The following is a 57,671-nucleotide window of genomic DNA, read 5'->3' on the forward strand; positions in this document are numbered from 1 at the left end:
TATATGGTCACCACTTTCCAGGAAGGCCGCAATACTCGCAAAAACCGCCGACATCCCGGTGGAGGTCGCAAAACCGTCTTCAGCGCCCTCCATAGCGCAAACCTTACTGATCAATTCATCTGTATTCGGATTACTATACCGGGAGTAGATCTGGCCTTCTGTATTTCCTGCAAAAGTGTCTGCCATAATTTCTGCCGATGGAAATACAAAACTTGAGGTCAGGTACAATGGAACGCTGTGTTCACGGTATTGGGTGCGCTCTGACTGTTGGTGAATGGCGTTGGTCGCTGGATGTTTTTTATTATGCATGATATAGGTTTAATGCTTCTGTTAAAATAATTTCTGTTTTTGAAGTAATTGCTAACGCAAAATTTAACCGCAATGGTCGCAAAGAAGGCGCAAAGAGCGCAAGGAATTCTTTGGTTATTAATGCGGTTAACATTTCTTGCATAATACTTACTTTTTATTTTTTTAAAAGTCTTCCGTTCCCGGCAAGGCCCAGTTTTTTAAGGATTCTGTGGATTTTCCGGTAGAAGGCTTCGGGTGATCCTCCTTCCCGGTGAACCTGCCTTCCCTGAATTGCTGTATTCGTTTGGAAACTTCCTCTGCTTCGATCAGGAAACCATCGTGCCCGTAGGGACTGTCAATGATCTCCAATCGGGTATCCGGAATATGCCGGGCAATTAACTGCTGTTCCGAAACCGGGAACAACACATCTGTACGAATGCCGATAACGAGCGTTTTGGCGGTCACTCTTTTGAGGGCCTGTTCAATACCGCCCCTGCCTCGTCCAATGTTGTGACTGTCCATGGCCTTGCTCAAAATCAAATAGGCATAAACGTCAAAACGCTTCCAGAATTTCTCTCCCTGGTAACGCTGGTATGAACTCGCTTTAAAGTTGTCTGTAATGTCTTCCGAAAGTTCCGTCTGGGAACCTTCATAAGCATCGTAAGTACGGTAAGAAAGCATGGCAATGGCCCGCGCCGCTTCCAGCCCTCTCCTTCCGGCTTCCATTTTACCTTCCTTCGTGGACAGATCTGCCGTGATCGCCATGCGTTGGGTTTCATTAAAAGCGATGCCCCAGGCCGAATGCCGGGCATTGCTCGCCAACAGGCAAATATTTTTAAAAAGTGACGGATCGGTGACAGCCCATTCCAACAATTGCTGTCCGCCCATAGACCCTCCAATGCCCAGGTAGATTTCGCTAATTCCCAGGTACTTCTGGAGTTTTTGCTGGGCCAGGACCATATCTCGTATGGTAATGAAAGGAAAATGCTCTCCGTAGGGTTTTCCCGTTTCCGGGTCAATGGAAGCAGGCCCGGTAGTGCCGTAACAGGATCCCAGGGTATTGGCACAAACGATGAAATCTTTGGCCGGGTCAATAACCTTTCCTTCCCCAATGACGCCGGGCCACCATTCCAATGGATTGGAATTTCCCGTAAGGGCATGACAAACCCATACGACATTGTCGCCTTTTGCATTCAAAGTGCCAAAAGTATGATAAGAGATTTCGAGAGGCGAAAGCACCTCACCGGATTCGAGCACAAAAGGCTCGCTGATGTGTAATTTTTTCAAGACAAATTGATTTTATCATTCCTATAATGGCAGGTATTGGCACCTTTTTCACTTAAGCTCAGGTTGCCAGGGTTTCATAGAGCCTGTTCTCTCCGCCCTTCTTTATAGAATCAATTTCTCAAACGAATTGAAAAAATGAATCGATGTGCAAAAGTATTGGGATTATTGGGATTTTCCAAAGTATAGCCGTCTTTTTAGTGGAAACTTGGTGATTAATCTCTTTGCATTTGCAGAAAGACCTCGCTCCGCGTACCTTTGCCGTCATCAATATTTCAGCATCAAAATCAAAATCCATGCATTACGTCTTAATCACAGGAGTTTCCACCGGGATAGGGTATACTTTGGCCAAAGTTCTGATTGAAAAAGGTTTTTCAGTGATCGGCAGTGTGCGGAAAGAAAGTGACGGGGAACGGCTGGAAAAAGAGTTGGGCAGTGCGTTTCAATTCGTCATTTTTGACGTTACGGATGCTGAAGCAGTGAAAAAAGGATTCGAAAAGGTGCAGGTTATAGTGGGTGAAGAAGGTCTTTATGGTTTGGTGAACAATGCGGGGGTCGCAGTGGCCGGTCCGTTGCAATACCTCAGCATGGAATCTTTTGAACACCAGATGAATGTGAATGTCACCGGGCTGATCCGAACCACACAAGCTTTTCTTCCGCTGTTGGGAGGCCATCAAAAAAAGTACAAAAGTAATCCCGGAAGGATTATAAATATCGGCTCCGTTTCGGGAATTATTGCTTCTCCTTTACTCGGGGCCTATTCGGCTTCAAAATTCGCGGTGGAAGCCCTTTCCGACAGTTTGAGACGCGAGTTATTGCTGCACGACATCAAGGTCATTCTTGTGCAACCGGGGCCGATCAAAACGCCTATTTGGAGCAAAAGTTCAGAAATTGATCCCGAACTATTAGAAACGGAATACGCCCCCTTTCTCAGGCAAACCGCCCGACGGACTGAAAGAACAGCAGCAAGTGCCCTTGAACCGGAAATTTTAGCCGAATTGATTCACAAAACCCTGACTATAAAAAATCCACGGGCCAGGTACCTGATCACCGACCGGAAATGGTTCTTCCGACTGCTGCCCCTTGTTCCTGATCGTTGGATCGATAATATGTTCCACAAAAGCATGAAAAAAACGCTGGCCAGGGAGAAGGCTGCGATGGTTTGATGCTGCGATGCTTCATTTGAACTTTGAACATGGAACTTTGAACAGTCTCTTAAAAAACTTAAACAACTTAAAAATTCAACCCAATGATCGAAACGGTTATTTTTGACTTAGGCGGAGTACTCATCGACTGGAACCCGCGGTATGTATATCGGGAAATATTTGAGAATGAAGAACAAATGGAACATTTCCTGACTGAAATATGCGGGGATTCCTGGAACAAAGCCCAGGATGCCGGGCGCCCCATCGCGGAGGGCAACCAACTGCTCATTGATCAATACCCGGAATACAAAACAGAAATCCTTACCTTTTATGAGCGCTGGGTGGAAATGCTGGGTGGCCCCATCCATGAGACCGTCGATATATTGCGAACGCTCCACTCCAATGGGAAAGCCAGATTGGTCGCCCTGACCAACTGGTCCGCAGAAACTTTCCCCATTGCCCAAAGCATGTATGATTTCCTGGGGCTTTTTGAAGGTATCCTGGTCAGCGGAGAAGAAAATCTGGTCAAACCCGATCCAAAAATCTACGAATTGCTCCTGGACCGTTATGACATCAATCGCTCCAAAGCAGTTTTTATCGACGACAATAAGGATAATATTATCGCCGCCAATAATCTTGGGCTGGAAGGCTGGCATTTCACCTCACCACAGCAGTTACGAGGTCAGCTTAAAAAACGAGGTTTATTGTGATTTGGATGAATTGGCGGGCCTACTCCTCTATCATCGCCTCATAAATGGCCTCCCTAAAATCGTAAAACACCTCGCGAAGACTACTCTTGGCATCCGTACCGTAGTTGATCAGATAAGCCATGGTAATATCCTGATTGGGGAAGTAAAACAAATCAGCCGTATACCCAAGATCCCGTCCGCGGTGACCTAATCCGTAAGCATCAGGAGCTCCGTTGAGAAAATCTTTCCTGATGGTCACCCCGTACAGCTCATCTTCACTAAAACTGCCCGTGGTGATCGTCGTCATGATATCCAAAGAAGCTTGTGACATCAAAGACTTTTTGACCAGCAGGGCCTCGATAAACGTTTTCATATCATGGACAGTGGAATAAAGTCCTCCATAACCGTTACCACTTCCTGTATTCAGGTTAGAGAGATTCAGGATGGTTCCGTCGTTATACAGGTCAAAATAACCCTGGGCCACAAAATCCGGCAGGGACTCGTGCCAGTGGTAATAGCTGTTATTCATCCCAAGTGGGGTTAGAATATTGTCGCGCAACAATTTAGCATGAGATTGTCCTGTGGCGGCTTCGAGCACCATGGATGCATACAACAGGTTGGTATTGGAATACTCAACGTCTGTTCCCGGTGGGAAAACGGCGGGCCTGTTGCGAACGAATTTCAACAGCTCTTTGGGCGTCCAGAATTTACCCGGATCGTTCAAAACGGCGAGATAGAAATTGTTATCGGTGATGACATCAAAGATGCCGCTGGTATGGTTGAGCAACTGGCGAAGGGTCACCTGGTCTGCATTTTCGACGTCTTTAATATCTTCGTCAGTCAACCATTGTGCAATGGGATCATCCAGGCCGAGCACTCCTTTTTCAACTTCCTGCATCACCAATACTCCGATAAAAAGTTTCGTAACACTGGCCACTTTGGAAACATGACAAGGTTCCATCGGAATGCCTTTTTCTATGTCAGCCATTCCGGAAGCGCCTACCCATAACCCGGAAGCATCCCGAACGAGAAGGGATATGCCCGGTAAACCTTTTTGGGTGTATTCGTCTATTACGGATTGGAATAAAGTCGCTTTGGGGTGAACGGAACTGGTATCCACAAAATCAATGCTACAACTTTTTGTAGGAACAATTTCATCTTCCTTACAACTGAACAGAAGGCCCCAAAGGGCGAAAAATGTTATGGTTAAAAATATCTTTTGCATGTTTTTTTCTTTTTGGTGGATCAATTTGCCTGCGAAGAAAAGGATTTACCTCCACGGGATGGTCACCCCGATGTGTACATTGGAACTTGGCATCACGGGAACGTATTCATTGATAAACGGCAACTGCAAAGCAAACTGGTAATGCAGGAATACGCGCATCTCATTACTAAAGGTATATCCGGGCCCGAGACTGAATGCCCCCATGAATTGGGGACGACCGGTGTTGGGTAGTTTTTCATAAACCCCTTTATCATTGATCTCAAACTGTCCCCTGTCATTGAAAGCATGCAAATATCCCATCCCCAAACGTGTCCCGATATCCCATGAAGTATTAAAATGATAACGATACCCAATTTCCGAGTACAATTGTATGCCATGCTGGATATAGCGGTGATAAAAATACCCCAGCCGGAGGGTCTGGAACATCTCGTGTTTTGGGCCTTTTTTATAAGTGTATTCAGTACCAAGGGTTAGGCCGGGATGAACCGGAATGCCAAAAACACCGAGTTTTGCACTTCCGGGCAATAAGGTTGCCGTATTAAAGACGGTGACGGTGATCGGAAAACGCTGATTTTGCTGTGCCGGCAGATGGTTCAGGCCGAAGAAAAGAAGCATGGCCGGCAACAGGATCATTTTGTTTTTCATATAAAGGCTTTTGAGGGCAAGAGTGCCAAACGGGAAATCAGGCGCTGATGCCGGATGAAAAATGGCGTCAAGAAAGTCCTGTCGGGTGAAGGTTTATTTTTTAGCAAATTTTGCCAGATGGGTACAGCCGTTTTTTATTCAATCCGAAAGAAAAAAGACGGTGTTTTTATTTTATCACCGATAATTACTCCTCAGACTTCCAATATTTCGCCATGCACCCTTTTTATTTTCCTTAAGATACAACAAGCGGCACAACAGGTGCATATTAGTCTTTTTTCGGCAAAAAAACAATGAGATAAGTGGGTATAAAAAAACTCCATTCAGATATAAAAAAATTTTTTTGGCCCCTATGTTTAAAACGCTTCGGCAATTAATTTTCAATATAAAATTCAATCCAGTATTCTGCGGCTCTGATTGATTTGTTTAACTCCTTTTCAATATCGGGTAAATTCTTTTATTGGGCAAAATATCTTATTGTTTAAACATAAGCGGCAGAACCGCAGAACCTGCCTTACTGCGGCAGCAGGCAAGGTATCCAATATCCAACCCGCCTGCTGACTACATGAAGGCAGGGGTAGAATTCAGAAGTGTTCTTAATCATTCTAATTTTTATTGGTTGTTTAACACTTACTTCTAAGGCCGTAACGGATAATACCCCGATGCCTCCCCTACACACCTGATGGCTTCAAGGACCGCCTGTTGCTGTTCTTCGGAAAGATGGAAGGTGCGTTTTTGTTTTGGGTAATTGATGCGTATTTTTTCAATTTTAGCTTCTGTCAAACGGAAAAACAACTCAAAAGGAATGATCAGGGCATGTTGGTAAACCTGCATATTGATGCGTTTATCAAAAACGCCTTTACTCGGCACATTATAAACGGCTTCCACAACGGTACTGTCGGACATTTTGAACAACACATTAAATCCGGATTCTACCGGCTGGTATTTAAATTCCGGCACTGCGATAGTCATAATAAAAGCATTGATACTATCTGATTCGGTATAAGAAAAGAGCATTTTGGCTTCCTCGATGAGCAGGGGACCGTCCACGGTCTCAAAATTACTGGGCACCAGGTAGCCGAAAGAGACGATCTGTGCCGAAATGACCTTCGTGCTATCAAATTCATCAACGGCATCGATAATGATTTCACATTGAGAAAAGGAGGTATGGTATCCCAATAAAACCAGGGCAAAAATTAAGAAGCGCTTTTTCATCATCGGTATTTGTACTTTAAGAGCGTTTGGCTATGAATCGACCCTGTCCCCTCAACCGAGGGCATGGCAGCGGTTCCATGCAAAAGTACAAATAATGCATGTGTAAACAGAAACCATGCATAAAAAAAAGGGACTGAAAAAATTTCCAGCCCCTTTTTTTGTTTTTGCAGAGAAAGAGAATTACTTCTTACTTCCTTTTACGTTCAAGGTGTAATAGTCTCCATTGGCAACAGCATCTACATAAATATCTCCCACTTCAACCAGGTAGTAGTCCTCTCCAAGTAATACCATGAATAGGTCACCTACGGCAAGTTTCGCAGTTTCTGTCACACTATTTCCAGTATCCCACGCCGCTTCGAGCATTTCCCTTGTGTCAGCGTTAGCAAAGGAGAAATTCTCCACCTGGGCTGCGTCAGGAATTCTCATGGTAGCTCCGTTCACCGGATGGATCTTCTGAATCCAGTTGGTAGCGTTTGGTTGTCCCAAATCAATACCATTATCGCGAATATCTCCGTCTGTATTGGAAGAAGCAACTGCCACGCCTGTATCGAGATCAAGGCTACCGTAATCTGGTCCTGAGAAGTTGTTCAATACCACCGCTGAATAAGATACATTGGTAGGTGTAGTCAATGGCGCAGCAATAGTGATGGCCAAAGAAACTTCTGAGGTTCTTGAAGCTTCATCAGATACTTCAAAAGCGTAGGTCGTTACCTCGCCTACAACATCTTTTGCATTGATCGTAATGTCATAAGTTACATCACCACCACCAACGATCAAAAGAGGGTTGTTTGAAGTCACTCCAACAATGGAAAAGTCGGCGTTGTCCAATTTAGTGGAACCTGCCCAGATGGTAAGCGTTTTGAGGGCCTCATCTCCCTGTGTCAGGGCAACCTTTACGCTGAAAGATTCTCCTGCCTGTAATTCTGCGTCGCCATCAAGGTAACCTGCTTCAGATACAAAACTGATTGATGGTCCTTTTGGGTCTGTTACTATAGGATCTTCAGTACAGCTTGTTACGGTGAATACTGAAAAAAGAATTGCAATGGCTGCAATTTTAGCGAATAATTTGTGCATAACTAAATGTGTTGTTTGATATTTTTCAAAAAATTAAATACAATTTTACATTCAAGACGAGAAACGATTTCATTTTCATCTTTATTGCTTTCATATGACGGAAGAAAGCACCGGGAGTAACAAAAAATTTCGCAAAAATAAACTTTTTTTATATTCCAGGCCTGTTTTAAAAAATTATTACTGTATTTGAGCTTATCGACAAAACGGTTGGCCTACAATAAATGCTGCCCAAAATATTTTACAAGTTCAAATCTTGTTATCTTTGGTAGTATCAATTGCTTCACCTCATTATTATACCTTCAAGCAGGTTTCCCGGGGTAAAACAAATGGCCTGCTTTTCCATTAACAGAAAAACTTACATATGAAGAACTTGATTTTATGGCTTACTTTTTTTTTAGGCACTTCCCTTAATCTCCAGGCGCAGAAACTCATCACCCTGGAAGAAATATGGCAGGATTACACCTTTACCGAAAACAGAGTGCCCGGTTTCAATTTTCAAAAAGATGGCAGACATTATACCCGCACGGAAGACAATAAAGTCCAGCAATACGACCTGCTAAATGGGCAAAATACGGCCACTATCTTCGACCCGACAACCGTTAGCGCGTCTGGTTTTAATGGTAAAATAAATGATTATACCTTTAGTGAGGAGGAATCCAAAATTTTGATCAAATCTGAATCAGAGGCCATCTACAGACGTTCCACCCGGGCCATGTTTTTTGTTTACGACATCATAAAGAAATCTATGGACCCCGTTTTTTCCGACGGGAAGATCATGTATGCCACTTTTAATCCACAGGCAGACAAGGTGGCTTTTGTTTTTGACAACAACCTTTATCTAAAGGACCTCACCAACGAAAGGGTTACCCAAATTACAACAGACGGAGCAAAAAACAAGATCATCAACGGCGCAACCGACTGGGTCTATGAAGAAGAATTTCACTTCAGCCGCGGGTTTGAATGGTCCCCTGATGGCAACCGCATTGCCTTTTATCGCTTTGACGAAAGTGAAGTGCCGGAATTTACCTACACCAATTACCACGACGATACTTACCCGGAATACATCACTTTCAAATATCCTAAAGCCGGAGAAAAAAATGCCGAGGTAACCATACACATCTTTGATTTAAAATCGGGCGTGACCATTCCGGTAGCCACTTCATTGAATGAAGACCACTATATTCCAAGAATCAAATGGACCCAGGATCCTGAAAAACTTTGCGTAACCAGACTCAACCGCCACCAGAATGAACTGGACCTGTTATTGGCTGAAGCCAAAACAGGAAAAACTTCTCTCCTGCTCAAAGAGAAAAACAAATACTACATAAACATTCATGACAACCTCACCTTTCTGAAAAACAACACCCAATTTATCTGGACCAGTGAAATGGATGGATGGAACCATATTTACCTCTACAATATGAATGGTAAGATGGAAAGACAGCTCACCAGCGGCCAATGGGAAGTGACCGAGTTTTACGGCATAGATGAAAAAAAAGGACTGGTGTACTACCAGGCTGCAGAAGACTCCCCGATGGAGCGCCAGGTCTATTCCATGAGCATAAATGGCAAACGAAAGCAAACCATGGCGGGCGACCCCGGATGGAACAGTGCCCAGTTCAGCAGTACGTTTGATTATTTTGTCCTGACTTCTTCTTCCGCCAATACGCCTCCTGTGTATCTTGTTTTTGATGACCAGGCAAGACAGGTTCGTGTGCTCGAAGACAATGTCGATCTTTTAACCAAACAGCAAAATTATGTCATCAACGACGTGGAGTTTTTTGATTTCAAGACCAGCGAAGGGGTGGACCTCAACGGATGGATGATCAAACCGGCTTTTTTTGATGAAAATCGTCAGTACCCTGTATTTATGTATCTCTATGGAGGTCCCGGCAGCCAGCAGGTGACCGACAGCTGGAAAGGGCAAAATTACTGGTGGTTCCAGATGCTGGCCGAAAAAGGATACCTCGTCGTTTGTGTCGATAACCGTGGAACGGGCGGCCGGGGAGAAACATTCAAAAAAATGACTTACCTACAACTGGGTAAATACGAAACCATCGACCAGATCGAAGCGGCCAGATACATCGGCAGTCTGCCTTATGCCGATGCCGACAACATCGGCATTTTCGGATGGAGTTATGGGGGTTATATGTCATCGCTTTGCCTCCTCAAAGGCAATGATGTCTTTAAAGCGGCCATCGCCGTGGCGCCGGTCACCAACTGGAAATGGTACGACTCCGTTTACACGGAACGTTTCATGCGCACCCCTAAGGAGAATCCCAGCGGCTACCACGACAACTCGCCGATTTACTTTGCCGACCAGCTGAAAGGCAAATACCTCATCGTTCACGGCATGGGCGACGATAACGTGCATTTTCAAAACACCGTGGAAATGGCGAATGCGCTGATCGCAGCCAACAAACAATTCGACACCTATTTCTATCCGAACAGAAACCACTCGATTTACGGAGGCACTTCCCGATTGCACCTGTACCAGAAAATGACGGATTTTATTCTGGAAAATCTTAAATCTAAAGCAACCAGACCCGATAGAAACACCGGGCCGGTGCGGGTAGTGCCTCGGGAAGAAATGAAGAAAAAGACAAAGGCTTCTCCGCCACAAAACGAAGGGTCTTCCAATCCAAAGATGAGTCCGAGACCGAAGGTGAAGGATAAATCGAATTAACCAGGGTTGGGATGGAAAATATAAAAATCGATCGTTTACCTGGTTTTAAATAAACCGTTAAACCAGCCTGCTTAACAGAAGCAGGCTGGTAGATAAATTTTAAAAAGCCCGGATTGCTCGACAGCGCATGTAGTTAGCTCCTTTATTACCATAGTAAGCATAACCAGCGTCGAAGGCATATATCCACGCCCAATTGCTGTTAACTTCCGTAGAGGACCAATAGCTTGAGTTACTAAAACCGCCAATAATATCTTTTTGCTGATACATTAGGAAAAGCTCTTGCCGTGAAGGCAAAAACCAATCGTCATAAAGTATTCCATCTACCGTCACCGAATAATCACCACAACGCCTTGCCGCTATTCCTGGTTCACCACATCCATTAAGGATAGCTGTAGTATTGTTACTCCCTATTGAATAACTACCGGCCCCTACATAAGTACCTTCGCAACCCCAGGCGCCCGTAAAATCCCCATTATAGTCTTGATCTGATAGAGCGGCTACCAGCCCATGGTGCCCACTTGCATCCAAATAAAATATGATGCCCCCGGCATAGAAATCCCCTATGGCCAAATTACACGGTCCCCATGTCGGTACGCCATTACAAAATGTAAGTGTCTGACCGTGGCTCCCCGGTGCCACAACCTGCCAGGCACCTCCATTATAATAGGCCATCGTACCATTTTGTGGATTCGTTGGCAGTTCAATTTCATTCGTCGGATCATTATCCGCATCATCGACATTATCGGTGTTATCTGCAAAACCAGCTGGAATACCGGGAAGATTGCTCCATTTCTGCAGCTCATTCGTCGGATCGTTGTCCCCATCATCCACATCATCCCCATCCAAAAGATAGGCAGGAATGCCAGATAAAGTACTCCAGGTTTCAATCTCATTCGTCGGATCGTTGTCCGCATCATCCACATTATCTGTGCCATCTAAAAACCCTGCGGGAATACCGGGAAGACTACTCCAATTTTGCAGCTCATTCGTCGGGTCGTTATCTGCATCATCCACATTATCTGTGTTATCGGAAAAGTCCGCTGGAATACCAGGAAGATTGCTCCATTTCTGCAGCTCATTCGTCGGATCATTATCCGCATCATCGACATTATCGGTGTTATCTGCAAAACCAGCTGGAATACCAGGAAGATTGCTCCATTTCTGCAGCTCATTCGTCGGATCAAGATCACCGTCAGCAGCAGTATGTGTTTCAATAAGATTTTCCAGCGTTAACCCTACCAAATCAACATAGTTTCTTGTTGCAGCATCCTGCTGATCAACCGGATCTCCAAGATTTTTGATATTATTGCCCGTCATCTGCAAATCCCCACCTGCCAATAAGCGCATGCGCTCCAAATTATTGGTTCTGAATGGCAGGTCTTTTGAATCTATATTTCCCAGAAAATGATATTGAGGGTTGTTTCCAGTATTTCCCAACGTTTTCCAATATAAGGTAATAGCTTTTTCGGTCGGATTATTTCCGATCACCTCTCCCGCCGTTCCTGCATGAAATGCGTAAGGCACTGTAAGTAAACGCGTTGTGGATATGGATAAAAATTCATCGCCTTCTTCCAGGGCCATATCCATCCAAACAGAAGTATGGCTCCATGCGATTTTTTCGAATACACCTATGCCAGCCACACCCTCTCCAATAATGATATTAAAAAGCCCCAGATTACTGGTAGTCACATCGTGGATCTCACTGTAAATTACCTTTCCTGACGGGCCTTCCGCCAATAGGCTGATCTTTAGGGTAATGTCTTTATCAGCCAATACCTGACCTTTTGAATCCCGGGCAACCGCCTGAAAGTTCATACCCTGAGGTACAATCTGTGAAAAAACAAAGGAGAAGATCATCAGGCTGAACACTGCAATTGATATTATTTTTTTCATTATGTTTTGTTATTTTTAATGAACAATAAAAACTTAATTTTTTGGACAAAAAATATTCTACTCTCCTGCTTTCAAAACTTTAATACTACTTTCATTTTTTCCCTGCGGATTAACATAACTGATGACATACAAGCCGTCCGGCAGTTGACTCATGTCTAACTTCCAGTAATGCACCCCTGCGGGTAAGGTTTCCTTAACCATCAGTTTGCCGGTAAAATCGAAAACACTCAGGTAATTTATGCCAGCATCCGAATGGCTCCACTTTAAGTAGAGGTCATTACTGACAGGGTTGGGTGAGGCTTGTAAAGTGAACTGTTGAGTTAATTCAAAAAGTTCAAATTCTAATTCGGAAGAATTTTGTTGGTCAACAAATATTTCCGGTTGAATAAAACCTTCTGTCAACTGGCCGAATGCTGTTGGAAGAACTTCTATGCTAAGTTCTCCTACCGACCATTCCAATTGAAAATCACTTACTGGAACAATGCCGCTGCTTACCCCTAACAACCGTTGTTCAACAGTTTGAGCAAGCAACCCCATGGCCGTAATCAATAAAAATATCAGGGTTACCAAGAAGCGCTTTAAAGTGTTACAGGTCTTTTCCATAACTGTTTATTTTAGATTTTTACAAAAGGAGATACCAGCAGAAAAAAGTCAGTCAACCGTATATGCGATTTTTTTTTACTGGTTTACCTGACAAAACTAGGGGGTGTCATGGCAGAAAAAACGGACATGTTTGTGGAAAAAACGGACATGGGGGGGCTGGTTGCTGGTTTGCGGGATGTCGCGCTGATCCAGTTGCGGTCCCGACCTGTCGGTACGGGAACATATTGGTGGTAAGCACTGTCGGGATATCGCTGCGTTCGACTTTGCTCCAGTTGAACCTGCCTGCCTCCTGAAGTTGTCTACCGTATATAGGTAAGTTTATCTTTATTAGGTTAAATTCAATTCAACCCATTTCAGGGTTGTTTGTGGTTTTTCGATAACGCAGCATTTCATACTGCGTTATTGAAATTAATGCCCGTTGGGCATTTTTTTTTTGATAGTATAGCCATTAGAGCATAGGATTTCCGGTATTCGCCTGACCTATTCCCGACAGGGAATCAACCTGCCTGACGGCAGGTATTAATAACAAGGGATGAAATCCAATGATGAGAAAAAAACCATCTTCAACCCCGAAGTGGGTTGAATTTCATCTATTAAACAAAAATCCCCTCTTTTAGTACATGGGTTAGATTTGATTTTACCTGAAATTTTTAATACGCTTGCAAATAGTATCCCGCTTAGAGATTTTCTTGTTGGAAAAATGACTATTGAAAATATTGAAAATTTCAAATCATTTTATAAAAAATACTCGGAAGGCAATTTACCAAAACGGTCTTTGAACAATTGAGAGAAGTATTTCGAATCCCGGAAGCTTACCGCCCAGGCTACATCCTGAACGGTTTTTTCCTGCCGGTCTTCGAGGATCCGGCGTGCTTCCTGCAAACGGACTTCTTTGATGTACTGGCTGGGCGAGAGGCCTGTCAGTGATCTTATTCGGCGGCGGAGCTGGCGGGTGCTGAGAAACAGTTTGGGGGCGAGCCAATCTACCGTGAGCAGGTCGTTCTGCACTTCCTTTTTGACCAGGGTTTCCAGTTCTTCCAGCCAATCGGCCTCTCCCGGGGAGGTTGGGTGGTTAAATCCGGGGAGTTGTAAAACCTCTTCGGTTTTCGTCAACCCTTCCGGAGCACAATCCTCGATATAAGCTTGCCGCTCCCGGTACCGCTCCAATAGATTATCAATACGCACCAACAGTTCCTCTTCCTCAAAAGGCTTACGCAGGTAATCGTCGACCCCGATACGCAGGGCTTTGAGTTTGTCCTGTACATCTGCCCTGGCCGTGAGCATGATCACAGGAATGCGCCGGTAGCGGTTATCTGATTTTAAAACCTCCAGTAATTGGAAACCATCCATCAACGGCATCATCACATCGGAGAGAATGATATCCGGAAGGTTGTTGACAGCCGCCGATGGCTGGGGAGCAGTGGTCGGCTCTGTCAACCTGAGCAAAGCCTCCTTGCCGTTTGCTGCAGTCATTAAGTTGAATTGAGGCTCCAGTATCTGGCAGATATAATGGCTCATGTCAGGATTATCTTCCACCACTAAAATGGTCGGTCGGCTCAGGCGTTCAGCTGGTTGATTTGCAATGGTAACCACCTCCGCAACTTCCCGTTCGGATATCCTCGTTCCCGATTCCATTTTAGCTGCAACACCCACCACATTTCCATTGCTTACATGATTAATGCCCCACAAGTCATTGCTGATGGGCAATGCCTCCCTCTCCATTACATGGCTCTCTTTTTTCGGCCATTCAAAATAAAAGGTACTGCCTTCTTGAAGTTTACTTTTCACCCAAACCTTTCCCTCCAATACGCTGGCAAATTCTTGTACCAAAGCGAGGCCGATCCCCGTTCCTCCCTCCGCCGGGGCATCCGGTCGGCTGGTCTGGAAGAAACGTTTGAAAATATTGGGCAAATCATCCGGGTGTATGCCCTTTCCGTTGTCTGTAACGGAAAGTAATAATGTCTTTTCTTGCTCTTCCAAATGAATTTTTACGCTGCCTCCATTAGGCGTAAATTTCAAAGCATTAGACAGGTAATTATAGACTATTTTCTCAAACTTTTCTTCGTCAATCAGGACTTCCAGGTTTTCGTTTGCCTGATAATCCTGTGTTAAGGAGATTCCCATAACATGGGCCTGGGATTCAAAAGCCGAGCAATAACGCCGAAGCAGTGGGTAGAGCGTTACGGGGGTTTCATGTAACTCCAATTTATTGGATTCCATTTTACTCAGGTCGAGCAGCTCATTGATGAGTTTGAGCAGGTTTTGGCCGTTTTGCCGGGCATTTTCCAATAATGAAAAATCTTTTTCTTCAAGCCGGTTTCTTTTCAAAACCATTTTTACCGGCCCCAAAATCAAAGTAAGCGGCGTGCGTAATTCATGGCTGACATTGGCAAAAAACCGTGACTTAACCTTGTCTAACCGTTGAAGTTCTTCCGTTTGTTCGGAAAGCAATTGGTTTTTATGGAGCACAGCCCGGGTTTGCTTTTCCAGTGCTTTTTTTAAGGTGCGTTTTTGTTTTTGAAGTTCAAAAATCCGGACTTTAAAAATGGCCCATCCGATTAAGATAAACCCTAAGCCTGAGAGTATTAAAAACCAACCTTTGAAATAAAACGGCTTCAACACCTGAATGGGGATGACCAATGGCTGGCTGGAAAATTCCCCGTTGGCCGCCTGTCCTTTTATTTTCAAAATAAAATTCCCATAAGGCAAGCCAGTCAACATGAGGTGATTTTGACGTGAAAAATTCCAGGATTCATCCAGCCCTTCCACCCTATAGGCATAACGGATACGGTCGGATTCGCCATATTCCAACAGGGCAAATTCTACATTTAACATCCGGTCTCCCGGGCGAAGGACTATTTTTTGCGTCTGTTCAAAGCTTTTCTTTTTATTCACCAAACGGTTTTCCAGTTTATCAAACTGTTGTATATCCAGGAGAACCAAAGGAGTATGATTATGTTTTTCTTTGGTCAAAAAATCATGTGGGTGAAAAGTAGTGACCCCGTTCAGGCCCCCGAAATAAAGCTTTCCGCTTTTTGCCTTGTAATGTGAAATTCGATTGAACTCATTGTGCGGTAAGCCGTCTTTCACAAGGTATGCCTTTGACTGCTCAGTAGTTTTGTCGAATAGGATGATCCCATACTCGCTGCTGATCCAAAGGTTGTTATAATCATCTTCGTATATACCATATAAAACATTAGAAGAGAGACCATTGGCTTTAGTAAATTGAGTAATCGAGGCTGTATCCTCTTCCATCAACCTTTCCTCCGGAATTTTCAATAGCCCTCCCCCTCCTGTGGCCAGCCAAAATGTTCCTGACTTATCCTGGTAAATATCATAGATATTGTCATAGGGCAGAAAAAACCGGCCGGCACCTCCCGTCGAATAGTGATTCAATATCTTTTTTTGGTTAACATCCAAAGCATAAAGTCCCTGGGTAGTGGCCAACCAAATTCCACCCAAATGATCTTCGTAAAAAGAATGAATGGAAGCCTTTTTGAGTTCCTCATATCCGGCGTAATCATTAAACAATTCCAAAGTATCCTTTCCAACGTCCATATACGCAAAAGAACCGTTCAGGCCTCCGAACCACATCCTGCCGGAAGTATCCTGATAAATGGCCCAGGTATTAAATTTCGGATAAGCAGCTGGCCTGGGGTAATAATGCAATTCATTCGAACAGGCATCTTTCCGAACAGGACTATCTGCTCCAAACCAAAGGTACCCTGCGCGATCACGATACAGGCCAGCAATAGTCAGATCAACAGGCGTATTCAAAAAATTATCATCGAGTATTATTCCTTCCGGGGTGACCAGGTAAGTACCATGTTGAGCATTAATAAAAATGTTGCCGTCGTCTGCTTCCAAAATTCCCCTGCATTGTACATGGGGGTTCTCCCCGGTGTCTGGATATTTTTTATAGAGCAAATTTTTAAACTTAGAAGGCTTTACTTCAATGCGATAGATCCCTGTGGGTCTGCTCAACCACGCTGCACCGGCGTCATCAAATAGGACGTGACCGGGATAACCTCCCTGATATTCTTCATGAATAAATAGCATCTTTTCTGTATTCGGAAACTTCACCCCAATAGTATGTGGAGACATCCACCAAACGGATTGATCAAATGGATTGATATCCATGCGCTGATACCCCGTTAAATCTTTTGGCCCAATATGTCCGGAAGCATTTCCCGTTAAATCCATTGGATGCGTCCTGCCCAGGGAATCAATGGAAAAAAAATCTACACTTTCCCAAAAAAACCGATTGCCATAACAAAACCGGCCAGCTTTGTCCTCCCCTAATGGATACAGGATTGCCCCTACAGAATGTTTGAACTTTTTCAAGATACTCCCTTCAATATCCATCTCGATCCAGTTGACGGAATCCTCCTCTTTTTCAATACCCCAAAGGGTTTTTCCCTGCGAAATATATTGGAGCGAAAAATTTTGGAGTAAGGGCAAGGTAATTTTTGACAATTGCCCGTGAACATCTAATTTCCAAAGTGCTCCTTGTTTCAATTGACAAAAAATTTCTCCATCAGGAGCGGAAAGACATTTCCTGATAGCCTCTGGTGAAAAGGTAGCATATCTTTCCGACCAGGGAACGACCTCCAATGTATAGGGGTTAAGCAGATCAATAAAATTCCACCCCAATTCCTGACCTTCCTTGGCAGAAAACACCCATAACCAGCCGGAAGGCTCCTGTATGACCTTTCTTATCAGGTTACTTGCAAGACCATTTTTTTCTTTGGTAAACCAGGTGAAGTTGTATCCGTCAAAACGATTCAGTCCATATTCGGTACTGATCCAAATGAGTCCCTGGTTATCCTGAAAAGTTTCGCGAACAAATCGGTGGGAAAGTCCTTCCTCCACACCGTAGTGCTGAACATTTATGACATAGTCTTGCGCCGGCAGGAAGGAGGCACTTGCCAAAAGAAAGAAAAATAGCCCGATGAAAAAAAACTTGGTTCCCAATTTTTGGATTTTTCATCAATAATGGCCATGATAACGGGGTGTCAATTATTTACGTAATTGTTGCGGTCAAAGTTTCATCTTTTGCAAAAATAACAGAACGGTAATATATTGTTTTATCACATTAATAACAAGATTTTATATCAAAAAAATATAGTTTTACCATCCAGATATTAATGGATCCGAAAGTTAATTCGTAACTTGAGTGAATTAGAGATAATTAAGGCGGAACGTTATGAAAGGAGGATCTCCTGGATTAATTTTTCATCCTTTCCAATTTAAGGTTATGCTCATTACCACAACAGATTTCATCCCCGGAGAAGAAATAACAGAAGTACTCGATATCGCCCGGGGCAGTACGGTTCGCGCACGTCATATCGGCCGTGATATGGCCGCTGTATTTAAAAGTATCGGCGGTGGGGAAATTTCAGAATACACTAAATTGATGGCTCAGGCCCGCGAACAAGCCATCAAACGCATGATCGCCGATGCGGAAACCCTTAATGCAGATGCCATTATCAACGTGCGGTTTATGACGTCCAATGTGATGAATACATTGTCTGAAGTGCTGGCTTACGGTACAGCTGTCCGACTAAAGCGTTAGCTTTATCCCTGCTTCATCGCTGTTTTGGCAATGGTGTTCAACAACAGGAAGATGGCAAGAAATAAGGCAATCCGGGCGATCATGTCGCCCCAAATTACGTAAAAGGTGATCTCGTCATTTTTATGCATAATTCCTGAAATGGCTATAGGCACATCATAGGCGGTCTTTTGCAGAATATCTCCCCGCTGGTTGATAAAAGCCGAAGAGCCGGTATTGGCAGCCCGAACAACATCGCGACGGGTTTCTATGGCTCTGAGGGAAGCAAAATAAAGATGCTGCCGGTAACCCGGCGTATCATCCCACCACCCGTCATTGGTCATGACAAAGATCAATTCCGCATTGTGGCCATTCCTGATATAACCGCCGACATATTCTCCGTAAACCGATTCATAACAAATAGCCGGAGCCACTCTCGCTGCACCTCCCTCAAAAATGACATAACCTTCCTGTGTTCCCAACCCGGCAGTAGTTCCGCCCAATTGATTCACAAGTGGTTCCAGGAAAAATAATAATTTTTTAAAAGGAAAAATCTCAGGGCCCGGCACCAGTTTGGATTTTTTATGAATCGGAACCACCCTTGAATTTTGCGACAACTCTATCCCCGCATTATAAGTTTCGAGATAGCGTTCATTGCCGGCTTTGCCGATTTTTCGCGCGTGAGCAGTAAGCGGTTCACCGGGTTCAAAATTATGATAAACATTTGCCCCCATAACGGTGGTAAGCCCGGGATATTTTTTCATAAAATCTCTGACCCGGTTCAGGCTTCGGCTGCCGTTAAACTCGCTGTCTTCGATATAATTTTCAAAACTCGTCTCCGGAAATACCAGGTAATCGGTCAGGCTATCCGTTTTGCTTGCTGCCAACTCGATGAAGTGTTCCACCTGTTGAGGTTCCGGAACGCTAAACTTTTCGAAATGAGGCTCGTAATTAGGCTGCACAGCCACCACATGAACCTCCTCTCCTTTTTCTTCATAACGAACGTACATGATCAGGGAGATCAGGAGCGGTAGAACAATTAGCGCCACAATCTGAATTATATTACGCCTCAGAATCACCCCTTTCTTTTTGTAAAGATCAAGGGACTTAAAAACCAAAATATTCACCACTAAAATCAGCAAGGTCCCCCCAAAGACTCCGGTAAACTCATACCACTGAACCCACCAGGGAACCTGCGCAAAACTATTGCCGAAAGTGAGCCAGGGCCAGCTGAGGTCCCAGTTGAGGTGCATGTATTCAAAACAAATCCAGTAAACGACCAGCGCCACATAACCGAATTTGGGTATGGCCTTTTTGGTTTTATGAAATAACCAAAATGCGGTACTCATCAGCAGGGCATTCGCTATATTGGCAAAAATACCGGGAGGCAGTGCAGCATTGGAGACCCACCAGGTGGTAAGGATATTAAACACAAGAAAAGCATTAAAAGCATACCTGAACACCTTCCATCCCGATCCTTTTGCTTCCGATTTACTCCACTCATCTTCGATAATCAGCAAAGGAACCAGCCCCAGAAACATAAATACGGGTACAGGCAGCAACCCGGGAAAACTGATGGCCAGCAACGCCCCCGTCAACGCAGAATAACCACTATATCGCCAATTGTAACTAAACCCGCGTCTTTCGGTCAGCCAGGCTCTTATCAACACGATAGCCCCCCATGAAGCCGTCAGCAAAAATAAGGGACGATGCCCCCAAAGAAGATCCTTTTCTGACAATTGCCACATATCGTATGCCACATAACCTGTAACCAGGAGCAACATGGCAAAAAGAAGTATTCTTTTCAATTATTTTATTTTTATACCTTTATTTAATATAAGCGGATATCCACAAATTTAAAGATAAATAAATTTCTTATTTTCGGCCTACTTTTTGACCTTAGCACTCATTAAATATGGAACAACCAGCAGCAATAGTCACAGCAGCAGCAGCAATAGTCACGGAACATTTCGATAAAAAAATTTCCCGGGATTACGTATTTCACTCTATTGAACACATAAATGATGTGGTCAAGGCAGTAGTCGAAATTGCTAAGGCTTATGAACTTCCCGAGGATAAGGTGATATTATTGCAATTAGCGGCCTGGTTCCATGATACAGGTTACGACCAGGGGTCTGAAGGCCACGAGGATCGTAGCTGTCAATACGCAGAGGAGTTCCTTAAAGCCCATCATGTACCTGAAGAAGATATCCAAACCATTAAGGCTTGTATCCGGTCTACACGTATGCCTCAAACCCCAATGAACAAGCTGCAATCGATTTTATGTGATGCAGATTTGAGCCACCTGGGCAATGCCTTGTATTGGGATCGCTGCGGGCGGGTGCGGCAGGAACTTTTACTCACCAGGGACACCATTATGACTGATATTGAATGGGTTGACTTTGAACTCAATTTCATGCTCAGCCACCACTACCAAACGGGTGAGGGCGAAAGATTATTCGGAGAACAGAAGAGAAAACACATCAGACAATTAGAAAAACAAAAGCGGAGGCTTCATCCTGAATTAGCGGCTATTATGATAGAAGAAGAAGGTTTGTCTCAAAACAAAAAAAAGAAAAAAAAATCGGCTTCATCCAACGGAAATCCTGAACTCAAGCAAATTAACCTGGGACGTGGAGTAGAAACGATGTTTAGAACCGCCTATCGGACGCACGTGAACTTAAGCTCCATGGCAGATAACAAGGCCAACATCATGCTGAGTATCAACGCGATCATCATTTCCATCATCATTTCCAACCTGGTTCCAAAATTTGGGGACAATCCCAAACTGATCATTCCTACGATTATTTTACTCATCGTGTGTCTTTCAGCACTTTCCCTGGCCATCCTGGCCACGCGCCCGAAAATCACTACGGGAAAAGTAACGATGGAGGATATCAAGATGCGACGTTCCAACTTAATGTTTTTCGGAAACTTCCACGAAATGCCCCTGCAGGATTTTCATTATGGAATGATGGAAATGATTACCGACACGGACTTTCTTTACAGCACACTGACCCGTGACCTGTATTTCCTCGGCATAGTGCTGGCCAAAAAATATAAACTTTTGCATTGGTGTTACGGCGTTTTTATGTACGGGCTCATTGCCGCCGTAACGGTATTTGCCATTGCCTCTTTGTGGCCTTAACCCAGGGGATCATTTTATGCTCTTTTGTTCCCCTGCATTGACAAAAACAGTGTTGCCGATATTGTCATAACCTTCAAAGACTTTTGCGCCCTGATGTTTTAAAATATCATCATTAAATCCAATGATGGTCAGGTCGGCATCGATCGATTTTTCATTGATGATGGCGCGGGTTTCTTTTTCCTCATTGCGCAATATTATTTCAATATTTTTAGGAGAAATTGGTAATTGTCCTGTTTCAATTAGCGTAAAAAGCCGGTTGCGTTCCTCTTCCGCTGTATCCTCATGAACTATGGCAAAAATCTTTATGTGCCCTTTTCTCCACTCTCTGTGCCCGAGAATGATGTAGGCAAGCAAAATCATTAAGTTGGCATTTTTAAAATCCCTGGAAGTAATCCATATGTGAATACTTTGCTTCAATCCGAAAGAGCGTTCGCTGGTACCAAGAATGACCACATCAAAATCGACGGATCGTACGAGTTTGAAGTTATCTACAATATTTATTAAATTGTCAGGATTATGCTTTGAGAATTCGAGCATCAGCAGGTTATTATCCGTTCCTGAAATTCCGGGCAGTTGAATGACCTGCGCTATGGCGGAAGTATAGGAAGGACTGATCAGGGTATCGATGTAAATGTTACTGCCACTTGATTCAGCCATTTGGATAAGCCTGGTTTTAGCTTTATCGGCTTCAGATTTTGTGGCCTTCGAAAGATACCCGTCAATTTTATGAATATAGGTACCAAAACCGTATTTCTGAGACAACCATCGTAAAAAATCAAATGCGGCAAGGCGATCAAAAGAGTGTTCTGAAATACATACAATGGATGGTCTCCAGCTCGCAGACTGTTCTTTTTCCGTTTTTTGCATAAATACGCTCAACTGTCGGCTTATCTGAAAAATAACCCCCTGGAAAATAACGGCAAGGTTCTTCTTATCAGGATTAAAATAACTCACTCCAATATAAATGAGCACCATAAAAACGACGGCTAAAAAAGCATACCCGGGATTCATGAAAAACATTAATCCAAAACTGGCCAATGCTCCGAACAGCGAGAGGTACCAGCGTGATTTAAAGGTAGGCCTGTAAGAAGGATCCGCCGCAAAATGCTGCAAAAAGGAGATTAAACACAGAGAGCCATAAGTCACCATGAAAAACATGGATATGATGCCCGCTACGGCATTCAGTCCGCCCATTAAGACAAATACAAAGGCAATAGATACGGTAATTAGAGTAGCGTTAAAGGGGTCATCCCCCTTTCCTTTTCCTTTGGACAACCACAGGTTCAATTTTTTGGACGGCATCAAATGGTCGCGGGCAATAGCCTGGAGCGTTCTCGGAGCCACCATTATGGAGCCAAGTGCAGAAGATATGGTAGCGGCAGCCAGCCCCACAGGAATGAGCCACCAGCCTTGCCAGGCGATCTTTGCCATGACAAGTTCATCTGTATTGGCCAGGTCAATGGGGCTGGCACTTATGGTGAGCTTATAGGCAATGAAAAAATAAATAACCATCCCGGTAAGCGTTCCGGCAAGTGTACCAATCGGTATTGATTTGCCTGGATTTTGTAGATCTCCGGAAAGCCCCACACCGGCCGTCATCCCGGTAAACGCAGGAAAAATGATGGCAAAAACAATAAAGAAACTATCCGATTTTTTTCCAAGGTCAGCAATATTTCTTAATGGATCAAAAGCATTATTCATCGCAAAATCAGTTTGCCCGGCAAAAAATGCCACCAGGGCTATAAACAGTATAGCCACGACGATATAAAGGGTTTTTACCCCCAAATCTGCTCCTTTCGTCAAAACGATCGCCGTTAAAAGGAATAGCGCCGGGATACTCACCGTTTGATTTAGGGAAAGCAGGTATCTTAGGGTTGAATTCAATTCATAATTTGCGAGAAGATATTCGAAAAATGATGAAAAAGCTTCAGAAAAGGCAATGATATAAAAGGCTACGCTAATGGCCTGTGAAAAATATAAGGCAATTCCTATTGATGAGCCGATGGCCAGCCCAAACGAACGGGAAATGATAAAGTACTCTCCTCCTCCTTCAACCTTTTGGTTCGTGGCAATCTCAGCAATTGCCATCGCTGTTGGGATGGTTACGGCATGCCCGACCAAAATAATGACCATCGTGCCGATAAAGCCGACGTTTCCCACCGCATACCCAAAACGTAAAAACATTACGGCCCCGAGAATGGTGGAAATAGCGGTAAAAAAAACAGGCGCTGTTCCGAATTTTCGCTGTAGGGACAAATTAGTACTCATATTGACATTTTTGGATTTGACAAGCCAATTAATTACGTATTTAGGACAAAAGATAAGATTCAAGCAAATGTAAACCCTGCCTGCAGACGCAGCAAAGCAGGTTTGAAATTACTTATTTTTAGCAATTTAGAAGATTAAGAATGTCAATTTGTTTTTTATCGTTCCTTAAGGAACAAATTTGCGAACCATTCTACCGAAAAGAAGGAGGCAGCTAAGGATCATCTCAATGGAATGCATAAAATCAATTGAGTATAAAATGAGCATCGCCACAAACCATTCTGAGGTTGTGGCGATGCCTTTTTCTGTTGATATTGAAAATAGCAGAAATAAACCCAGCGCTTCATTTTTTTTCCCTCACACTAAAAACATGTCCGGGGTAAGAGGAGACTGAATTTTTCTGAATTATTTCCGACGATGAGTATTGCTCCCCCCACGGCTACCGCCTTTTGACTTATAAGCATTGCCGGTTCTGCCGCCTGTACGTCCGGAATTGGTGCGCGCGCCTTGCCGACTCCCTCCCGTACGACCGCCTGATGATGGTCTTTTGTTTCCTGTAGTCATATAACTGGACAGGTTGTCGATAGATACATCACTCGGGATACGGAGTTTTCCATCAGAAAGCGACTCCAGGTCAGCCTTGATCACTTCATCACTGACATACAGATCTTTATTCCAGGTGCGGTAAGCCAGTTTCATATAAGAACCGATTACCGCGACAAACCCGTCTCTGACAGGCCCTTCTTCCATGGCAACCGCTTTTTCGATCAATTGTTGTACGTTCAGCCCATAATGACGGAACTTTGCTACGGAATTTGAATAAGGTACTCTTTCAGGATATTTACGTTCATCTCTTTTAGTAGGTCTCTCCCCTATCGGAGGATTCACCTCAATTTCATACTTGGCAATCCTGAAGAAATGTTTCCACAACTTTTCTTCGTAATCTTCAAGATTTTTACTTTGAGGGTTCATTTGCATCATCAAACGAGTCAACCTTTCGGCAAACACCTGCCTTTCTTCAGGGTCCTCGATCGTTTTGGCATAGTTGATCAAATTCTGAACGTGTCTTCCGTATTCCGGAATAATGAGATTCTCTTTGCTGGAATTATAATCCAAATCTATCTCTTTCATCTGCAAAATATTATCTTTTTTTAAGCGCCAGCAGGAACCCTTCCTTCTAACGCTGATTTTTTAATTGGTTATTCTACCGTTACCGACTTAGCTAAATTTCTCGGTTGATCCACGTTGCATCCTCTCATTACCGCAATATGGTAAGAAAGCAATTGCATGGGGATCACCGACAATAACGGCGTTAACGGTTCTAAAGTATCAGGAATTTCAATGGTATGATCTGCGATCTTACTAATGGTTTTATCTCCTTCTGTAACAATAGCTACTACAAAGCCTTTTCTTGCTTTTACTTCCTGAATATTGGTCACAACTTTTTCGTAAGCGCTCTTATTGGTAGCGATTACAAAAACGGGCATTTGCTCATCAATCAGCGCAATCGGACCATGTTTCATTTCAGCAGCCGGGTATCCTTCAGCGTGAATATACGATATTTCTTTCAATTTCAATGCTCCTTCGAGCGCCACAGGAAAATTATACCCGCGACCAAGGTAAAGCGCATTCTGCCTGTTCTTGATTTCCGAGGCAATATACTGGATATGCGCATCACTTTTTTTCAATACTTTTTCAACTTTCCCCGGGATGGCTTTCAATTCATTGAGCAACTCATTAAAATAAGTTTCTTCAATGGTCCCACGCTTTTTAGCGATGACCAGCGCCATTAAAGTCAACAAGGTCACTTGTCCTGTAAAAGCTTTTGTCGAAGCCACTCCGATTTCCGGACCAGCGTGGATATACGAGCCGGCATCGGTGATTCTTGCAATGGAAGACCCCACTGCATTTACGATGCCCAGGGTAAGGGCTCCCTTTTCTTTGGCCAGTTCCAGGGCGGCAAGCGTATCTGCTGTTTCTCCGGATTGGGAAATGGCGATCACCACGTCCTTATCGGTAATAATGGGATTACGATAACGCAACTCGGAAGCATATTCCACTTCAACAGGCATTCGGGCCAGTTCTTCAAAGAGGTATTCCCCGATCAACCCCGAGTGCCAGGATGTGCCGCAAGCCGCAATGATGATACGATGGGCATTGGCCAGGCGGTCGATACAATCTTCTATTCCTCCCAATTTGATCCAGCCTTCTTCAGCATTCACCCTTCCTCGCATACAATCGGCAATGGTATTAGGTTGTTCGTGGATCTCCTTAAGCATAAAATGATCATATCCCCCCTTCTCCAGTGCTTCGATCTTCATATCCAGCTCATGAATAAAAGGACTTTGCACTTCGTTATCCACGATGGTCTTGATTTCTAGCTCCTGGTTTCTGGTGATCACGGCGATTTCTTCCTCTTTCAGGTAGATTACCCTGTTGGTATATTCTACTAGGGGCGTAGCATCTGAAGCAACAAAATAGTCTTTATTTTTTCCAATACCGATCACCAGGGGACTACTTTTCTTGGCGGCCACCAGCTTGTCAGGATCTTTTTTATCCATCACGACGATGGCATAAGCTCCCACAACACGTTTCAGGGCCAGCCGAACCGCTTCTTCAAGATCGAGATTACCTCGTTCCTGGAATGCTTCGATCAGATGAACCAGAACTTCAGTATCGGTTTGAGATACAAATTTATGACCTTCCTTTTCCAGTGCTGCTTTCAGAGAAGCATAATTTTCAATAATTCCGTTGTGCACCAAAACCAAGTTGCCGTTCCCGGAGGAATGAGGATGGGCGTTGACATCATTGGGCTCTCCATGGGTAGCCCAGCGAGTATGCCCTATACCTATGTTACCTTTTGTGGATTTGTCTGCAGTAAAATGCTCGAGCTCACTAACCTTGCCTTGCTTTTTGTAAACATTAAGCTCGCCGTTCAATAAGGCCACTCCCGCACTGTCATATCCACGATACTCGAGTCGTTTCAGTCCCTTAATTAAGACCGGATAAGCCTCCAAATCTCCAAGGTAAGCAACAATTCCACACATGATAAAAAGCATTTTTCGCAGGTGGGCCTGAGGTAGCCTCACCTTTTGTTCACTCAAAAATAAACCTAAATATACATAGGCAACGTATGAAACCTTAAAAAGATTTTACTGCTTGGTAAAATGCAGGTTTATTTTTATCGGATATTGTTCATGTGATCCTCCGTAAATAGCTACCTGTCCAAGATTTAAAGCCCTGCGATAAGTAGTCAGATAAATTACCGGAGGTTCAACCCCGTCAATCATATCCTGCATATGGCTGGAGATATTGATTTTATAACTATCGGGATGCCCATCGGTTCCCTTGACAATGGTGCCGCCGTAGGAAGCATCGAGATCTGAGGCAAATGAAACGTCAGAAATAACGCCCAGGTTACCATCATCATCCAAAGTTGAAACAATAATGCGCTCCACCGGAGCATAAACATCGTAATTAAAACCAGGCAATTCAGCAATAGTGAGCTCCAGTTCAGCTTTATTGACAATGAGTCCCTTATTATCTGTTACAAAAGGCAGTTCAAGCTTGGTGTACAGTCCTTCCATTCCTTGCATAAAAACAAGGGAATCCCTGTCCGGATTATTAATATAATCTCCTACAGGAGAAGCGAAGTGATCATTTTTAAGAGTAGCGGCGCGCATTCGATAAGAATTGAACGGAAACCTGTACTGGGCAGGATCTCCCCCTCCAACCGGAGAATAATACAAATACAAACCTGCTACGGCATCACTTCCTGAAACTAGAAGATCCAGGGCCAGAAGGCCGTCATTTTCAGAAATAGGCTCTATCGAAAATCCGGGAAAAAAATCCACAAAAGAACTGTCACTTACGTAAACGAGAGAATCCGCATCCAGGAATTTTTGTCCAAACTGGTTGGGCAGTTTTAGTCTTATGTGAGGAAAAGAAACAGTATCCCTGACCCCAGCGGAATAATCATCTACGCTGATGGTGTCAAAACGGGGAAAGATTTCAAAGATGGTTTCTCCCGGCAAACCCACCCCATCGGGAACCGTCTGAAAAATGGCATTGGAAAATTGTTCATCAATCGGATCGAACGCATCAGCCAATTGAGAAACTCTCACCACAAAGGGGTGATCATAAGAAACATTCCCGTAGAAATAATTTGAATCAAGCCCCATGACCAAAACGGCAGAATCAAGGACCATACCATCGAATTCAGGCCTAAGTACGGTTACCCCGGAGGCGGTCCGTATCATGCCGACCTGACCGTAAAACGAGGCGGTGGACCTGCCAAAAAAAGGATCTTTGTAATCGCCCAGCAAATAGCCATCCAGATAGGTCAAATACTGGTGCGTCCTCACGGAATCCCCTTTAATAGTAGTAGAAACAATCGTAATGGTATCGGTAAATCCTACGTCAATTAGATCCTGATCCAGTAATTCTGAACCGATTTCCGTGGGATCGATGCATGAAGGCATAAAGAGTACCACCAAAGAGATTGAAAACAAAGCAGCAATGTATAGTTTCATTGATAACCAATTATTTATACCTCCCAAATTATTTTTGAAGGTATCAGCACGTCAATAAATGGTAATGACAGATGCATCATTACAAAACCAGTTTAAAAAAAATATGGAATTTTTCACTTCTCCGGATCAACCTTCTACTTCTTCTTCGGTGAGGAGTTTCTTATAAAATTCAATATAATCAGCCAGGTAGTCCTCTCCTGCTTCCAGCACCGGCACCCCGCTGTTTGCGGCAAATTCTTTAACCATTTCCGCCATTTTTTCATCGGCGATGATTACGCCATCCGAACATTCTACGGCCCCTTTGGTTAAAACGACCTTTACCCCTTTTTGAAAAGCCATTAAATCTTCTTCCGCCAGGTTGTTGATGGAGGCCTTTTCATAAAAACTTTCATCGAAGGCCTGGGAATATTTATCCTCATAGGCAGAATAAACAACCTTTGACTGTTGGAAAAGTGGTTCTGTTTTATAGGCTTCTTTGATAAAAAGAGGGATCAGACTCGTCATCCAGCCATGGCAATGAATAATGTCAGGGGGCCAGCCAAATTTTTTAACCGTTTCAATGACTCCCTTGCAAAAGAAAATCATCCTGTCCATATTATCTTCAAAAGGCTTGCCTTCTTCATCTTCGAACATGGCCTTTCTTTTGAAAAAATCCTCATTATCCAGGAAGTAAACCTGAATCCTTGCTTCGGGCAGAGAAGCGACTTTAATTATTAACGGGTAATCATCATCATCCACAATAATATTCATTCCCGACAATCTTACCACTTCATGAAGGCGGTGTCTTCTTTCATTAATAACACCGAATCGTGGCATCAATAAACGAATTTCCATTCCTTTTTCGTGCGCATATTGGGGTAGTTTTCTAGCAATTTCACTTACCTCGGAGAGGGCAGTATATGGATGCATCTCCTGGGTAACAATCAACACTTTCTTTTTACTCATTTCAAATTGTTATTTTTTGCGATAACATGATTTCTCCTCTCATTTAAAGAGATTTATCGCATTAATACCTCATTCTTAAGAGAATAAGGGCACAAAATTAGCAAAAAATGGTGACTTTTTCATATTTCTTTCTTCCTTAATTGGCTGATGCCAAAAATAACTATCTTTGCCCAAATTTTTGCTGCCCCAAATAACCATGGCAAAATCACATTCATTGCAATATGTTTATTTTCAAAAAAACAGCAGACCTTAAGGCCTTTTTAAAGAAGAATAATGCTTCAATCCACCCTATTGGATTTGTGCCAACCATGGGCGCCTTGCACGAAGGGCATTTGTCTTTAATTCGTATGTCAAAATCAAGCAATAGCCTTAGCATTTGCAGTATTTTCATCAATCCAACCCAGTTCAACCAGGCTGCCGACCTGCAGCGATACCCGAGAACTCCAAGTAATGACATAGCCCTGTTGGCAAAGGTTGGTTGTGACGTGCTTTTTTTGCCGGAGGTAAGTGAAATATACCCTCCTGGACTTGACACCACCGTGAAGATTGATTTGAACGGACTCGATAACATCATGGAAGGCGAATTTCGCCCAGGACATTTTGCCGGAGTACTGCAGGTGGTCAAACGTTTACTCGACATTATCGAACCCAACAACCTCTATCTCGGACAAAAAGATTTTCAACAGTTTTCCATCATACAACATATGATCAGGGAGCTTTCACTGCCCGTCAACCTGGTGATCGCTCCTATTATCAGAGAGCCAAACGGCCTGGCTAAAAGTTCCCGGAATGAACGCCTCAGCCCAAAACAAAAGGAACAGGCAAGCGTTATTTATGAGGCCTTGCTGGAATCAAAAGCTCAGATGGATTCCCATGATATTCCGGGGATAAAAATGAAGGCACTCCGAAATTTGAGTATCCCCGGTTTTAAGCCTGAATATTTTGAAATTGTGGACGGATCAACCCTCCTGCCTGTAAAACATAAGGATGATGCCGACTGGATCGTTGCCTGCACAGCCGTTTGGGCAGGAGAGGTGAGATTGATTGATAACATTGTCCTGAAGGAAAAATAAACGGGAGAGCAACAATATCTTCTACATCCTGTTTTCACGACAGGTTCCCGATAAAGGGTGTCTGAAAAGTGATCATGAGGATTAAACATTGTACCAGGGTTCGAAAAGCTATGAATTAAAAAAATAACAGATAATTTGAAAAAGAGCCTGATCAACATTTTAAAATTTTCCCTTTTCCTGGGAATCGGACTGGTGATCCTGTACCTGGTCTATAAACATCAGAATACAGCCTACCTGGCAGAGTGTGGTCTGCGTGGCATTCCGGAATCAGAATGCAGCCTGATAGACAAAGTCATTCAGGATTTCAAAGGGGCCAATTACTTCTGGATATTACTGGTTTTGGTGGCGTTCACCCTCAGCAATATCAGCAGAGCAATACGATGGAATATGCTCATGAGGCCGCTTGGATATCAACCCAGGCTCATCAATTCATTCCTCGCGGTCGTGATCGGGTATTTTGCTAACTTGGGTTTCCCCAGGATGGGCGAGATCATCAGGCCTGCTACCATTTCACGTTATGAAAAAATCCCCCTGGAAAGCGCCATCGGTACCATTGTCACCGACAGAATACTGGATGTGATCAGCATTTTGATTCTGACGGCAGCCGTATTGTTCATCGAATTTGACAATATATGGTCCTTTCTACTGGAAAATGGCTCTTTCGGAGAAAAACTGGACACCTTACAGCGCGTCGGTTTTTACTTTTTTGTCTGTGTGCTTCTGGCACTCACCGCCTTCTGGATTTTCAGGAAAACGCTCATGAATAATCCGCTTTTCACAAAACTAAAAGAAATTGGCCTTGGATTCTGGAACGGTATCTTGAGCATCAGGAAGGTGAAACGGATCGGGTTGTTCATTTTTCACAGCATCAATATATGGTTCATGTATTTCATGATGACCTGGCTGTGTTTTTTCGCTTTTGCCCCCACAGCTCATCTGCCCATGGTGGCCGCCCTCATCGTTTTTGTTTTCGGCGGATGGGGAGTCGTCATCCCTTCCCCCGGAGGGATGGGTACTTACCATTTTATGGTGATCGCCGCCCTGAGCATTTATGGAATCAGCGGTGATGATGCCTTTTCCTGGGCCAATATTGCTTTCTTTTCCATTCAACTGGGCGTGAATATTTTTATCGGCATGCTGGCTCTTATTTTGCTGCCGATTATTAATAAAGAACATAAAGCAATAAGGACGGAAGGGACATAAGGACGAAAGGCGTCTATTTTCCAACGGTTAAAACACTTATTTATGCTGGAAGAAATCAGGTCAAAAATAAAAACCAGGGAAGAGATCAGCCAACAGGTTGCAGAATGGAAGGCTGCGGGACAAAAGATCGTATTCACCAACGGTTGTTTTGACATCCTTCACTATGGTCATGTACACTACCTGGCACAGGCCCGGTCCCTTGGCGACAAACTGGTCATCGGGCTCAACAGCAATGCCTCTGTAAAAAGGCTTAAAGGACAAAACCGGCCGATCAATGACGATGATACCAGGATGTATTTGCTGGCCTCCCTGCAATTTGTTGACGCGGTGGTCGTTTTTGAAGAGGACACTCCCCTCGAACTGCTGAAGGCCGTAACCCCTGACATACTCGTCAAGGGCGGAGATTATTCCCTCGAAACCATTGTAGGAGCCGACATCGTTCTCGGCAGAGGAGGAGAAGTCAAAAGCCTGGCTTTTGTAGACGGATATTCTACAACCGCCATTGAACAGAGACTTAAAAAAGGGTAAAACCTTATAGGACAGAAGCAGCAAAAAGAATCATAAATAAATAACACATGCGCATTAGAGAATTGACGGGTTTTCTGGAAAGCATTGCCCCTTTAAATTACCAGGAAAATTACGACAATGCCGGCCTCATCTGTGGCAATTGGGATACTGAGATCCAGGGCGTTTTGATAGCGCTGGATTCCACTGAAGCCATTGTAGAAGAGGCTATTGCAAAAAAATGTAACCTCATTGTTGCCCATCATCCCATTGTTTTCAGGGGACTGAAACGGTTCAACGGAAGCAATTACGTAGAAAGAACCGTAATAAAGGCTATCAAAAACGATATTGCCATTTATGCCATCCATACCAACCTGGATAACGTGTTCATCAAAGGGGTCAACGAAAAAATTGCAGAGAAGATCGGCTTGACCGGCACCAGCATCCTCGCCCCCAAACCAGGGGTGGTCAACCCGGAACAAACCATAGGCGCCGGTATAGTAGGAACCTTACGGAATCCTATGGAAGAAACTTATTTTTTGGAATTTTTAAAAAAAACAATGCAAACCGGCTGCGTCAGATATACAGCCCTACTGAATAAACCGGTAAGCAGAATCGCCGTATGTGGCGGATCAGGAAGCTTTTTACTGGCTGCGGCCATTGAAGAAAAAGCAGACGTTTTTATTACCGGGGATTTCAAATACCACGAGTTTTTCGATGCGGAAAACAAGATAATTATTGCCGATATCGGGCATTTTGAAAGCGAACAGTTTACAATTGAGCTTTTGTATGAACTAATATCAGGGAAATTTAGTAATTTTGCACTCCATTGTACGGAGGTAGTTACCAATCCGGTCAAATATCTGTAGAATCTGATAATAATATTGTAAAAATAATGGCAGAATTAACTATAGCTGAAAAGCTAAAACAACTTTATGAACTGCAACTTGTTGACTCCGAAGTAGACAAAATCCAAGTGCTGAAAGGAGAACTTCCGATGGAGGTTAGTGATCTGGAGGACGAGATAACAGGACTTGAAACCCGTGTCAACAGATTGAAAGCTCAGGAGGCCGAACTTCAGGACCAGGCCTCAAAACATCGTACAAACATCAAAGAAGCAGAGGCTTTAATTGAAAAGTACGCTCAGCAGATGGATAACGTAAAAAACAACCGTGAGTTTGAAGCGTTAACCAAAGAGCTGGAACTTCAGAAACTTGAGATTCAGCTTTCTGAAAAGAAAATCCGGCAGACCATGGTGGAGATCGAAAATAAAACCAAAACGCTTGACGCAACCGTGGAGCGTAAAGAAAAGAAAGAACAGGATCTCAATACCAAAAAAGTAGAACTTGAAGAAATTATTGAAAAAACGGTTTCTGACGAGGACAAGCTCCAGCGCAAATCTGAGCGATTGAAGAAAAAGATCGAGGAATGGCTGCTGAAAGCTTATGACAAGATCCGTTCTTCTTACAGAAACGGTCTTGCGGTAGTGCAGGTAGAACGTGATTCCTGTGGAGGTTGTTTCAATAAGATACCTCCTCAGCTCCAGTTGGAACTGGCACAGCGTACCAAAATCATCGTTTGTGAACATTGCGGCCGCATCCTGGTGGATGATTATATCCTGGAAGTAGGCAAGAAGAAAAAAGAAACCGAAGAAGTTGAAGAAGTAGAAGAAGATTAATATTCTACAAAATAATAACCTAAAAAAAGCTCCGTTACATACGGGGCTTTTTTTTTGAGCGTTTATTTTTACATCCGAATCTCCGGAAACCGGTTTTGATTTCAACGACTATGAGAACAGGCTACATTTTCTTTTTCTTTTTCTTCATTACCTCAAAGGCTGTGGCCCAGGGGCATTTTACCTTTTCTCCCGAGATCGGCAAAATCTATGAAAAAACTTTAAGCCTAAGACTCACCGAAGCCAGGAACCTCCTCGGCCAGGTCAGGGAAAATGACCCCAAAAACCTCATGGTCTGGCTCGTCGAGGATTACATTGATTTTTTTACCGTTTTCATTCGAGAAGATGAAAAAGAATTTAAGGTTTTACTCGCCAACAAAGACCGCCGCATCCGTGAGATTCGTGGTGGCGACAAAAATTCCCCCTATCTCCTGTACGCCGAAGCCGATATTCGGTTGCACTGGGCACTGCTGCACCTTCGGTTTGAAGAGTATTTCACGGCTTTCACAGAAGTCAACAAGGCTTTCAAATTGCTGAATAAGAACCGGGAGCAATTTCCTGATTTCATGCCCAACCTCAAAGATCTCGGCATCCTGCACGCTGCCGTAGGCACCATTCCTGACAACTACAAATGGGGCGTGGAATGGCTGACAAGTCTGGAAGGCGATATCGGACAGGGACAGCGGGAGATTGAGCAATTGCTGGCTTATGCCAAAAACAATCCCTTCCCTTTCGAGGCCGAAACGACGGTGCTTTACGCATTTTTGCTGCTCCATCTGGGCAATGAAAAAGACAAAGCCTGGGAAGTGATCAATACCCATGTCCTGGAACCTCATGTCAATCCATTGCATTGTTTTGTGATGGCCAACCTGGCGATGCGCACCGGTCATAACGATGAAGCCATTAAACTGCTTGAAAACCGCCCGCAAAGCAGGACTTTCCTTCCGATGCCCTACCTGGAATTTATGCTGGGCCTGGCCAAACTCCGACGCCTGGATCACGATACAGGTAAGCATTTCCAAGCCTACCTCAATACTTTTAAAGGCAGGCATTTCATCAAGGAAGCCTGGCAGAAACTCGCCTGGTCTGCCCTGCTTGACGGAAACACTGAGGGGTATAAATCTTATTTGCAAAACTGCCTCACAAAAGGTATTGCCTCCTCGGGAAGCGATAAAAATGCCCTGAAGGAAGCCCAATCAGGCCAACTTCCGGACCTCCGCTTGTTCAAGGCGCGCCTGCTCTTTGATGGAGGGTATTACAATAAGGCCTATGATTTGCTGAAAAATCAAAAAACGGAAGACTTCCCTGATAAATATTCCCAACTCGAGTACACCTACCGGCTGGGGCGTATTCTCCAGGGACTCGAAAGAAATACAGAGGCCATTCATTATTATAACATGACCATCAACTCGGGCAGAAATGAATCCTGGTTTTTCGCCTGTAATGCCGCCCTGCAAACGGGCATCATTTACGAAACCACCCACAAAAAACAGGAAGCCATCCGTGCCTACCAGTTATGCCTTTCCATTTCTCCGGACGAATATGAAACCGGGTTACATCAGCAGGCGAAGGCAGGGTTGGGAAGGCTTAAAGGTTAGGTGAATCCCCCATGGCTATTTGGCGCTCTTACATAAATTTCAATCTCTACCGTTCACTCTTTTGTGTCACGGTGATGGAACGAAGCGACTTACCCTAAAATTATTCCTCCGTCATTTTCATTTTCTCTGCATTGTCGGCAACCTGGAGCGATTCGATGATTTCACCGATCTGGCCGGCAACGATCTGATCCAGGTTGTACAAAGTCAGGTTGATGCGGTGGTCGGTGACCCTGTTTTGAGGATAATTGTAGGTGCGGACTTTCCCGGAACGGTCTCCTGTTCCCACCAAAGACCTTCGCTTGGCCGCCGTTTCTGATTCGTGCGCCTCTTTTTGCTGGTCATATATTTTGATATAAAGGCGTTGCAGGGCGATCTCCCTGTTTTTGATCTGGGAGCGACCATCCTGGCTTTCAGAAACGATCCCCGTGGGAAGGTGGGTAAAACGGACGCCGGACTCTGTTTTGTTTACGTGCTGTCCTCCTGCGCCACTTGAACGGAAAGTATCCACCTTCAGGTCTGTCTTTTTGATATTGACGTCTTCCATTTCCAGTTTCGGGAATACGGCTACGGTGGCGGCGGAGGTGTGTACACGGCCCTGGGATTCCGTTTTAGGTACCCGCTGAACGCGATGTGCCCCGGATTCGTATTTTAGTTTTCCATAAACATCCTCGCCTGAAATTTCAAGCGCAATCTTATTGTACCCCCCGACAGTTCCCTCGTTGATATTGATGATCTCTACCTTCCAGCCCTGATCCTCGAAATACTTGGAATACATCTTATAAAGGTCCCCGGCAAAAATACTCGCCTCGTCGCCCCCTGTGCCTGAGCGAATCTCAAAGATCACATCTTTGGAATCTTCGGGATCTTTGGGGATGAGCAAAATTTTCAACTTTTCTTCCCATTCTTCTTTCAAGGGCAGCAATTCTTCCAGCTCCGAGCTGGCCATTTCCCTCATTTCGGGGTCGCTTTCTTTAAGCATTTCCCTGGAGGTTGCTATGTTGCCCATAACTTCCTGATATTGGTAGGCCGCATCCACGATTTCCTTGAGGTCCTTATATTCCTTACTGATTTTTTTGTATTGGCTCATATCACTGAGTACATCAGGGTCGGCCATTTTTTCCTCCAGGTAATTAAATTTCTCTATGATTGATTCTAATTGATCGAGCATGATTTTAAATTAAAGTGTGAGCGAAAAATTCAAACGTTCTAAATTTGAATTTAGAAAATCGCAAAGGGCTACCAGGCCCTCTCTTTGAAAGAAAAGATTGGGAAACGCTAACGAAAAGGAATGATGTTTGAAAAAGTATTCATCCTGTTTTTATTTGCAGGTGCAAAAGTAGGGTTTTTGGGAGAACAAATCAAATTTTTATTGGCCGCTGTTTGAGAACCAAATCCGAGCATGTGTTATTTCAACGCAGCTCTTTCTGCCGCAATTTGCTCGTCGGCAATGTATTCATCAAAAGTTTTGAGCCGGTCAATAAAGCCGCCCGGGCTGAGTTCGATAATCCTGTTGGCCACAGTTTGGGTAAAAGTATGGTCATGGGAAGTAAACATGATCGTACCCTGGAAATTGATCAACGAATTATTGAGGGTGGTAATCGTTTCCATGTCCAGGTGGTTGGTCGGTTCATCGAACATGAGCACGTTGGCTTCTGCCAGCATCATTCTTGAAAACATGCAGCGCACCTTTTCTCCTCCTGACAAAACATTCGACTTTTTCAGGGTTTCATCACCTGAAAAAAGCATTTTACCGAGGAATCCGCGGATATACACCTCATCCTTATCTTCTGAGAAGGTACGGAGCCAGTCGATCAGCGTTTCATTGGCATTGAAAAAATGTTCGTTTTCCGTAGGCAGATAAGCCGTCGTAATGGTTTGTCCAAAAGTAAATTCTCCGGAATCCGGCTTCAGTTCCCCATTCAGTATTTTGAAAAGAGCGGTCAAAGCCAAACTGTTTTTTGACAGAAAAGCGATCTTGTCTCCTTTTTCCACATCAAAACTAAGATCCTTGAAATAAACCTCCCCGTTTACGGAACAGGTCAGGTTTTTCACGCTGAGAATCTGCTTGCCGGCATCCCTTTTTTGTGTCCAGACGATTCCCGGGTAACGCCTCGTTGAAGGCCGAATTTCATCGATATTGATCTTTTCCAGCATCTTCTTCCTGGCTGTTGCCTGCTTGGATTTGGAAGCGTTGGCGCTAAACCTGTCGATAAAAGCCTGCAACTCCTTACGCTTGTCCTCTGCTTTTTTATTCTGGACTGATTTTTGTCGCAGGGCCAGCTGGCTGGATTCGTACCAGAAAGTATAATTACCGGTAAATAAAGTAAGTTTTCCGTAATCAATATCAGCTACATGGGTACAAACAGTATCCAGGAAGTGCCTGTCGTGGGAAACGACAATCACGGTATGTTTAAAATCCAGCAAAAAATCTTCGAGCCAGATGATGGTTTCGATGTCGAGGTCGTTGGTAGGCTCATCAAGGATCAGGATATCCGGGTCGCCGAAAAGGGCTTGCGCCAACAGTACCCTAACCCTTTGTTTTCCATCGAGTTCTTTTACCAGTTTGAAATGATCCTCTTCTTTGATCCCAATACCGCTCAGTAAGGCTGCTGCCGCAGGTTCTGCGTTCCAGCCGTCCATCTCCGCGAATTCAGCTTCCAGTTCCGAAGCCTTGATGCCGTCGGCTTCAGAAAAATCGGGCTTGGCGTAAATGGCATCTTTTTCCTGCATGATTTTCCAAAGAGGACCGTGGCCCATCATCACCGTATCCATGACAGTATTATCATTGTAGGCAAAATGATCCTGGCGGAGCACTGCCATTCGCTTTCCTGGTTCAATGCTGACATGCCCTGTGTTGGGGTCGATGTCGCCGGAGAGAATTTTCAGGAAGGTGGATTTACCTGCTCCATTGGCACCGATAACTCCATAGCAATTGCCGTCAGCGAAGGTCACATTCACCTCATCGAATAAGACTCTCTTCCCGTATTGTAAGGATACATTATTTGTGGAAATCATACATCTCTGTTTTTCAAGGCGCGAAATTACAATTAAAAATTTCATTTTAAGCAACAATCCCTATACTTTCGTGATGATTGAAGGGAAAGCAGGACAAGTCAGAAGGGCGAAACGACTGAAGGAGGGTGAATTTCATGAATACTAAACAGCCCATTAATCGTATCACAACATTATAGATTTTTATGGCATTGATTTTAAATATAGAAAGCTCAGGAGAGATTTGTTCTGTTTGTATCAGCCGGGAGGCTGAGGTTCTGTCACTAAAAGAGTCCGTAAAACCTTTTCAGCATACGGAACAGATCACCCTGCTTATTGATGCCTGTTGTAAGGAGGCTGGAATAAAACTGAAAGACCTCGATGCCGTGGCCATCAGCAGTGGCCCCGGATCCTATACTTCGCTTCGGGTAGGAACGGCTACTGCCAAAGGCATTTGTTATGTATTAAACAAACCAATTATCGCTGTTGATACGTTGGAATCCCTGGCCGGAGCAGCTATTAAACAAATAAAACAGGAAGCCCTCTACGCGCCGATGATCGATGCCAGACGGATGGAGGTTTACTCCAACATATATGACCACCACCTTCAGCCGCTGGAGGAAACAAAAGCGCTCATCGTCACTGAAGACACCTATTCTGAATTTAAGGAAGATGTCCGAAACATTTATTTACTTGGCAGCGGAGCAAAGAAATGCGCGGAGTTGTTGCCGCCGCCCCGTTTCGAATTGATGGAAGTTGATTGTTCGGCTCTTCACCTTGTCCCCATCGCTCATGAAAAGTTCGGGAAAAAGGATTTCGCCGACCTGGCTTATTTTTCGCCCTTTTACCTGAAATCGCCAAATATTACCAAGGCTAAACCGAAGTTATAATCTGGTTGCTGGTTGCTGGTTGCTGGTTTTTCCCGAGTAACGAGTAACGAGCAACGAGTAACCAGCAACAAGCTTATTTCACTAAAGTCACTCTTAGCATATTGGTACGCAACCTTTCTGATATTGGCATACTACCGGTGTTGATCAAAATATCCCCTACTTCAACCCTTCCTTTTTTCTTAAGGATTCCCACCACATCTTCAATAGTCTCGTCAGTGGTAGTGAATTTATCGTAATAAAAAGACCTCACGCCCCAAACGAGATTTAAGGTAGTCAGAATAGGCTCATGAGAAGAAAAGATGTAAATCTTAGCCTTAGGCCGGTAACTGGAAACTTTAAACGCGGTATAACCGGAAATGGTCAATCCCAAAATCGCTTTAGCACCCACTTCGTCAGCGATTCTTCCTGAATTAAAACAAATGCCATCAGAAAGGAAGGTTTCTGACTCAGGGTTCGCCACCGGCCTTTTTATTTCACTACTATGAAAATCTTTTTCTGCCTCGGTAATGATCCTGTTCATGGCTTTCACCACCAGGACCGGGTGTATGCCCACTGAAGTCTCTCCACTTAGCATCACGGCATCTGCACCATCCAGAACGGCATTGGCCACATCGGTCACCTCGGCACGGGTAGGGCTTGGGTTAGTGATCATACTATCCATCATCTGCGTGGCTACGATAACGGGGCGTGCACGACGGATACATTTCTGGATGATCATTTTTTGCAACCCGGGCAAACGCTCAATAGGTACTTCGATGCCCAGATCACCGCGTGCAATCATGATTCCGTCGGACGCATCGATGATCCTGTCAATTTTTGCGATCGCTTCAGGTTTTTCGATCTTTGCAATAATTTTGGCAGCGTGATTTTGGGCTTCAATTTTTTTCTTGAGATTCTTAAGGTCTCTTGACGAACGCACAAAAGACAAAGCAATCCAGTTGACCGGTTGGGTGAGAATAAAATCCAGATCCCTTTTATCTTTCGCCGTAAGAGAAGGCAGAGAGATCTTTGTGTTAGGAAGGTTTACGCCTTTATTAGACTTTAATACTCCCCCAAAGAGCACTTTTAATTGTACTTTATTTTTTTTATTGGTCTTGACCACTTCAAACTCAAGTTTACCATCATCTACCAGCACTTTCTCTCCGACGGTAACGTCTTTGGCAAATTGCTTGTAGCTCATGTAAATTTTTTCCTTGGTGCCAATGCACTTTTCCGAAACGAAAGTCAGGATATCACCGGGTTTAATCTCCAGCCCGGGTCCTTCCATTTCTCCAACCCTGAGTTTAGGTCCCTGGAGATCTGCCAGGATTCCGACGTGGTAAAGAAACTCCTTATTGATTTTAACAATCCTATCGATTACTTCTTTATGATCTTTATGAGTGCCGTGAGAAAAGTTGAGTCTGAAAACATCAACGCCCTCGCGTGCCAGTTCCAAAAGATTATCATAACTGCTTGAAGCCGGGCCAATAGTAGCCACTATTTTAGTATTCTGGTCGTAATTTTTTGTATTACCATTCATGTCAAAAAATATATTATGTCAAGTGGGTTAAAAAACAAAGGTAAGAAAATGATGTAAGTGTCAAAGCTACAATATCACAAATATTCAAATTACTCTGCATAAATTATGGAATCTCCCCCCAAAAAATCGACTACAAAGATCAAAATTATCTTCTGCAAGAATTCAACAAAGTATGGGCCAAAAAATAAAGAAAGTAAAATACTAGAGAAAAACCTTGGTTATAAAAAGAAGTATTTTTTACTTTGCACTTAATTCGTAAACAAAATTAGCGAATATTATGTCTAACATTGCAGAAAGAGTAAGCAAAATCATCATCGACAAATTAGGTGTTGAAGAATCAGAAGTGACCACAGAGGCACATTTCACTAATGACCTCGGCGCAGATTCGCTCGATACGGTTGAGTTGATCATGGAATTCGAAAAAGAATTCGATGTTTCCATTCCTGATGAGCAAGCTGAAAATATTGAAACAGTAGGTCAAGCAGTAGCATTCCTCGAATCAGCACTGAAATCGTAATTCTACATTTTGCATGACTGCTATAAATCCACAGGTCGTAAATCGGCTTGTGGATTTTTGCTTAATCTAAAGCCAATAAAAGTTTGTCCTAACCTAAAAAAGGCTACTTTTACCCAATATTGGTCTTAATTTAAAATTATGAAGCGAGTAGTTGTAACAGGTATTGGTGCCCTTACTCCGATCGGAAACGGAATTAATGCATATCTAAAAGGTTTGCAGGAAGGTATTAGCGGTGCAAACATCATCACACTTTTCGATGCCTCTAATTTTAAAACTCAATTCGCCTGCGAATTAAAAGATTTTAATGTAGGCGATTATATGGATGTGCGCGAAGCGCGCCGTCTGGATCGGTTTACTGTGCTGGCGGTAATCGCTGCTGACGAAGCCATGGAAAATTCCGGACTGGATATAGAAAAAATTGATCCGGACCGGGCAGGCGTGATATGGGGTGCCGGAATAGGTGGGTTGTCAACGTTGGAAAAGGAAGTCGAAGATTATATCACTGGAAACGGCACGCCGAGGTACAATCCCTTTATGATTCCGAAAATGATCCCCGATATTGCGGCAGGTCAAATTTCCATTAAATACGGAATGAGGGGGCCTAACTACGCCACGGTTTCTGCCTGCGCGTCTTCTTCTCACGCCATCGCCGTTGCTGCCGACCAAATCAGGCTCGGGCGCTGCGACATCATGATTACCGGAGGTTCTGAAGCCGTCATTACCAAAGCTGCCGTAGGTGGGTTTAATGGTATGAAAGCCCTTTCCACCAGGAATGATGATTACCTTACTGCTTCCCGCCCGTTTGATGTCGACCGTGAAGGATTTGTGCTGGGAGAAGGTGCAGGAGCCCTGATCATCGAAGAACTGGAACACGCCCAAAAACGTGGGGCCACCATTTACGCCGAAATCGTAGGGTACGGTGCCACCGCCGATGCTTATCATATTACAGCTCCACATCCCGAAGGACTGGGCGCTGCCAATGTCATGAGGCTCGCCCTCGCCGATGCAAAATTAAACCTTGAAGATATAGACTACGTAAATGTGCATGGAACGTCAACTCCGCTGGGAGATATTGCAGAAACCCTCGCAATTCAGAACGTTTTTGGCGATCATGCGTATAAGCTAAATATTAGTTCTACAAAATCCATGACGGGACATCTCCTTGGTGCAGCAGGTGCCATTGAAATTCTGGCAGGGATTTTGGCAATTAATCATAATTTTGTTCCGCCAACTATCAATCACTTTACGGACGACCCGGCCATTGACCCCAGATTAAACCTTACTTTTAATGTGGCTCAGGAACGTGAAATCAAAACCGTATTGAGTAATACTTTCGGTTTTGGCGGACATAATTCATCTGTAATTGTCAAAAAGTTTGAGGATTAACCATTTTCTTTAGCAATTATCGAAAAAAGAAAACTAAGGTTTTCTGGGATTCGCTATATTAACGTTTATTGGGTGATTGGTAAATCATTCCAGAGATACAAATCACCCAATAAGCTGTAATGCAAATGCCACAAAACCATTCTTATTTTCCCTGATTGACAAAGTCTCGAAGTAAAATCCGCCTGCTTTTTGTATTTATAATAGACTGATCAAGGAAGTTGCGCCTGGCTGTGTTATGCGCATACCTGCATGTGAAAAACCGGACTCACTGGATGCTCCGGCTCCCCCCCACAGGCTCGTATCTCAAAACACTATTTCGCTTACTTCTTTCAGCAACCACCTGGTGGTTTGTTGAGCATCAGTATTAAATGCAGTTATTTTGCGGTTTTTATTTAGATTATACAATTACTACCTGGCTCCGGAAAGGCACCTGGCAAGACGTTTGAGATCGCTGATTGGCTATACGCCTTCCAACCTTAATATCTTTGTACTTGCCTTTTCCCACAAGTCTACCCAGTCAGACAAGGCCTATGCCATTCAGAACAATGAACGCCTGGAATACCTTGGCGACGCAGTGCTGGGAACCATCGTGGCAGAATACTTATTTAAAAAGTATCCCCACGGCAATGAAGGATTCCTCACCAAAATGAGGTCCAAAATTGTCAAGCGAAAAGCACTCAATCAAATCGGGGACAATATGGGGCTGGACACTTTACTGGCCGAATACAACAACACCCGCCTGAGTCGGTCCATGTTGGGCAATGCCGTCGAAGCCTTGGTAGGCGCTGTTTACCTGGAATGTGGTTATGACGGTACCAAAAAATTCGTCATCAAAAAGATACTCAAACGTTATATCGACGTTCACGATCTGGAAAATTTTGACGATAATTACAAAAGCCAGTTGCTTGAGTGGTGCCAGAAAAGTGGAAAATCCGTAAGCTACAAACTCGTATCGCGTTATAAGTCGGATAAGCGCGATCGTTTTAAAGTAGCGGTAATGATCAACGGCCAAAAAATTGCCACAGCAGACGATTTCAATAAAAAAAGTGCCGAACAACTGGCCTCGGAAAAAGCCCTCTCCATCCTCGATATCCACCTCGAAAACAACAGTGCCCGAGAAGATTAACGAGTCAACGAGCAACGAGCAACCAGCGTAACCAGAGTAACCAGCAACCAACATGTCTTTCATTTGGTCAACAGAAAATATCAGAGCCCTTGCTCCGGACGGACTCACCTTCGACCAGGCAAGGGGCATATTTTTTGCCAACAAATGGCTTTCCCTTTACGGAAACGAACATTATGTATGGGGAGTTTATCCCGCCGGCCCCAGCTGGCGCTTTGAAACGGCCGTAAAATTAGCAGAACCCAGCTTCCATTGCTCATGCCGAAGCCGGACTAAACCATGCAAGCACAACCTTGCCCTTCTCCTCACTCTTCAACGCAGCAGCGACAGCTTCCTCATTACCAATGACCTGCCCGATTGGGTGGAGGAATGGCAATCCAGGCAGCATCCTGCGCCAAAAGCTTTCCTGACCGCAGAGGAGCTATTGATCAGGGATCAACGCAGGGAAGCGGGAAAGGATCAAAGACTTTCCCAAATGAAAAGCGGGATCCAGGACCTCGAACGTTGGCTTCATAATGTGCTCGAAACAGGGCTTGCTGAAGTCAGGGAGTTCCCTCCCTCCTTTTGGGATGATTTCGCAGCCCGAATGGTCGACGCCAAACTCGGCGGCATCGCCAGGAATATCCGCCTGGTTAAAGAATACCTGCAAAAAGAAGACTGGCCGGATCTGCTGCTCGCCGACCTGGCTGACTTTTTCCTGCTGACCCGCGCCTTCCGCAATATCGATGAGCTGCCACCACTGATTCAGCGGGATCTGCTGAATGTGGCAGGATTTTCCATCAAAAAAACAGATGTCCTTCAAACCCAAGGCACCCTGGATGACTGGCTCGTCATGGGACAATACACGGCTGTGGAAGAAAAACTTACTTTTAGGCACACCTGGCTCAAAGGAATTGACACCGAAAAAGAGGCCCTCATCCTCGATTTCGCCTGGGGCAACCAGGGGTTTGAGCATCATTGGAACACCGGTCAGCTCATCGAAGGGGAACTTTGTTATTATCCTTCTTCTTTTCCCCAGCGAGCCCTGTTCCGCTCATGGCAGGTGATCAATAAATCCATCAGCCTTCCTAAAGGATATACCGGTTTCGAAACTTTTGCGGGCGCTTACGCAAAGGCTATTGCCGAAAACCCCTGGCTTTCCGGATTTCCTGCTTTACTGGAAGATATTCGTCCCGTTATGCATGAAGCGTTATTCCTTCTTGTTGATACCGACCATAAACAAATTCGGGTCAATGAGGAGCTACAGGAAAAAACCATGAAATTACTGGCCTTAAGCTGCGGCTCCCCGATAACTATCTTTGGTGAATGGAACGGTTATCAATTCAGGCCTCTTTCCGCATTTTCAGATGACAAGCTGGTCGATCTGTGAGCCAACACCGCTCTTATAATTTTAAAATAATTGTCGATGCGTAATACAAGCTTTAGAGGGATTTACTAATTTTGAAGCTTTTGAAGCCCTCCGTGGCAACGCACAAAGCAACTATTGTGACAAAAGGATTTTCAAGTTCATTAATCAATCCGAAATGGCCTTCCCGAAAAGTGAAGTTTTTGGATTTCATCCTCAACAGGATACCTGTCCTGAAGATAGGGGTCATCAATAAAATGGTGGACAAAAACGCCCATCTTACCGGTGTTCCTTTTATAGAGACTATTTGCAGGGAAGCCGGAATTCAAGTCAACCTTATCGGAGGAGAAAATTTACCCAAAACGGGCCCGGTTACCATTGTTGCCAATCATCCAGGAGGGGCCGATATTTTGGCTACTATCGTCGGGCTCGGAAAAATACGGCACGACCTCGCCATCCTGGCCAATAAACTGATCTGCATTGAGCCGGTAAAAGATCTCGTTGTTCCCATTGATATGATGGGCAGCCAAAAGGTGGATCCTGCATTGGTCCACGAAGCTTATCGCCAGGGGAAAGTAGTGGTTTTTTATGCCGCCGGAAAAAATTCAAGGTACAACGATGAAGGTCTGCTGCGCGACCGCAGATGGCGGACGACTTTCATGGAGTATGCAAAACAATATAACACCCCTATCAACGTTCTCCGGATCGGAGGGAAAAACAGTTCCTTATTTTACAAAGTATCGGAATTCAGGGCGAAGCACAAAAGCCTTAAAAATGTTCCCCTCGAAAATATGTTCCAACTCAGGGAAATTCTTTTATCAAAAGGTATCGTGGATATGTACCTGTCCAAATCCGTATCTTTCCCCCCCGAAATAGAAGGAAAGGAACGTACTGCCAAGCAAATTATACGAAACCAGACAGATGCTTTGTATGATTTCATTTATACTATGGACGAAAATAATTTAGCATTTAAATAGCCTTACTATAGTGAAACATAACCTTCAAGCTCAACAGATTCAAGCCGACCCGGCGCTTTATTTCGATGAAGAAAAGGGCATTTACAATCCGGTTCCTGTTTTCCCTTTTTTATCAGAAGAGGATATCGTTGATACGGTTGAAAAACTGATCAATGAAGCTGTGTTCAGGGAAGAAATAAAAGTATTATCGAAAAAAGCCAAACCTTCAAAATCTACCATTGAGGGCACGAATTACATCATCTGTCTCATCAAATGGCACGAATATCCGGAGCTGGTGAAAATGCTGAGCATCATCAGAGAATGGGCCTTTCGCAGTGAAGGCGGCGGAGTGGGTAATATTGACTTCGATGGCTTCGACCTGAAAGAGGAAATGGGGCAACTTATCATCATAAACCCGGAATTCGAAGATATCCATGGATGCATCGTCGGGGGATATCGATATGTCGTCCACAATCGCGACACCTATGAGGCTGGCCCCATGGGGGATCATTTCCAGTTCTCAGAAGCATGGAAGTCGAGCAAATGGATCGAACTGGGCCGGTCATTCATCAATCCCTATATCCAGAAGCGCAACAAAAAAGGTTCAATCGATTATGTACTGCACGGATTGGGATACATCTATGCCAAAAACCCAGATGCAGAAGGGTATTTTGGCAAGGTCACCCTGTACAACATCTATGAACAGCAAAAGGCAGATGCTTTTTTTCTGGCGGTTGCCAAAAAATATTTCCGCCAAAGCGGCGAAGTATTCGTCAACCCCAACGAAAGAGTCCCCGAAGGAACACTAACCCCTTCCCAAAAAGAACTGCTAGACAAAGGCGTATTCAAAGGTCTTTTCTACCTGCTGAGAAATGAATACAAGATCAATCTCGTACGCATCATGGCGGTTTACAACCGCATGACCGGTCTCGACAAAATGTGGTACTTCGGGGCTTTCCGTCATCATGAGTTTGGCAATACCACCGAGGTCGGTATCGCCATCAGTTGTGCTGATATTTACACGGTGATCAAGGAGAAGTTTGTGGAGCCGTATATGTGAAATGTAATAACTTAGTGTGTTATGAATTGGCCTTCATGTGTTTAAGGAGTTGCAGTTCGTTTGGCCTGGTTTCAATTTGTCTGGATGATTTCGAAAGCAAAAAAAGGAAAGGCTGTTTAGCCAAGGAGTCTCCTTGACTAAACAGCTTCAAAAACTAACATTAACTTAATTGATTACCTTTTTTACTTTTTCGGCATCCGTTTCTTCTTCCAGAACAGGACCTACCCACTTAAACAAAACCGTGTTGTCAGATCCTATATAACCTTGTTGGGGAGAGATAAACACGGATGAAAAGTGCTCCATATCATCCACAAGAACCCAGGTTTTTCCACCATCGATGGTATAAGCAGATCCTTTATCTGTACCGTTTTTACCCGTTCCGGCGATAACGTAGGAATCTTTTGAACCGGGTACAAATTCGATAAACCCTGAGATCGGCGGAGCAGAGTCCATTGGAGTCCAGGTAAGTCCGCCGTCAAAAGTTTGCATCAATGAGGGTTTTAGATCGGAATTGCCATTGGAAACCGCAAGGCCTGTCATCTCATCCTGGAAGGCACAACTCACCGCCCCATTCCAAAGCGGTTCTGAAGCGGTCCAGTTGACTCCATGGTTCGTACTTCTGAACACACGGCCTTTGGTTGTTCCGAACCAGATGGTATTGCCGCTGACTTCAAAATTACCGGCCACTGCGGCCTCTCCAATATTGGGCATCGGGATATTTTTGATAGACACCGCCTGCCACTTTTCTCCCCCATTGCGGGTGAAATACATTTCAAATTGTCCGCCATTGGGGTCACCTACGGTGATGCCTTCTTTTTCATTAAAGAAATGGATAAAGGCCACATACCCGGAAGTATTGAAAAATGCCGTTTCCTGTTGCACCCAGGTTTCTCCACCGTCTGAAGAATGAAAAATGGCACTGTTGGAGGAAATGCCGGAGGGCCACATAGCGACCCATACATTATTTTCGTCCAACGCATGAATGTCGGCAAAAGCCAGACCTTCCCCTCCCGTTACTGTAATCACTTTCCATGTCTTGCCTCCATCTACTGATTTCACCAGCTTATGGCATCCTGAAAAAGAAAACGGGATCGCCCAAATGGTAGTCGCATCCACGACAGAAAAATTGTAAATTCCTTCAATACCATCAGGCAAACCTGTTTTCTGGGGCAACCATTGTGCCCCGGCATTAACTATGATCAACACCAGTAAAACACCGGTAGCAATCATGCTTTTTATTAGATTAATCGACTTCATAATAATAGTTTTTTGTTTTGATAAAACGTATCCTTTTCCACGAACTATAAAACAACCACTACTTAAGGGTTTTTAGCCAAAAAAGCTATGACGAAACTCAGAGGGACAGTATGATTTATATCAGGTTATGATATTTTTTGCTTTCCAGCTGCCTGAAACCCGTGATTTTAAGTTTAAAAATGAATGGAATACCAATTCAGAAGGAAAGCCCGGATAAAATGTGGATGTTTTTATTAATTTTATCATATGAGTTTATGAATTATGTGCTCAACGAACCTGATTATAAAAACAGGGTGGCCTACCACCGGGCTTTTGTTTACAGTAATCACGTTCCTAATCTTGAATTATTCAAAATCAAAGCCAAGGCCTTACTCAAAAACCTGGACAAAAGGCTTTAATCATTTTTTAAATAATTACCCATTCACCTGATGCTCCGCTTCCCTGGCAAGGAGGTCCATATCCCGGACCAGCATGCGGCGGCGGTTGAAAACGAGGATATTTTTATTGCGTAATTCGTTGAGTACGGTGGTAACGGTCTGCCGCGAGGTAGCGGTAAGGTTGGCAATTTCCTGGTGAGTGATAAAATTTCTGACTTCCTGTTCGTACCCGATCCTGCGGCCTTTTTCCAGGGCCAGTTCATGTAAAAATTCTACGATACGGGTTCTGGAATCTTTGAACACCAGAGATTCCAGCCGGCGCTCCATTTTACGGGTTCGGTCTCCCATTATTCTGAACATAAACATGGAAACTTTGGAATTTTCCCGCATAAGTGCTTTCATATCTTCAACGGTAAGCACACACATTTCGGCATCTTCCATGACGATGGCAAAATCCCTGCGTTTGTCTTCCCCGAGAATAGCCATTTCCCCAAAAACTTCTCCTACCCCTAAAATAGCCTTGGTAATTTCTTTCCCCGTGGAATTGTAGGTTCCAATTTTGACCCTGCCCTCGGTGAGAAAATACATTTTATCAGAATGTTCTTCAGGAAGGTATATGTATTCTCCTTTTTTAACCTGTCGGTGCAAATGTTTATCAACATGACCGGCTTTTTCTTTTTTGGGGCAAAGCATATTGGTCACATCAATATTTTCCAAATACCATAGACTGTGATTGTCGTTCATATCTTTCCTGTTAATACTTTTAAGTTATAACATGATTTCCCCCTTCTGGTTTGAAACACAAATGCAAATTGTCCCTGAAATTACTAAATAACATAGGTTGCAATAAATCGACTACGTGACAATCTCCAAATCACAAAACGTAAGTAAAGATGTCTCCTTTCGTATTTGGAAGTTGAAATTTGATCTTTGAAAATTAACTCAAGTGGTTTTACCCCTTGAGTTAAATGTGTATTGGACGATTTGCTGTAGCGGCCAGGGCTGCTTCTTTCACGGCCTCCGTAAAAGTCGGGTGGGCATGGCTCATCCTCGAAATATCCTCGGCGGAAGCTCTGAATTCCATCGCCACTACCGCCTCCGCAATGATATCAGCCACCCTTGCGCCAACCATATGCACGCCCAGTACTTCGTCGGTTTCCTTATCCGCAAGGATCTTTACCATACCGTCTACATCGGTGCTCGCCCGGGCACGCCCCAAAGCTTTGAAAGGAAATTTTCCTGATTTATAGGCAATGCCTGCCGCTTTGAGTTCCTCCTCCGTCTGGCCAACCGCAGCTACTTCCGGCCAGGTGTACACCACTCCCGGAATTAGGTTATAATTGATATGTGGTTTTTGCCCCGCAATTTTTTCGGCTACGTAGGTTCCTTCTTCTTCGGCTTTGTGAGCCAGCATGGCACCACGCACCACATCCCCTATCGCATAAATACCCGGCACATTGGTTTCCAGGTGTTCGTTGACGGCGATCCTGCCTTTATCATCTTTCTCAACCCCCGCATTTTCAAGTCCGAGGTTGTCTGTATAAGGGCGACGACCTATGGCCACCAGGCAGTAATCGGCATTAAGTGTGAACGTCTCTTCAGAATCGCGTTTCTGCACTCCGACGGTTACGCCTTTTTTACCCGCCTTAACCGAAGTGACCTTATGTTTGAGATGAAACTTTATCCCTTGTTTCTTCAGTGACCTCATCAATTCTTTGGAACAATCCTTGTCCATCCCCGGGATGATCGCATCGAGGTACTCGACCACTTCTACTGAAGTGCCGAGGCGTGAATAAACCGAGCCGAGCTCCAGTCCGATCACGCCCCCCCCAATGATGACCATACTATTGGGAACTTGTTGCAAATTGAGGGCTTCTGTAGAAGTAATGACACGGTTTTTGTCATAGTTAAAGACCTCGGGAACGATGGGTTTGGACCCCGTGGCAATAATGACCTTGTCGGTTTCTATCACCATTTCTTCAGTGCCCGAAATTTTGATTTTATGGGGAGAAAGAAAAGTGCCATGGCCATGAAAAACTTCGATCTTATTCTTTTTCATCAAAAAATTGATGCCCTCGGTAGTCTGAGCCACCACTTCATCTTTTCTTTTCACCATCTGAGGAAGATCTACTTTCAGGCCTTTCACTTCAATCCCATGGAGTGCAAAATGCTCTTTGGCATTGTAATAGTGCTCAGAAGAATCCAGCAGGGCCTTTGAAGGAATGCATCCCACATTCAGGCAGGTTCCACCCAGTGTATGGTATCTTTCAATGATGGCCGTTTTTAAGCCCAGTTGAGCTGCCCTGATAGCAGCGACATAGCCTCCCGGGCCAGATCCGATTACGGTTAAATCAAACTTCATTATTAGCGGTATTAGTCCTTTTTATTGTTATCCCGATTGTCCCGGTTACGGTTACGGTTTCTATTGTTACGATTCCGGTTTTTATTGGCATTGCCTGTTCTTTCGTTCGGAGGAGTATCTGGTTTTTTATTTTGATTATCCTTTTCTCCCTCGTTTTTAGGCTTAGGCCTGTCCGTAGGCTTGTTGGGTCGATTATCAGGTTTGTTCCGGTCCGCAGGTTTGTTAGATCGATTATCAGGCTTGTTCCGATCCGCAGGCTTTGGTCGGTCTGCAGGCTTGTTTCCCGAAGACTGATTATTCCCGCCCCTGTTGTTATTACTGTTTCTTCCCTGTTGACCTCTGCGGTTCTTATTGCTGTTTCGGGAACGTTTTTTCTGCTCTGCCGGCAATTCTATCGCACCGGTTACATCCCCTTCAAAGTCCAGTTCTTCCTCCACTCCTACCGGCGACACATAATGCAAGGCACTCAGATCGACCGGTTTATTGCCTTTGGCATTCATTTCGAGAATATCTTTGACGGTATCCACTTCCAGTCCAAAAATCCGGCTCCGGCCCCCTTTTTCCCCACGATAGGCATAAAACATCAACCGTTTGAAAATATCTGTTTTGATCAACACGGCCGGGCCGCCTTCTGTTTGGATTTTTTCGGCATTTTTTGGAAAATGTGTCAGGGCGTCGAGGTAAGTATCCAATTCGTAGTTGAGACAACATTTCAAACGGCCGCACTGGCCGGAAAGCTTAGCCTGGTTGATGGCCAGATTCTGGTATCGTGCCGCACCGGTAGAAACGGATTTGAAATTGGTGAGCCAGGTAGAGCAACATAGCTCTCTGCCGCAGGAGCCCACCCCGCCAATACGGGAAGATTCCTGGCGTGCGCCGATCTGTCTCATTTCAATTTTCACCTTAAATTCCTTGGCGTAATGCCTGATGAGTTCCCGGAAATCCACACGACCGTCGGCAGTGTAGAAAAAAGTGGCTTTCCGGCCGTCGGCCTGGTATTCCACATCTCCAATTTTCATATCCAGATCGAGGGTACGGGCAATAACGCGCGCCCTGACCATGGTTTCCATTTCCCGGGAGCGAACTTCATCATAACGCTCCTCGTCGCGCTCAGTAGCTACCCTGATAATCTTGTGGACTACTTTTTCCTGGGTGACGCGTTTTTTGACCATTTGAAGACGGACCAATTCCCCGGAAAGGGAAATACGGCCCATATCATAGCCGTTTTTTGATTCGACCACCACGAGATCCCCGGTTACGGTGGGGACAGAATCATCCGTATGAAAAAATCCCTTTCTGGCCCCGTCCTTGAAGCTGACCTCCACGATTTCGAAAGGGATAGGGTCATCAATATGCATGGCACTGAGCCAATCAAAGGTGTTTAAACGGTTACAACTGCCGCTCTGTTTTGATGCACATCCTGTACAAGCCATTGTATATATATATTTTGAAGAACACCTCCATTCGTCGTTACGAAATTACGGGGTCCCGGTTGAGTTTTGAGGCTACGCTCTCCGTTTCAAAATCCTGTTCACCTCAATCGAAGCACTCAAAAATAAAACTTTCGGATTAGCATTTCTTTCAATGAAGTACGCATTTTCCGATAGCAGATTTACTATTTTTTCAATTTGGTCGAATTCGATAATGGGCAATAATTTTCGGGCCGTTTCCAACTCCGTCTCCTGCAATCGAACCTTTTCTATTTGGGTTATTTTTAATATAAGAAATTCTCTCAAAAAGTGCAGGGCATACTGAATGAACTGCTTTTGGTTTTCGCGGCCCAGCTCGGCAAATTTATCTGTCCAGCTGACCAGTTTTACGCCATTCCCCAGATAACAAAGCCTCAGCCAACTGAGGAAAAGCCCGGCGTGGTCGCTTTCCTTATTCCGGGCAAACTTGAGGGCTTCGTTAAAATTTCCATCCGATAACTGGGCCGCCACTCTTGCTGTCCCTTCATCCACATTCGTCAAAACCTTCAGGGCTTCGGAAATGGTTTCATCGCTCAGCCCGTTTACCTTCACGATCTGGCAGCGGGATAAAATGGTATTCAGAATCAGTTCCTGGTTTTCTGCTACCAGCAAAAAAAGCGTCTGATCCGGTGGTTCTTCAATCAGTTTCAACAGCCTGTTGCCCTCTTTTCCCAGGTATTCCGGCAACCACATGATGAGGATCTTTCGGTTGCTTTTATAAGTTTTAAGGCTCAGTTTATGAATGATATTCACACACTCCTGCTTGTTGATGTTGCCCTGTTTGTTCTCCGCTCCTATACGCTGCAACCATTCGTTGACATCCATGTAGGGATTTTCGAGAATGGCTTCCCGCCAATGGGGCAGGAAATTATCGCTGGTCACTCCAGCGCCCACAGTGGGAAAGGAAAAATGCAGATCAGGGTGGATCAGTCTTTCCACTTTTGAGCATTCCGGACAATGCCCGCAGGCTTCACCGGAAACCGGTTGTTCACAAAGTACATGTTGCGCCAGGGCAAGGGCCAGCGCCAGTTTACCACTCCCCCCGGGGCCAAGGAACAGCAAGGCATGAGGCAACCGATCCGAAGCCACCATTTGGTGCAGATCGTCCTTCACAGCCTGTTGTCCTATTACCTCGTTAAAGTGCATCGGTCCCTTTGTTGATAAAACCATTCATACCCGACCATGAAAATATTTTCATTTCCGGAAACAGTAAATAGTAAAAAATGAGGTAAACAAGAGAAGATAATCTAATAAGGAGTGCCGATTCAAAGACAATTCCAAGGATAAAACGATCCTTTAGCCGTAATATCTTTTTTATTGTCAATCACATAGAAATGAATTATTTATGGTTTAAACTGCCGGGATTAAAACCTTTTTCCGGCTATTATGTATATAAAATATTCAATTGCAAACACTATAAGTCTTCTCTGCCACCGTACTCAACATTTTTCAAAGGTAAATTTAAGTTAACTTGTTGACTATTACAAAGAAATTTGATTGAAATGGTGGTGTATGAAAACTTTTTCATAGTTTTGGATTCCGAAAAGCAGAACATTCATGGCGAAGTCGTTGAAGGAAATTAAACAACCTATTGAGGCAGAGTTAAAACAGTTTGAAACTCACTTTCGGGAAGCTATGCGCAGTCCGGTTCCGTTACTCGACAGAATAACCTATTACATCGTTCGCCGAAAAGGCAAGCAGGTTCGCCCCATCTTCGTTTTTCTTGCAGCAAAAATTTGTGGTGACATTTCGGAATCCACCTTCAGGGCGGCCTCTCTCGTTGAATTGCTCCATACCGCTACCCTGGTTCACGATGACGTAGTGGACGATTCTTTCGAACGCCGGGGCTTTTTCTCCATCAATGCCCTCTGGAAAAACAAAATTGCCGTACTCGTCGGCGATTACTTTTTTTCACAGGGTATGCTGCTCGCCCTCAAACACAAAGAATACCGCCAGCTCGACATCGTCTCCACGGCCGTAAAAGCCATGAGTGAAGGGGAGTTGCTCCAGATAGAAAAAGCCCGCCGCCTCGACATTACCGAGGACGTTTATTACGACATCATCCGCAACAAAACGGCTTCCCTGATCGCTTCCGCCTGCAGCGCCGGAGCCTCTTCGGCTACCAACGACGATGCCGTCATCGAATTGATGAGACTCTTCGGCGAAAAGCTGGGCATCGCCTTCCAGATTCGCGATGACCTCTTCGATTTTGGATCAGAAGATGTGGGCAAACCCCTGGGCATTGACATCAAAGAAAAGAAAATGACTCTTCCGCTGATCTATGCTTTACAGCATGCTCCCAAAAAAGATCGCAGGTATATCATAAATATTATAAAAAACCACAGCGAGAACGCTGAAAAAGTGAAGGAAGTCATTAATTTTGTGCAACAAAGCGGGGGGCTCGAATATTCACAAAAAGCGATGAACGATTATCGTGATCAGGCCTTTCAATTATTAAATACTTTTCCGGAAACTACTGCACGGGAATCCTTAAAAGACCTCGTGGCTTTTATCACCGATAGAAAAAGATAAATTAAACATGACTGATGTAAAACTTTTTTCAGGAACTGAAACGCAATACCTTTCTGAAAAAATAGCTGATTTCCACGGACAGGCGTTGGGAGACATCACCGTAAATCGTTTTAGCGACGGAGAAATGCATCCCGTAATCAACGAATCCGTGAGGGGGAGTTACGTATTTTTTATACAGTCGACTTTTGCGCCGGCAGACAATATCCTGGAGCTGCTGCTCATGATCGATGCCGCCAAAAGAGCCTCTGCCGGTTACATCACCGCGGTCATTCCTTACTTCGGTTATGCCCGCCAGGACAGAAAAGACAAACCTCGTGTTCCTATCTCTGCCAAACTCATCGCCGGCCTCCTGAAAGACGCCGGGGTCAATCGTGTGATGACCATGGATTTCCACGCCGACCAGATACAGGGTTTTTTCAACATCCCTGTGGATCACCTTAAAAGTGAGGCCATTTTTATCCCTTACCTGAAAAAGCAAAAACTCGATAAAGTCATTTTTGCCTCTCCCGACGTAGGTGGGGTCAAACGTGCAAGAACCTACGCTCAATATTTTGAAAAAAATCTGGTCATCTGTGACAAATACAGAAAAAAAGCCAATGAAATTGCCGAGATGACCGTCATCGGAGATGTGGATGGTGCCGACGTGATTCTCATTGACGACCTCATTGATACCGCAGGCACACTTTGCCATGCTGCTGATGCCTTAATTGCCAAAGGAGCCAAAAGTGTTCGTGCCATGTGCACACACCCTGTACTTTCCGGCCCTGCTTACGAAAGGATTGAAAATTCCCAATTGACAGAGGTGATCGTATGCGATACATTGCCATTGAAAAAGAAGGTGGCCAAGATCAAACAGTTGTCTACCGCCAAACTTTTTTCCCGGGCCATCCGGAATACTTATGAACACCGGTCGATTTCGGCCTTGTTTGTAAAGCCGTAGGCTTTTTGCTCGCAGGCTCGCTGTTCCAGATGATTCCAGGTGTTCCAGGTGGTTCCATGTGCTCCAGGTGGTTTCAAGTCGTTTGATTTTGAAGGTGTTTGTTCTGCGCCCCTCACTCCTCCCCCTCCTAAATCATTTCTGGCCAAAGACGATGCACAGACAAACTTTTAATTTAACCTTTCACCTACATATACCATTTATCTTATCTTTGCGTTTATTTCCCAGTGTGCGGTTCTTGAATCACGAATAATGCCGCCCCGTTGGACATTAACAATAGAAAATTCATGAATTATTCAATGATAAAAACCTTCAAAGTTGCTGCAGGAGTTCTTGTGTTCAGCCTCTTCACCACGATGATCGTGGCTCAAAAAGGCTGGGAAGTTGGTCCCGGGGTGGGGCTGTCCCATTACTTTGGCGATTTGAATACCAATTACCGGCTGAATAAACCCGGTATTGCCGGCAGTCTGAACTTCAGGTATAATTTCAACACCCGTATCTGTTTGAAGTTTTCAGGAAACTACGGAACCGTTTCCGCTACCGATGCCGATTCCAAAAACATATTCGAACAACAGCGCAATTTGAGTTTTGAATCAGTCATCGTTGACGGATCGGCCCAGTTGGAATTCAACTTCCTGCCTTATATTCACGGCAGTGCTGATGAATATTTCACTCCTTACCTTTTTGGAGGACTTTCTGCATTTTATTACAATCCCACGGCCGAATACCAGGGCCAGGTCTACGAACTCCGCCCTCTCGGCACTGAAGGACAGTTTAAAGGGGAAGAATACCTGCCCATGTCAGGCGCATGGCTTTTTGGTGCAGGCATGAAAGTTGACCTCAATTACCAGTGGAGCATCAATGTGGAATTAGGTATTCGCTCTGCCTTTACCGATTACCTGGATGATGTGAGTACCCTGTACCCCGATAATGACGATGTGCGCCGGGATAAAGGAGAGATCGCCGCAGCCCTTTCAGATCGTTCCCTGGGCGTGGACAATCCCATCAGTAAAGAAGGCCGCCAACGCGGTAATGCCAACAACAATGACAGTTATTCTATTTTCAGCGTGAGTATGATGTATTATTTTGGAAGCATCAGGTGTCCGGAGATCAGTAAAATCAGGAAATAGCGATTTTTAGATAGAACGCGGATTGAAACGGATCGAACGGATTGGAACGGAAATCTGTTAAAATCCGCTTAACCCGTACTGACCAGTGTTCCGCTTTTACCACGTGATGGAACGCGGATTGGAACGACTGTAACAGTTATTGGGTAAATCGATAACTTTAAACCTGGCAAAAACAACCTTTTGAGCTTTTTTACTGCCTCTATTAAGGAAAAGATGCAATTCCGGCATCACATATTATTGTACTTAACTTAAAAAAGCTTAACTTTGCGGGCTTATGAATATTAGGAACATTATTTTAGCTGTAATTGCGCTCACTGTTTTCGCCTCATGCAAGAGTGAATTTGAGAAAACAAGAGCGAGTGGCGACCCGAAATTGATTCTGGCGAAAGCCGATGCTTATTATGCCGATGATAATTTTCAGAAGGCACAATCGCTTTATGAACTGGTGATCAGCAGCTATCGCGGACAAAAAGAGGCTGAAGAGATTTATTACAAATACGCCTATACCTATTACTACCAGGAACAGTATGTTTTGGCTGCTTATTACTTTAATATTTTCAGTAAAACATACAGCACAAGTGA

The 57,671-nt window shown here is 44.3% G+C and carries 47 protein-coding genes and 1 riboswitch (2 of these 48 only partly in view); of the genes, 23 read left to right on the top strand and 24 right to left on the bottom strand.

Going from position 1 to position 57,671, the window contains the following annotated elements; translation table 11 throughout:
* The 3 genes in view from H6571_09975 to metX are tightly spaced (at most 20 nt apart) and all read right to left on the bottom strand, a layout consistent with a single transcriptional unit that may run on beyond the window.
* On the bottom strand, window positions 1-309 hold the start of the coding sequence (locus H6571_09975) for an aminotransferase class I/II-fold pyridoxal phosphate-dependent enzyme (GenBank protein MCB9324049.1). Its footprint begins 870 nt before the window's first position; the window shows 309 of its 1,179 coding nt (coding positions 1-309); its start codon is at window positions 307-309; its stop codon lies beyond the left edge, outside the window.
* Complete coding sequence (locus H6571_09980; GenBank protein MCB9324050.1) at window positions 302-451, bottom strand: hypothetical protein; 150 nt, start codon at window positions 449-451, stop codon at window positions 302-304. Before H6571_09980 ends, H6571_09975 begins: the two co-directional genes overlap by 8 nt.
* Before the next feature lie 20 nt (window positions 452-471).
* Window positions 472-1,575 carry a homoserine O-acetyltransferase gene (metX, locus tag H6571_09985; protein MCB9324051.1) on the bottom strand — a complete coding sequence of 368 codons (1,104 nt, stop codon included), beginning with the start codon at window positions 1,573-1,575 and terminating at the stop codon, window positions 472-474.
* A gap of 9 nt (window positions 1,576-1,584) precedes the next feature.
* Window positions 1,585-1,686, bottom strand: a riboswitch (SAM riboswitch).
* 182 nt (window positions 1,687-1,868) lie between these two features.
* Between metX and H6571_09990 the strand changes: the two genes are divergently transcribed.
* On the top strand, window positions 1,869-2,738 hold the full coding sequence (locus H6571_09990; GenBank protein ID MCB9324052.1) for an SDR family NAD(P)-dependent oxidoreductase: 870 nt from the start codon (window positions 1,869-1,871) through the stop codon (window positions 2,736-2,738).
* A gap of 83 nt (window positions 2,739-2,821) precedes the next feature.
* Window positions 2,822-3,427: an HAD family phosphatase gene (locus H6571_09995; GenBank protein ID MCB9324053.1), complete on the top strand. Its 606-nt coding sequence runs from the start codon at window positions 2,822-2,824 to the stop codon at window positions 3,425-3,427.
* A 19-nt stretch (window positions 3,428-3,446) separates the two neighbouring features.
* On the opposite strand, the gene H6571_10000 is transcribed toward H6571_09995, so the two are convergent.
* From H6571_10000 to H6571_10015, 4 genes are all read right to left on the bottom strand, one after another.
* The gene (locus tag H6571_10000) at window positions 3,447-4,631 is read right to left on the bottom strand and encodes a beta-lactamase family protein (protein ID MCB9324054.1); all 1,185 of its coding nucleotides are present in this window, start codon (window positions 4,629-4,631) and stop codon (window positions 3,447-3,449) included.
* 45 nt (window positions 4,632-4,676) lie between these two features.
* Window positions 4,677-5,276, bottom strand: a complete 600-nt coding sequence (locus H6571_10005; GenBank protein ID MCB9324055.1) for a hypothetical protein — start codon at window positions 5,274-5,276, stop codon at window positions 4,677-4,679.
* 633 nt (window positions 5,277-5,909) lie between these two features.
* Window positions 5,910-6,491 carry a hypothetical protein gene (locus H6571_10010; protein ID MCB9324056.1) on the bottom strand — a complete coding sequence of 194 codons (582 nt, stop codon included), beginning with the start codon at window positions 6,489-6,491 and terminating at the stop codon, window positions 5,910-5,912.
* A 177-nt stretch (window positions 6,492-6,668) separates the two neighbouring features.
* Entirely contained in the window at window positions 6,669-7,562 is an 894-nt protein-coding gene (locus H6571_10015) for a hypothetical protein (protein ID MCB9324057.1), read from the bottom strand.
* 361 nt (window positions 7,563-7,923) lie between these two features.
* Here H6571_10015 and H6571_10020 point away from each other — a divergent pair, with 361 nt between their 5' ends.
* Complete coding sequence (locus tag H6571_10020) at window positions 7,924-10,248, top strand: S9 family peptidase (protein ID MCB9324058.1); 2,325 nt, start codon at window positions 7,924-7,926, stop codon at window positions 10,246-10,248.
* Between the two features lie 99 nt (window positions 10,249-10,347).
* Here the strand turns inward: H6571_10020 and H6571_10025 are convergent, their stop codons facing one another.
* From H6571_10025 to H6571_10035, 3 genes are all read right to left on the bottom strand, one after another.
* Entirely contained in the window at window positions 10,348-12,141 is a 1,794-nt protein-coding gene (locus H6571_10025; protein MCB9324059.1) for a DUF1566 domain-containing protein, read from the bottom strand.
* Between the two features lie 57 nt (window positions 12,142-12,198).
* Complete coding sequence (locus H6571_10030; protein ID MCB9324060.1) at window positions 12,199-12,744, bottom strand: T9SS type A sorting domain-containing protein; 546 nt, start codon at window positions 12,742-12,744, stop codon at window positions 12,199-12,201.
* 735 nt (window positions 12,745-13,479) lie between these two features.
* A complete protein-coding gene (locus H6571_10035) occupies window positions 13,480-17,718 on the bottom strand; it encodes a response regulator (GenBank protein MCB9324061.1) in 4,239 nt (1,412 codons plus the stop codon).
* Between the two features lie 283 nt (window positions 17,719-18,001).
* Here H6571_10035 and H6571_10040 point away from each other — a divergent pair, with 283 nt between their 5' ends.
* Window positions 18,002-18,319: a YbjQ family protein gene (locus H6571_10040; protein MCB9324062.1), complete on the top strand. Its 318-nt coding sequence runs from the start codon at window positions 18,002-18,004 to the stop codon at window positions 18,317-18,319.
* 2 nt (window positions 18,320-18,321) lie between these two features.
* Here the strand turns inward: H6571_10040 and lnt are convergent, their stop codons facing one another.
* Entirely contained in the window at window positions 18,322-20,103 is a 1,782-nt protein-coding gene (gene lnt / locus H6571_10045; protein MCB9324063.1) for an apolipoprotein N-acyltransferase, read from the bottom strand.
* A 107-nt stretch (window positions 20,104-20,210) separates the two neighbouring features.
* On the opposite strand from lnt, the gene H6571_10050 reads away from it, so the two are divergent.
* Entirely contained in the window at window positions 20,211-21,443 is a 1,233-nt protein-coding gene (locus tag H6571_10050) for an HD domain-containing protein (GenBank protein ID MCB9324064.1), read from the top strand.
* A gap of 9 nt (window positions 21,444-21,452) precedes the next feature.
* Here H6571_10050 and H6571_10055 read toward each other — a convergent pair whose 3' ends face one another.
* The 5 genes from H6571_10055 to H6571_10075 all read right to left on the bottom strand — a co-directional run bounded on the left by H6571_10055 (window position 21,453) and on the right by H6571_10075 (window position 29,185).
* Window positions 21,453-23,711, bottom strand: coding sequence for an amino acid permease (locus H6571_10055; protein ID MCB9324065.1), 2,259 nt, complete (start codon window positions 23,709-23,711; stop codon window positions 21,453-21,455).
* A 402-nt stretch (window positions 23,712-24,113) separates the two neighbouring features.
* Window positions 24,114-24,839: a DUF4290 domain-containing protein gene (locus H6571_10060; protein MCB9324066.1), complete on the bottom strand. Its 726-nt coding sequence runs from the start codon at window positions 24,837-24,839 to the stop codon at window positions 24,114-24,116.
* Between the two features lie 68 nt (window positions 24,840-24,907).
* Window positions 24,908-26,755 (bottom strand): glutamine--fructose-6-phosphate transaminase (isomerizing), encoded by a 1,848-nt coding sequence (gene glmS, locus H6571_10065; GenBank protein ID MCB9324067.1) that lies wholly within the window; start codon window positions 26,753-26,755, stop codon window positions 24,908-24,910.
* A 105-nt stretch (window positions 26,756-26,860) separates the two neighbouring features.
* Window positions 26,861-28,240, bottom strand: a complete 1,380-nt coding sequence (locus H6571_10070; protein MCB9324068.1) for a DUF4270 family protein — start codon at window positions 28,238-28,240, stop codon at window positions 26,861-26,863.
* 126 nt (window positions 28,241-28,366) lie between these two features.
* Complete coding sequence (locus H6571_10075; GenBank protein MCB9324069.1) at window positions 28,367-29,185, bottom strand: glycogen/starch synthase; 819 nt, start codon at window positions 29,183-29,185, stop codon at window positions 28,367-28,369.
* A gap of 221 nt (window positions 29,186-29,406) precedes the next feature.
* On the opposite strand from H6571_10075, the gene H6571_10080 reads away from it, so the two are divergent.
* From H6571_10080 to H6571_10105, 6 genes are all read left to right on the top strand, one after another.
* Window positions 29,407-30,258, top strand: coding sequence for a pantoate--beta-alanine ligase (locus H6571_10080; protein MCB9324070.1), 852 nt, complete (start codon window positions 29,407-29,409; stop codon window positions 30,256-30,258).
* Between the two features lie 135 nt (window positions 30,259-30,393).
* Entirely contained in the window at window positions 30,394-31,461 is a 1,068-nt protein-coding gene (locus H6571_10085; protein ID MCB9324071.1) for a flippase-like domain-containing protein, read from the top strand.
* Window positions 31,462-31,503: 42 nt separating this feature from the next.
* Window positions 31,504-31,989, top strand: a complete 486-nt coding sequence (gene rfaE2 / locus H6571_10090) for a D-glycero-beta-D-manno-heptose 1-phosphate adenylyltransferase (GenBank protein ID MCB9324072.1) — start codon at window positions 31,504-31,506, stop codon at window positions 31,987-31,989.
* A gap of 47 nt (window positions 31,990-32,036) precedes the next feature.
* Window positions 32,037-32,834, top strand: coding sequence for a Nif3-like dinuclear metal center hexameric protein (locus tag H6571_10095; GenBank protein ID MCB9324073.1), 798 nt, complete (start codon window positions 32,037-32,039; stop codon window positions 32,832-32,834).
* Window positions 32,835-32,860: 26 nt separating this feature from the next.
* Window positions 32,861-33,643 (top strand): hypothetical protein, encoded by a 783-nt coding sequence (locus H6571_10100; GenBank protein ID MCB9324074.1) that lies wholly within the window; start codon window positions 32,861-32,863, stop codon window positions 33,641-33,643.
* Window positions 33,644-33,753: 110 nt separating this feature from the next.
* The gene (locus H6571_10105) at window positions 33,754-35,238 is read left to right on the top strand and encodes a hypothetical protein (protein ID MCB9324075.1); all 1,485 of its coding nucleotides are present in this window, start codon (window positions 33,754-33,756) and stop codon (window positions 35,236-35,238) included.
* A 100-nt stretch (window positions 35,239-35,338) separates the two neighbouring features.
* Here H6571_10105 and prfA read toward each other — a convergent pair whose 3' ends face one another.
* On the bottom strand, window positions 35,339-36,406 hold the full coding sequence (gene prfA, locus H6571_10110; GenBank protein ID MCB9324076.1) for a peptide chain release factor 1: 1,068 nt from the start codon (window positions 36,404-36,406) through the stop codon (window positions 35,339-35,341).
* Window positions 36,407-36,642: 236 nt separating this feature from the next.
* Window positions 36,643-38,253 carry an ATP-binding cassette domain-containing protein gene (locus H6571_10115; protein MCB9324077.1) on the bottom strand — a complete coding sequence of 537 codons (1,611 nt, stop codon included), beginning with the start codon at window positions 38,251-38,253 and terminating at the stop codon, window positions 36,643-36,645.
* A gap of 182 nt (window positions 38,254-38,435) precedes the next feature.
* Here H6571_10115 and tsaB point away from each other — a divergent pair, with 182 nt between their 5' ends.
* Window positions 38,436-39,119 carry a tRNA (adenosine(37)-N6)-threonylcarbamoyltransferase complex dimerization subunit type 1 TsaB gene (gene tsaB / locus H6571_10120; GenBank protein ID MCB9324078.1) on the top strand — a complete coding sequence of 228 codons (684 nt, stop codon included), beginning with the start codon at window positions 38,436-38,438 and terminating at the stop codon, window positions 39,117-39,119.
* Between the two features lie 73 nt (window positions 39,120-39,192).
* Here tsaB and pyk read toward each other — a convergent pair whose 3' ends face one another.
* Window positions 39,193-40,638 carry a pyruvate kinase gene (gene pyk / locus H6571_10125; protein MCB9324079.1) on the bottom strand — a complete coding sequence of 482 codons (1,446 nt, stop codon included), beginning with the start codon at window positions 40,636-40,638 and terminating at the stop codon, window positions 39,193-39,195.
* A 277-nt stretch (window positions 40,639-40,915) separates the two neighbouring features.
* Between pyk and H6571_10130 the strand changes: the two genes are divergently transcribed.
* The 6 genes from H6571_10130 to H6571_10155 all read left to right on the top strand — a co-directional run bounded on the left by H6571_10130 (window position 40,916) and on the right by H6571_10155 (window position 47,025).
* Window positions 40,916-41,155 carry an acyl carrier protein gene (locus H6571_10130; GenBank protein MCB9324080.1) on the top strand — a complete coding sequence of 80 codons (240 nt, stop codon included), beginning with the start codon at window positions 40,916-40,918 and terminating at the stop codon, window positions 41,153-41,155.
* A gap of 138 nt (window positions 41,156-41,293) precedes the next feature.
* Window positions 41,294-42,541 carry a beta-ketoacyl-ACP synthase II gene (fabF, locus tag H6571_10135; GenBank protein ID MCB9324081.1) on the top strand — a complete coding sequence of 416 codons (1,248 nt, stop codon included), beginning with the start codon at window positions 41,294-41,296 and terminating at the stop codon, window positions 42,539-42,541.
* Window positions 42,542-42,983: 442 nt separating this feature from the next.
* Complete coding sequence (gene rnc / locus H6571_10140; GenBank protein MCB9324082.1) at window positions 42,984-43,667, top strand: ribonuclease III; 684 nt, start codon at window positions 42,984-42,986, stop codon at window positions 43,665-43,667.
* A 52-nt stretch (window positions 43,668-43,719) separates the two neighbouring features.
* Window positions 43,720-45,033: a hypothetical protein gene (locus H6571_10145; GenBank protein ID MCB9324083.1), complete on the top strand. Its 1,314-nt coding sequence runs from the start codon at window positions 43,720-43,722 to the stop codon at window positions 45,031-45,033.
* A 116-nt stretch (window positions 45,034-45,149) separates the two neighbouring features.
* Window positions 45,150-45,986, top strand: a complete 837-nt coding sequence (locus tag H6571_10150) for a hypothetical protein (GenBank protein ID MCB9324084.1) — start codon at window positions 45,150-45,152, stop codon at window positions 45,984-45,986.
* 10 nt (window positions 45,987-45,996) lie between these two features.
* On the top strand, window positions 45,997-47,025 hold the full coding sequence (locus H6571_10155) for a GNAT family N-acetyltransferase (protein ID MCB9324085.1): 1,029 nt from the start codon (window positions 45,997-45,999) through the stop codon (window positions 47,023-47,025).
* Window positions 47,026-47,190: 165 nt separating this feature from the next.
* On the opposite strand, the gene H6571_10160 is transcribed toward H6571_10155, so the two are convergent.
* Complete coding sequence (locus tag H6571_10160; GenBank protein ID MCB9324086.1) at window positions 47,191-48,282, bottom strand: hypothetical protein; 1,092 nt, start codon at window positions 48,280-48,282, stop codon at window positions 47,191-47,193.
* A gap of 179 nt (window positions 48,283-48,461) precedes the next feature.
* Between H6571_10160 and H6571_10165 the strand changes: the two genes are divergently transcribed.
* Window positions 48,462-48,680: a hypothetical protein gene (locus H6571_10165; GenBank protein ID MCB9324087.1), complete on the top strand. Its 219-nt coding sequence runs from the start codon at window positions 48,462-48,464 to the stop codon at window positions 48,678-48,680.
* Window positions 48,681-48,695: 15 nt separating this feature from the next.
* Here H6571_10165 and H6571_10170 read toward each other — a convergent pair whose 3' ends face one another.
* From H6571_10170 to H6571_10185, 4 genes are all read right to left on the bottom strand, one after another.
* Window positions 48,696-49,403, bottom strand: a complete 708-nt coding sequence (locus tag H6571_10170; protein ID MCB9324088.1) for a Crp/Fnr family transcriptional regulator — start codon at window positions 49,401-49,403, stop codon at window positions 48,696-48,698.
* A 220-nt stretch (window positions 49,404-49,623) separates the two neighbouring features.
* On the bottom strand, window positions 49,624-51,021 hold the full coding sequence (gene lpdA, locus H6571_10175; protein ID MCB9324089.1) for a dihydrolipoyl dehydrogenase: 1,398 nt from the start codon (window positions 51,019-51,021) through the stop codon (window positions 49,624-49,626).
* An 11-nt stretch (window positions 51,022-51,032) separates the two neighbouring features.
* Window positions 51,033-52,454: a hypothetical protein gene (locus H6571_10180; GenBank protein ID MCB9324090.1), complete on the bottom strand. Its 1,422-nt coding sequence runs from the start codon at window positions 52,452-52,454 to the stop codon at window positions 51,033-51,035.
* A gap of 72 nt (window positions 52,455-52,526) precedes the next feature.
* A complete protein-coding gene (locus H6571_10185; GenBank protein MCB9324091.1) occupies window positions 52,527-53,636 on the bottom strand; it encodes a hypothetical protein in 1,110 nt (369 codons plus the stop codon).
* A gap of 411 nt (window positions 53,637-54,047) precedes the next feature.
* Between H6571_10185 and H6571_10190 the strand changes: the two genes are divergently transcribed.
* The 4 genes from H6571_10190 to bamD all read left to right on the top strand — a co-directional run.
* Window positions 54,048-55,022 carry a polyprenyl synthetase family protein gene (locus H6571_10190; GenBank protein MCB9324092.1) on the top strand — a complete coding sequence of 325 codons (975 nt, stop codon included), beginning with the start codon at window positions 54,048-54,050 and terminating at the stop codon, window positions 55,020-55,022.
* Window positions 55,023-55,029: 7 nt separating this feature from the next.
* Complete coding sequence (locus H6571_10195; protein ID MCB9324093.1) at window positions 55,030-55,962, top strand: ribose-phosphate pyrophosphokinase; 933 nt, start codon at window positions 55,030-55,032, stop codon at window positions 55,960-55,962.
* 296 nt (window positions 55,963-56,258) lie between these two features.
* Window positions 56,259-57,089, top strand: a complete 831-nt coding sequence (locus tag H6571_10200; protein ID MCB9324094.1) for an outer membrane beta-barrel protein — start codon at window positions 56,259-56,261, stop codon at window positions 57,087-57,089.
* Window positions 57,090-57,363: 274 nt separating this feature from the next.
* Window positions 57,364-57,671 carry the start of an outer membrane protein assembly factor BamD gene (gene bamD / locus H6571_10205; GenBank protein ID MCB9324095.1) on the top strand. 532 nt of this gene lie beyond the right edge of the window, so 308 of the gene's 840 nt are visible here — the first part of the coding sequence; it begins with the start codon at window positions 57,364-57,366; its stop codon lies beyond the right edge, outside the window.

The organism is Lewinellaceae bacterium (assembly GCA_020636105.1).
In the GTDB taxonomy this organism is placed as follows: Bacteria; Bacteroidota; Bacteroidia; order Chitinophagales; family Saprospiraceae; genus BCD1.

Coding starts and splice junctions, on each gene's coding strand:
- glmS (MCB9324067.1), bottom strand. CDS start 26,755: ATGTGTGGAATTGTTGCTTACCTTGGAGATTTGGAGGCTTATCCGGTC.
- H6571_10180 (MCB9324090.1), bottom strand. CDS start 52,454: ATGGCTTGTACAGGATGTGCATCAAAACAGAGCGGCAGTTGTAACCGT.
- prfA (MCB9324076.1), bottom strand. CDS start 36,406: ATGCTCGATCAATTAGAATCAATCATAGAGAAATTTAATTACCTGGAG.
- H6571_10070 (MCB9324068.1), bottom strand. CDS start 28,240: ATGAAACTATACATTGCTGCTTTGTTTTCAATCTCTTTGGTGGTACTC.
- tsaB (MCB9324078.1), top strand. CDS start 38,436: ATGGCATTGATTTTAAATATAGAAAGCTCAGGAGAGATTTGTTCTGTT.
- H6571_10130 (MCB9324080.1), top strand. CDS start 40,916: ATGTCTAACATTGCAGAAAGAGTAAGCAAAATCATCATCGACAAATTA.
- H6571_10040 (MCB9324062.1), top strand. CDS start 18,002: ATGCTCATTACCACAACAGATTTCATCCCCGGAGAAGAAATAACAGAA.
- H6571_10005 (MCB9324055.1), bottom strand. CDS start 5,276: ATGAAAAACAAAATGATCCTGTTGCCGGCCATGCTTCTTTTCTTCGGC.
- fabF (MCB9324081.1), top strand. CDS start 41,294: ATGAAGCGAGTAGTTGTAACAGGTATTGGTGCCCTTACTCCGATCGGA.
- H6571_10030 (MCB9324060.1), bottom strand. CDS start 12,744: ATGGAAAAGACCTGTAACACTTTAAAGCGCTTCTTGGTAACCCTGATA.
- H6571_09980 (MCB9324050.1), bottom strand. CDS start 451: ATGCAAGAAATGTTAACCGCATTAATAACCAAAGAATTCCTTGCGCTC.
- H6571_10200 (MCB9324094.1), top strand. CDS start 56,259: ATGATAAAAACCTTCAAAGTTGCTGCAGGAGTTCTTGTGTTCAGCCTC.
- H6571_10010 (MCB9324056.1), bottom strand. CDS start 6,491: ATGATGAAAAAGCGCTTCTTAATTTTTGCCCTGGTTTTATTGGGATAC.
- H6571_10020 (MCB9324058.1), top strand. CDS start 7,924: ATGAAGAACTTGATTTTATGGCTTACTTTTTTTTTAGGCACTTCCCTT.
- H6571_10060 (MCB9324066.1), bottom strand. CDS start 24,839: ATGAAAGAGATAGATTTGGATTATAATTCCAGCAAAGAGAATCTCATT.
- H6571_10115 (MCB9324077.1), bottom strand. CDS start 38,253: ATGATTTCCACAAATAATGTATCCTTACAATACGGGAAGAGAGTCTTA.
- H6571_10145 (MCB9324083.1), top strand. CDS start 43,720: ATGTCTTTCATTTGGTCAACAGAAAATATCAGAGCCCTTGCTCCGGAC.
- H6571_09995 (MCB9324053.1), top strand. CDS start 2,822: ATGATCGAAACGGTTATTTTTGACTTAGGCGGAGTACTCATCGACTGG.
- H6571_10015 (MCB9324057.1), bottom strand. CDS start 7,562: ATGCACAAATTATTCGCTAAAATTGCAGCCATTGCAATTCTTTTTTCA.
- H6571_10160 (MCB9324086.1), bottom strand. CDS start 48,282: ATGAAGTCGATTAATCTAATAAAAAGCATGATTGCTACCGGTGTTTTA.
- H6571_10075 (MCB9324069.1), bottom strand. CDS start 29,185: ATGAGTAAAAAGAAAGTGTTGATTGTTACCCAGGAGATGCATCCATAT.
- H6571_10055 (MCB9324065.1), bottom strand. CDS start 23,711: ATGAGTACTAATTTGTCCCTACAGCGAAAATTCGGAACAGCGCCTGTT.
- H6571_10050 (MCB9324064.1), top strand. CDS start 20,211: ATGGAACAACCAGCAGCAATAGTCACAGCAGCAGCAGCAATAGTCACG.
- H6571_10185 (MCB9324091.1), bottom strand. CDS start 53,636: ATGCACTTTAACGAGGTAATAGGACAACAGGCTGTGAAGGACGATCTG.
- H6571_09990 (MCB9324052.1), top strand. CDS start 1,869: ATGCATTACGTCTTAATCACAGGAGTTTCCACCGGGATAGGGTATACT.
- H6571_10105 (MCB9324075.1), top strand. CDS start 33,754: ATGAGAACAGGCTACATTTTCTTTTTCTTTTTCTTCATTACCTCAAAG.
- rfaE2 (MCB9324072.1), top strand. CDS start 31,504: ATGCTGGAAGAAATCAGGTCAAAAATAAAAACCAGGGAAGAGATCAGC.
- H6571_10100 (MCB9324074.1), top strand. CDS start 32,861: ATGGCAGAATTAACTATAGCTGAAAAGCTAAAACAACTTTATGAACTG.
- H6571_10025 (MCB9324059.1), bottom strand. CDS start 12,141: ATGAAAAAAATAATATCAATTGCAGTGTTCAGCCTGATGATCTTCTCC.
- H6571_10000 (MCB9324054.1), bottom strand. CDS start 4,631: ATGCAAAAGATATTTTTAACCATAACATTTTTCGCCCTTTGGGGCCTT.
- H6571_10170 (MCB9324088.1), bottom strand. CDS start 49,403: ATGAACGACAATCACAGTCTATGGTATTTGGAAAATATTGATGTGACC.
- lpdA (MCB9324089.1), bottom strand. CDS start 51,021: ATGAAGTTTGATTTAACCGTAATCGGATCTGGCCCGGGAGGCTATGTC.
- H6571_10080 (MCB9324070.1), top strand. CDS start 29,407: ATGTTTATTTTCAAAAAAACAGCAGACCTTAAGGCCTTTTTAAAGAAG.
- H6571_10195 (MCB9324093.1), top strand. CDS start 55,030: ATGACTGATGTAAAACTTTTTTCAGGAACTGAAACGCAATACCTTTCT.
- pyk (MCB9324079.1), bottom strand. CDS start 40,638: ATGAATGGTAATACAAAAAATTACGACCAGAATACTAAAATAGTGGCT.
- H6571_10095 (MCB9324073.1), top strand. CDS start 32,037: ATGCGCATTAGAGAATTGACGGGTTTTCTGGAAAGCATTGCCCCTTTA.
- H6571_10190 (MCB9324092.1), top strand. CDS start 54,048: ATGGCGAAGTCGTTGAAGGAAATTAAACAACCTATTGAGGCAGAGTTA.
- H6571_10165 (MCB9324087.1), top strand. CDS start 48,462: ATGAATGGAATACCAATTCAGAAGGAAAGCCCGGATAAAATGTGGATG.